Origin of the sequence: Rhizobium sp. CCGE 510 (assembly GCF_000292525.1) — a bacterium.
In the GTDB taxonomy this organism is placed as follows: Bacteria; Pseudomonadota; Alphaproteobacteria; order Rhizobiales; family Rhizobiaceae; genus Rhizobium.
In genome coordinates this window covers 680,337-737,849 of the sequence record NZ_AEYF01000045.1, presented here as the reverse complement: position 1 = coordinate 737,849, position 57,513 = coordinate 680,337, and the positions used below count along the sequence as shown (strand labels likewise).

General features: G+C 60.6%; 49 protein-coding genes and 1 pseudogene (2 of these 50 running past the window's edge). 27 read left to right on the top strand and 23 right to left on the bottom strand.

The window, feature by feature from the left end:
* The 8 genes in view from RCCGE510_RS27460 to RCCGE510_RS27425 are tightly spaced (at most 60 nt apart) and all read right to left on the bottom strand, a layout consistent with a single transcriptional unit that may run on beyond the window.
* Positions 1-1,365: the 5' portion of an aldehyde dehydrogenase gene (locus RCCGE510_RS27460; protein ID WP_007635645.1), read on the bottom strand. Its footprint begins 81 nt before the window's first position; the window shows 1,365 of its 1,446 coding nt (coding positions 1-1,365); the start codon lies at positions 1,363-1,365; its stop codon lies off the left edge, out of view.
* 23 nt (positions 1,366-1,388) lie between these two features.
* Entirely contained in the window at positions 1,389-2,174 is a 786-nt protein-coding gene (locus RCCGE510_RS27455) for a coniferyl-alcohol dehydrogenase (protein ID WP_037080011.1), read from the bottom strand.
* A 36-nt stretch (positions 2,175-2,210) separates the two neighbouring features.
* Positions 2,211-3,236, bottom strand: a complete 1,026-nt coding sequence (locus tag RCCGE510_RS27450) for a branched-chain amino acid ABC transporter permease (RefSeq protein ID WP_007635641.1) — start codon at positions 3,234-3,236, stop codon at positions 2,211-2,213.
* A complete protein-coding gene (locus RCCGE510_RS27445) occupies positions 3,233-4,147 on the bottom strand; it encodes a branched-chain amino acid ABC transporter permease (RefSeq protein WP_007635639.1) in 915 nt (304 codons plus the stop codon). Before RCCGE510_RS27445 ends, RCCGE510_RS27450 begins: the two co-directional genes overlap by 4 nt.
* The gene (locus RCCGE510_RS27440; protein ID WP_007635637.1) at positions 4,144-4,872 is read right to left on the bottom strand and encodes an ABC transporter ATP-binding protein; all 729 of its coding nucleotides are present in this window, start codon (positions 4,870-4,872) and stop codon (positions 4,144-4,146) included. Before RCCGE510_RS27440 ends, RCCGE510_RS27445 begins: the two co-directional genes overlap by 4 nt.
* The gene (locus tag RCCGE510_RS27435) at positions 4,869-5,621 is read right to left on the bottom strand and encodes an ABC transporter ATP-binding protein (RefSeq protein ID WP_007635635.1); all 753 of its coding nucleotides are present in this window, start codon (positions 5,619-5,621) and stop codon (positions 4,869-4,871) included. Before RCCGE510_RS27435 ends, RCCGE510_RS27440 begins: the two co-directional genes overlap by 4 nt.
* A 6-nt stretch (positions 5,622-5,627) precedes the next feature.
* On the bottom strand, positions 5,628-6,947 hold the full coding sequence (locus RCCGE510_RS27430; protein ID WP_007635633.1) for an ABC transporter substrate-binding protein: 1,320 nt from the start codon (positions 6,945-6,947) through the stop codon (positions 5,628-5,630).
* 60 nt (positions 6,948-7,007) lie between these two features.
* Positions 7,008-8,474 carry an aldehyde dehydrogenase gene (locus RCCGE510_RS27425; protein WP_037079821.1) on the bottom strand — a complete coding sequence of 489 codons (1,467 nt, stop codon included), beginning with the start codon at positions 8,472-8,474 and terminating at the stop codon, positions 7,008-7,010.
* Between the two features lie 200 nt (positions 8,475-8,674).
* Between RCCGE510_RS27425 and RCCGE510_RS27420 the strand changes: the two genes are divergently transcribed.
* Both RCCGE510_RS27420 and RCCGE510_RS27410 read left to right on the top strand, forming a co-directional pair.
* Positions 8,675-9,571, top strand: a complete 897-nt coding sequence (locus RCCGE510_RS27420) for an AraC family transcriptional regulator (protein WP_007635629.1) — start codon at positions 8,675-8,677, stop codon at positions 9,569-9,571.
* Between the two features lie 576 nt (positions 9,572-10,147).
* A complete protein-coding gene (locus RCCGE510_RS27410) occupies positions 10,148-11,584 on the top strand; it encodes a reverse transcriptase domain-containing protein (protein WP_157179941.1) in 1,437 nt (478 codons plus the stop codon).
* A 118-nt stretch (positions 11,585-11,702) separates the two neighbouring features.
* Here the strand turns inward: RCCGE510_RS27410 and RCCGE510_RS33805 are convergent, their stop codons facing one another.
* The 4 genes from RCCGE510_RS33805 to RCCGE510_RS27390 form a co-directional block, all read right to left on the bottom strand.
* Complete coding sequence (locus RCCGE510_RS33805; RefSeq protein WP_007635621.1) at positions 11,703-12,848, bottom strand: beta family protein; 1,146 nt, start codon at positions 12,846-12,848, stop codon at positions 11,703-11,705.
* A 14-nt stretch (positions 12,849-12,862) separates the two neighbouring features.
* Positions 12,863-14,278, bottom strand: a complete 1,416-nt coding sequence (locus RCCGE510_RS27400) for an XRE family transcriptional regulator (RefSeq protein ID WP_007635619.1) — start codon at positions 14,276-14,278, stop codon at positions 12,863-12,865.
* A gap of 298 nt (positions 14,279-14,576) precedes the next feature.
* On the bottom strand, positions 14,577-15,983 hold the full coding sequence (locus RCCGE510_RS27395; protein WP_007635618.1) for an adenylate/guanylate cyclase domain-containing protein: 1,407 nt from the start codon (positions 15,981-15,983) through the stop codon (positions 14,577-14,579).
* 123 nt (positions 15,984-16,106) lie between these two features.
* Entirely contained in the window at positions 16,107-16,592 is a 486-nt protein-coding gene (locus RCCGE510_RS27390; RefSeq protein ID WP_037080002.1) for a MarR family transcriptional regulator, read from the bottom strand.
* Positions 16,593-16,792: 200 nt separating this feature from the next.
* On the opposite strand from RCCGE510_RS27390, the gene RCCGE510_RS27385 reads away from it, so the two are divergent.
* The 4 genes from RCCGE510_RS27385 to RCCGE510_RS27370 are packed head-to-tail and all read left to right on the top strand — an operon-like array spanning position 16,793 to position 21,870.
* Positions 16,793-18,379, top strand: coding sequence for an AMP-binding protein (locus RCCGE510_RS27385; RefSeq protein ID WP_007635616.1), 1,587 nt, complete (start codon positions 16,793-16,795; stop codon positions 18,377-18,379).
* 41 nt (positions 18,380-18,420) lie between these two features.
* Positions 18,421-19,245, top strand: coding sequence for a p-hydroxycinnamoyl CoA hydratase/lyase (locus RCCGE510_RS27380; RefSeq protein ID WP_007635615.1), 825 nt, complete (start codon positions 18,421-18,423; stop codon positions 19,243-19,245).
* Positions 19,246-19,302: 57 nt separating this feature from the next.
* Complete coding sequence (locus RCCGE510_RS27375) at positions 19,303-20,409, top strand: NAD(P)-dependent alcohol dehydrogenase (protein WP_007635614.1); 1,107 nt, start codon at positions 19,303-19,305, stop codon at positions 20,407-20,409.
* A 21-nt stretch (positions 20,410-20,430) separates the two neighbouring features.
* Positions 20,431-21,870 (top strand): coniferyl aldehyde dehydrogenase, encoded by a 1,440-nt coding sequence (locus RCCGE510_RS27370; protein WP_007635613.1) that lies wholly within the window; start codon positions 20,431-20,433, stop codon positions 21,868-21,870.
* Positions 21,871-21,970: 100 nt separating this feature from the next.
* On the opposite strand, the gene ugpC is transcribed toward RCCGE510_RS27370, so the two are convergent.
* The gene (ugpC, locus tag RCCGE510_RS27365; protein WP_007635612.1) at positions 21,971-23,038 is read right to left on the bottom strand and encodes a sn-glycerol-3-phosphate ABC transporter ATP-binding protein UgpC; all 1,068 of its coding nucleotides are present in this window, start codon (positions 23,036-23,038) and stop codon (positions 21,971-21,973) included.
* Positions 23,039-23,374: 336 nt separating this feature from the next.
* Between ugpC and RCCGE510_RS27360 the strand changes: the two genes are divergently transcribed.
* The 7 genes from RCCGE510_RS27360 to RCCGE510_RS27330 all read left to right on the top strand — a co-directional run bounded on the left by RCCGE510_RS27360 (position 23,375) and on the right by RCCGE510_RS27330 (position 31,697).
* Complete coding sequence (locus tag RCCGE510_RS27360) at positions 23,375-25,015, top strand: extracellular solute-binding protein (RefSeq protein ID WP_007635610.1); 1,641 nt, start codon at positions 23,375-23,377, stop codon at positions 25,013-25,015.
* A 171-nt stretch (positions 25,016-25,186) separates the two neighbouring features.
* The gene (locus RCCGE510_RS27355; RefSeq protein WP_007635608.1) at positions 25,187-26,305 is read left to right on the top strand and encodes a sugar ABC transporter permease; all 1,119 of its coding nucleotides are present in this window, start codon (positions 25,187-25,189) and stop codon (positions 26,303-26,305) included.
* Positions 26,305-27,216 carry a carbohydrate ABC transporter permease gene (locus tag RCCGE510_RS27350; protein ID WP_007635606.1) on the top strand — a complete coding sequence of 304 codons (912 nt, stop codon included), beginning with the start codon at positions 26,305-26,307 and terminating at the stop codon, positions 27,214-27,216. Before RCCGE510_RS27355 ends, RCCGE510_RS27350 begins: the two co-directional genes overlap by 1 nt.
* Before the next feature lie 16 nt (positions 27,217-27,232).
* The gene (locus RCCGE510_RS27345; protein ID WP_007635605.1) at positions 27,233-28,255 is read left to right on the top strand and encodes a LacI family DNA-binding transcriptional regulator; all 1,023 of its coding nucleotides are present in this window, start codon (positions 27,233-27,235) and stop codon (positions 28,253-28,255) included.
* A 44-nt stretch (positions 28,256-28,299) separates the two neighbouring features.
* A complete protein-coding gene (locus tag RCCGE510_RS27340) occupies positions 28,300-28,761 on the top strand; it encodes an RbsD/FucU family protein (protein WP_007635604.1) in 462 nt (153 codons plus the stop codon).
* Positions 28,758-29,681: a ribokinase gene (locus tag RCCGE510_RS27335; protein WP_007635603.1), complete on the top strand. Its 924-nt coding sequence runs from the start codon at positions 28,758-28,760 to the stop codon at positions 29,679-29,681. Before RCCGE510_RS27340 ends, RCCGE510_RS27335 begins: the two co-directional genes overlap by 4 nt.
* Positions 29,682-29,765: 84 nt before the next feature.
* A complete protein-coding gene (locus tag RCCGE510_RS27330) occupies positions 29,766-31,697 on the top strand; it encodes a diguanylate cyclase (protein ID WP_052029500.1) in 1,932 nt (643 codons plus the stop codon).
* A 109-nt stretch (positions 31,698-31,806) separates the two neighbouring features.
* Here the strand turns inward: RCCGE510_RS27330 and RCCGE510_RS27325 are convergent, their stop codons facing one another.
* The 6 genes from RCCGE510_RS27325 to RCCGE510_RS27300 all read right to left on the bottom strand — a co-directional run bounded on the left by RCCGE510_RS27325 (position 31,807) and on the right by RCCGE510_RS27300 (position 38,492).
* Positions 31,807-32,805, bottom strand: coding sequence for a helix-turn-helix domain-containing protein (locus RCCGE510_RS27325; RefSeq protein WP_007635601.1), 999 nt, complete (start codon positions 32,803-32,805; stop codon positions 31,807-31,809).
* Positions 32,806-33,933: 1,128 nt separating this feature from the next.
* Complete coding sequence (locus RCCGE510_RS27320; protein WP_007635600.1) at positions 33,934-35,013, bottom strand: glycine betaine/L-proline ABC transporter ATP-binding protein; 1,080 nt, start codon at positions 35,011-35,013, stop codon at positions 33,934-33,936.
* Positions 35,006-35,893: a proline/glycine betaine ABC transporter permease gene (locus tag RCCGE510_RS27315; protein WP_007635599.1), complete on the bottom strand. Its 888-nt coding sequence runs from the start codon at positions 35,891-35,893 to the stop codon at positions 35,006-35,008. Before RCCGE510_RS27315 ends, RCCGE510_RS27320 begins: the two co-directional genes overlap by 8 nt.
* A 92-nt stretch (positions 35,894-35,985) precedes the next feature.
* On the bottom strand, positions 35,986-36,987 hold the full coding sequence (locus tag RCCGE510_RS27310; RefSeq protein ID WP_007635598.1) for an ABC transporter substrate-binding protein: 1,002 nt from the start codon (positions 36,985-36,987) through the stop codon (positions 35,986-35,988).
* 67 nt (positions 36,988-37,054) lie between these two features.
* Positions 37,055-37,849, bottom strand: a complete 795-nt coding sequence (locus RCCGE510_RS27305; protein ID WP_007635597.1) for a pyrroline-5-carboxylate reductase dimerization domain-containing protein — start codon at positions 37,847-37,849, stop codon at positions 37,055-37,057.
* A gap of 13 nt (positions 37,850-37,862) precedes the next feature.
* Positions 37,863-38,492, bottom strand: a complete 630-nt coding sequence (locus RCCGE510_RS27300) for a TetR/AcrR family transcriptional regulator (protein ID WP_007635596.1) — start codon at positions 38,490-38,492, stop codon at positions 37,863-37,865.
* A gap of 146 nt (positions 38,493-38,638) precedes the next feature.
* On the opposite strand from RCCGE510_RS27300, the gene RCCGE510_RS27295 reads away from it, so the two are divergent.
* The 13 genes from RCCGE510_RS27295 (at position 38,639) to RCCGE510_RS27235 (ending at position 52,583) form a co-directional block, all read left to right on the top strand.
* Positions 38,639-40,675, top strand: coding sequence for an NADH:flavin oxidoreductase (locus tag RCCGE510_RS27295; RefSeq protein ID WP_007635595.1), 2,037 nt, complete (start codon positions 38,639-38,641; stop codon positions 40,673-40,675).
* A 45-nt stretch (positions 40,676-40,720) separates the two neighbouring features.
* On the top strand, positions 40,721-41,323 hold the full coding sequence (locus tag RCCGE510_RS27290; RefSeq protein ID WP_007635594.1) for a dimethylsulfoniopropionate lyase: 603 nt from the start codon (positions 40,721-40,723) through the stop codon (positions 41,321-41,323).
* A 34-nt stretch (positions 41,324-41,357) separates the two neighbouring features.
* Positions 41,358-42,107 (top strand): electron transfer flavoprotein subunit beta/FixA family protein, encoded by a 750-nt coding sequence (locus RCCGE510_RS27285; RefSeq protein WP_007635593.1) that lies wholly within the window; start codon positions 41,358-41,360, stop codon positions 42,105-42,107.
* A 23-nt stretch (positions 42,108-42,130) separates the two neighbouring features.
* On the top strand, positions 42,131-43,060 hold the full coding sequence (locus RCCGE510_RS27280; RefSeq protein WP_007635591.1) for an electron transfer flavoprotein subunit alpha/FixB family protein: 930 nt from the start codon (positions 42,131-42,133) through the stop codon (positions 43,058-43,060).
* A gap of 15 nt (positions 43,061-43,075) precedes the next feature.
* Positions 43,076-43,777, top strand: coding sequence for a dimethylsulfonioproprionate lyase family protein (locus RCCGE510_RS27275; RefSeq protein WP_007635589.1), 702 nt, complete (start codon positions 43,076-43,078; stop codon positions 43,775-43,777).
* A gap of 97 nt (positions 43,778-43,874) precedes the next feature.
* A complete protein-coding gene (locus RCCGE510_RS27270) occupies positions 43,875-45,002 on the top strand; it encodes an S-(hydroxymethyl)glutathione dehydrogenase/class III alcohol dehydrogenase (protein ID WP_007635586.1) in 1,128 nt (375 codons plus the stop codon).
* Positions 45,003-45,005: 3 nt separating this feature from the next.
* On the top strand, positions 45,006-45,842 hold the full coding sequence (fghA, locus tag RCCGE510_RS27265; RefSeq protein WP_007635584.1) for an S-formylglutathione hydrolase: 837 nt from the start codon (positions 45,006-45,008) through the stop codon (positions 45,840-45,842).
* A 55-nt stretch (positions 45,843-45,897) separates the two neighbouring features.
* Positions 45,898-46,467: an S-(hydroxymethyl)glutathione synthase gene (gene gfa / locus RCCGE510_RS27260; RefSeq protein ID WP_007635582.1), complete on the top strand. Its 570-nt coding sequence runs from the start codon at positions 45,898-45,900 to the stop codon at positions 46,465-46,467.
* Positions 46,468-46,864: 397 nt separating this feature from the next.
* Positions 46,865-47,581, top strand: a complete 717-nt coding sequence (locus RCCGE510_RS27255; protein WP_007635579.1) for a GntR family transcriptional regulator — start codon at positions 46,865-46,867, stop codon at positions 47,579-47,581.
* Positions 47,578-48,489: a dihydrodipicolinate synthase family protein gene (locus tag RCCGE510_RS27250; RefSeq protein WP_007635575.1), complete on the top strand. Its 912-nt coding sequence runs from the start codon at positions 47,578-47,580 to the stop codon at positions 48,487-48,489. The genes RCCGE510_RS27255 and RCCGE510_RS27250 overlap by 4 nt, the downstream gene beginning before the upstream one ends.
* Complete coding sequence (locus RCCGE510_RS27245) at positions 48,482-49,999, top strand: aldehyde dehydrogenase (RefSeq protein ID WP_007635558.1); 1,518 nt, start codon at positions 48,482-48,484, stop codon at positions 49,997-49,999. The genes RCCGE510_RS27250 and RCCGE510_RS27245 overlap by 8 nt, the downstream gene beginning before the upstream one ends.
* Complete coding sequence (locus RCCGE510_RS27240) at positions 49,996-51,342, top strand: FAD-binding oxidoreductase (protein WP_007635549.1); 1,347 nt, start codon at positions 49,996-49,998, stop codon at positions 51,340-51,342. The genes RCCGE510_RS27245 and RCCGE510_RS27240 overlap by 4 nt, the downstream gene beginning before the upstream one ends.
* A gap of 227 nt (positions 51,343-51,569) precedes the next feature.
* Positions 51,570-52,583, top strand: coding sequence for a GlxA family transcriptional regulator (locus RCCGE510_RS27235; RefSeq protein WP_007635547.1), 1,014 nt, complete (start codon positions 51,570-51,572; stop codon positions 52,581-52,583).
* A gap of 139 nt (positions 52,584-52,722) precedes the next feature.
* Here RCCGE510_RS27235 and RCCGE510_RS27230 read toward each other — a convergent pair whose 3' ends face one another.
* The 3 genes and pseudogenes from RCCGE510_RS27230 to RCCGE510_RS27220 all read right to left on the bottom strand — a co-directional run bounded on the left by RCCGE510_RS27230 (position 52,723) and on the right by RCCGE510_RS27220 (position 55,737).
* Positions 52,723-54,375 carry an acyltransferase gene (locus RCCGE510_RS27230; RefSeq protein ID WP_007635524.1) on the bottom strand — a complete coding sequence of 551 codons (1,653 nt, stop codon included), beginning with the start codon at positions 54,373-54,375 and terminating at the stop codon, positions 52,723-52,725.
* A 138-nt stretch (positions 54,376-54,513) separates the two neighbouring features.
* A pseudogene (locus tag RCCGE510_RS27225) lies at positions 54,514-54,978 on the bottom strand (cyclophilin-like fold protein).
* 12 nt (positions 54,979-54,990) lie between these two features.
* Positions 54,991-55,737 carry an SDR family oxidoreductase gene (locus tag RCCGE510_RS27220; RefSeq protein ID WP_007635520.1) on the bottom strand — a complete coding sequence of 249 codons (747 nt, stop codon included), beginning with the start codon at positions 55,735-55,737 and terminating at the stop codon, positions 54,991-54,993.
* 121 nt (positions 55,738-55,858) lie between these two features.
* Here RCCGE510_RS27220 and RCCGE510_RS27215 point away from each other — a divergent pair, with 121 nt between their 5' ends.
* A complete protein-coding gene (locus RCCGE510_RS27215) occupies positions 55,859-56,755 on the top strand; it encodes a LysR family transcriptional regulator (protein WP_007635503.1) in 897 nt (298 codons plus the stop codon).
* A 70-nt stretch (positions 56,756-56,825) separates the two neighbouring features.
* Here the strand turns inward: RCCGE510_RS27215 and RCCGE510_RS27210 are convergent, their stop codons facing one another.
* Positions 56,826-57,513 carry the 3' portion of an SDR family oxidoreductase gene (locus RCCGE510_RS27210; RefSeq protein ID WP_007635494.1) on the bottom strand. It continues 59 nt past the right edge of the window, so 688 of the gene's 747 nt are visible here — the last part of the coding sequence; the start codon falls outside the window, past its right edge; the stop codon is at positions 56,826-56,828.

Sequence of the window (57,513 nt, the reverse complement as noted above, 5' to 3'; positions counted from 1 at the left end):
GAAGCGGCCGTAGCCGCTGCCCTTGACGCCGCCGAAGGGCATCTGCGCCTCGTCGTGCAGCGTCGGGCCGTTGATGTGGCAGATGCCGGATTCGATCCGTGCCGCAACCGCCATCGCCCGTTGCACGTTACGGCTGAAGACGGCGGACGACAGGCCATATTCGGTATCGTTGGCGATGCGGATCGCTTCTTCCTCGCCGGAGACACGGATGATCGGCTTGACCGGGCCGAAGGATTCTTCCGCATAGACGCGCATGTCGGATGTGACGTGATCGAGCAGTGTCGCCTCGACCACGGTGCCGGAGCGCTTGCCGCCGGCCACGAGTTTTGCCCCCTTGGCGGTCGCATCGGCGATCAGCTCCTCCATCTTTTTGGCGGCATCGAGGCTGATCAGCGAGCCGAGCACGACATGGCCGCGTGGGTCGCCGGCCGGCAGCTGGCTGGCGCGGGCGGCGAGCTTGGCGACGAACTGATCGGCGATGGTCGCATCGACGATGATCCGCTCGGTCGACATGCAGATCTGGCCCTGATGCATGAAGGCGCCGAAAATGGCGGCATTGACGGCGCCGTCAATATCGGCGTCGTCGAGGATCACCAGCGGCGCCTTGCCGCCGAGTTCGAGAAGGGCGGGTTTGAGATGCCTGCCGCAGGTCTCGGCGATAATCCTGCCGACCTTGGTCGAGCCGGTGAAGTTTACGCGCCTGACGGCGGGATGAGCAATCAGCGCGGCGACGATCTCAGGCGCATCCTCCGGCGCGTTGGTGATGACGTTGATGACGCCGGCGGGCAGGCCGGCTTCGGTCAGCGCTGTGGCGATCAGCCGGTGCGTGCCCGGGCACTGTTCGGATGCCTTGAGGATGACGGTGTTGCCGCAGGCAATCGGCATGGCGATGGCGCGGGTGGCGAGGATAACGGGCGCGTTCCAGGGAGCGATCGCCAGGCAGACGCCGGCGGCCTGGCGGACGCCCATGGCAAGCGTGCCGGGTTTGTCGGAGGGGATGATTTCGCCTGATATCTGCGTCGTCATGGCGCCGGCCTCGCGCAGGATGTTGGCGGCAAGCATGACGTTGAAACCGGCCCAGGGCGCGGTGGCGCCGGTTTCCTCGATCATCAGCCGGGTAAATTCGCCCACTTTGGAATCCATGATGTCTGCCGCTTTCATCAGAATCGCGCGGCGCTGGCCGGGGCCGGTCTTCGACCAGGCATTAAAGGCGACGGCGGCGGCGTCGACGGCGGCGGCAACGTCTTCCAGGTTGGCGGCGGCGGCGCGGCTTGCGAGCTTCTCGGTGAAGGGATCGAGACGGTCGTAGGTCCGGCCGCCGGAGGCTGCGCGGTCAGCGCCGTTGATCAGGAGGGAAATATTCATCGGGTGTCTCCTTGGGAAAAGAACTAGAAGCCGAGGACTTCGGCGTTGATGGATGCTTCGAGGCCGCCGTCGGTCGCTAGATTGGCGCCGTTGATCCAGCGCCCGCCGTCCGAGCACAGGAAGAGCACGGCGGGTGCGATATCGGCGGCGGTGCCGGCGCGGCCGACGCGGGTGATGTCGCTGTCGACCCTGGCGTCGCCGAGCACGGCGCGGAACTGTTTCAGGATCGGCGTTTCCACCGGCCCGGGGCTGACCGCGTTGACCCGGATGCCGCGGTTCTTGAACAGCGGCTGGTGAGCGGCGCGCATGGTCCAGAGCAGCAGCAGCTCCTTGGAAAGCGGATAGCCCTCCTCGTTCTTGAGTCCGTGGTCGGCCACGACAGCGGCGACATCAGGAAAGCCTTCGATACCGGTCAAGGTCTTTGCCCGCTCGAGATTGGCGCGCCAGCCATAGCCGGCGATCGAGGCGACGCTGACGATGGCGCTGCCTTCGCGCAGGCGTGGCGCCACGGCTTCAGACAGGGCGCGAAGGCCGTAAAAATTGACCGCGAGCGTCGCGACGATGCCGGTATTGCCTGAGAGGCCGGCGACATTGGCGAGCGCGTCGAGGCGGGCCGGAAGTCGGGCGACGATTTCGGCAATGCCGGATGGTGTGGACAGATCACCCTTGATGAAGGCGCCACTTCCAACCACCGGCTCGCGCACATCGATGCCGATCACCTCGGCGCCCATCTGACCGGCCAGTTCCGCCGTCCGGGCGCCGATGCCGGAAGCCACGCCGGTCACCAGGATTGTTTTACCAAAAAGCATGAACATCACCTTTCACAACAGAATTCGGAAGCCGGCTCATTCTTCCCATTTGATCTTGTTCGGACCGGGCAATTTCAGCCGGTAGCCGACGGGAAGAAGTTGCAGGTCGAAGCGGCGCTCGATTTCGCCCCAAAGGCCGCGCGGCAGATAGAGCGAGAAAATCAGGGCGGTGGCGCCGAGGCCGATCAGGTACCAGACGCCGGCTGCGCCGAAGAATGTCTCGATCATGAAGAACAGCACGGCGCCGAGGATCGCGCCTTCAAACTTGCCGATCCCGCCGACCAGCACCATGAAGATCATGTAGGCCGTCCATTGAACGCTGAAATAGGTCTTCGGCTGGAAGGTGGTGGCGGTCGCCAGCCAAAGGCCTCCGGCAATGGCGATGCCGAAGGCGGCGAGCACGAACAGCAGCCTCTTGGTGGCAATCACGCGCACGCCGACCGAGGTCGCCGCCTCTTCATTGTCGCGGATCGCCTGCATGGCAGCGCCGGCGCGGCTGCGCATCAGCATGAAGAGCGCGCCGAGCAGGGCCGCCATGGAAGCGAGCGCAAGCCAGTAGATCGCTGTCCGGCGCGTGCCGCTGTCATAGACGTTGAGCGAGATCAGCGAGGTTCCGGTTTCCCCCTGGATCAGCCGGTCGAGGTTGACGAGCAGGTGGGCGAGTTCGGCGATGACCCACATGCCGATTGCGAACTCGCCGCCCTTCAGCCGCAGCATGAACAGCGAAAGCGGGATCGACAGCGCGCCGGTCACGATCGCGGCCGCAAAGAGCGCGATGAACGGATCGAGCCCGGCATCGGCGAGCCGAATGGTGAAATAGGCGCCGAGCCCGAAGAATACCTGCTGGCCGACCGAAACGAGCCCGCCGAAACCGGCGAGCGCATTCCACATGGCAGCAAGGATTACATAGATGAACAGGGCCGTCATCCGGTCGATCGCGCCGGCGCCGAGCACGGCCGGGGCGAGCGCCAGCAGGACAAGCACCGCGGCCATGGCGCCAAGCGCCACCCGCGACGATTTCGTCCAGCGTTCTATCGATATGCCGTTGGAGACAAGGGTCATGTCGGGCTCCGGAGACGTGCGCGAAGGTTGAAAAACGCACCGAGCTTGTCGAGTTGAGGCATGCCGAAGCGGGACAGCCTGATGAAAAGCACCAGCAGGAAGACGGCGTGGCCGCCAATTAGGAATCCTTGCGGATGCAATTGCGCGCCGAGCGATTGGGCAAGACCGAGGATGATGCCGCCGGCAAGTGTGCCCCACAGCGATCCTGCTCCGCCGATGACAGCGGCCTCGAAAGCGAAGAGAAGCTGCGGGCCGCCGGCATAGGGGCTGAACGTTGCCCGCATGCCGAGAAAGGCACCGGCAATGCCGATGGTGACCATGGTGATCGCCGTGGCGACGGCATTGACCCTGCGTGCATCGATGCCGACCAATCCGGCCGTATCGGGATCTTCCGCCGTGGCGCGGATGGCGCGGCCAAGCGCAAAGCGGCCAAGGAAAAACTGCAGCCCCCCGAGAATGAGGACTGCCGTCACCATCATCATGACGGCAAGTTTGCCGACGAAGATGTGGCCCGGCAGCTGCCAGGATGCATAGGAAAGGTTGCCGATGAAGGGCGCGAGCGACCGCGTGTCGGCGCCGAACTGCTCGAACAGCAGGTTGTCGATGACGATCGACAGGCCGAAGGTCGTGAGGATCGGCAGCAGCGTGCCGCCGCGGGCGCTGCGTTCGAGGATGAAGCGCTGCAGCAGCCAGCCGAGGACCGCCATGACGGGCAGCACGATCAGCAGGCCGGCGAAAGGCGGAATCCCGGCTTTGGCGGCAAGCAGCCACAGCCCGTAGGCGGCCGCGACCGCCAGGCTGCCATGGGCGAGATTGATGATCCGCATGACGGAGAACATGAAGGACAGGCCGCAGGCGATGACGGCGTAATAGCCGCCGAGCAAGATGCCCTGGATCAGGGTGTTGATCATGATGCACTCCTTTCGCCGGCGGCCCGGTGCAATCCGAAATAGGCCTGGGTGACGTGCTCGCGGGTGACGGCAGCGGCCGGCCTGTCGAGGACGATGCGTCCTTCCAGCATGCAGATGACACGGCTTGCGACGCTCATGGCGCGTGCAAGGTCCTGCTCGACGAGCACGATGGTCGTTCCCGACGTCAGCAATGCCTGCAACTGGGCGTAGACGCGATCGACGACCAGAGGCGAAAGTCCCAGCGAGACTTCGTCCAGCAGAAGAATATCGGGATTGCTCATCAGCGCCCGGCCGATGGCAGTCGCCTGCTGTTCCCCGCCCGAGAGATGTCCGGTCTTGGCATGGCGGCGGGGTTTGAGGTTCGGGAAAGCGTCGAGGACGCGGTCGACGCTCCATTCACCCTTGCGGCCGCAACTCTTTCCGAGAAGCAGGTTCTCTTCCACGGTCATCTGCGAAAACAGCCGCCGGCCTTCCGGCACCAGGGCAATGCCCTTGGCGATCCGTTTGTGGGAGGGGACGGCCGCCAGATCTTCATCGTTGAAAAGGACTTGGCCGGAGGATGGAAGATGGGCGCCGGCGATCGATCTGAGCAGCGTCGTCTTGCCCGCGCCGTTGGCGCCGACCAGTGCCAGCACCTCACCCTTGGCGATATCGAAACTGACGCCGCGCACCGCCTGAAGCAGGCCGTGGCGGACGTCGAGGTCGCGGATGGAGAGAAGGCTCATGCGGGTGTCCCCCCGAGATAGGCCTTGACCACCTCCGCATTGCTCATGACCGCTTTCGGCTCGCCATCGGCGATGATCCTGCCGGCGTCCATGCAGATCAGCCGTTCCGCCACCTGCAGGAGGATATGGACGATATGTTCGATCCAGACGATGCCGATGCCGCGGCGGCGCAATTCGAGGATGGTTTCGACGAGTTCGCTCGCCTCGCCATCGGTCAGCCCGCCGCCGATCTCGTCGAGCAGCAGCAGCCTCGGCTGCGTGGCCAGCGCACGGGCAAGCTCCAGGCGTTTGCGATCGAGAAGGCCGAGCGTGTCGGCCGGGCGGTTGGCGACGCCGAGCATGCCGCAGAGCGACAGCGAATCCACCACACGCTGATAGGCCTCGTCGCGGCTTGCGGCATTGCCGTGCGATGCGGCAACGAAGACGTTTTCGAAGGTCGTCATGCCGCTGAAGGGTTTGGGAACCTGATGGGTCCGAACGAGCCCGGAGCGGCAGCGCTCCGCCGCTGTCCGGCTGGTGACGTCGGCGCCATCGAAGGTGATGCTTCCCGCACTTGGCGGGAAGGCGCCGGCGAGCACACTGAGCAGCGTGGTCTTGCCCGCGCCATTCGGCCCGACGATGCCGACCGCGTCGCCATCGCCCATGGAAAAATCGAGATTCTCCAGGACGACGAGCGCGCCGAACTGCTTGTGGATCCCCTTGGCCGAGAGGAAGGCTCCCCCCGGCCGATTTTGAGCTAGCTGCTGCACCGCGCGTTATCCGTTATAAGCGATGAGCTTGGCGCCGACCGGAACATTGGGGTCAGTGGCGTTTTCGGTGACGACATAGTCGAGCGCGAATTTCGAACCCTCGGCCGCCTTCACCCATTGCGTGCCGATGATCGGCCCAGGAGAGACGTTGGCGACGGGGCCGCTGGTGAAGTCGACCTTGCCGGCGATCGTCGTCGTCTTCAGCGTGGCTATCGCTTTGGCCACGGCCTCTTTGCTCTTGACGTCGGTGCTGGCCTTCAACGCATCGAAGCCGGCATCGAGAAGTGCAAGGCTGGCGCCGAGCTGCTGTGTCCACTGTTTGCCGCTTGCGGTTTCATAGCCGTCTGCGAGTTCGGTTCCGGACACGCCCGTCAACGTCGATTTGTACGGGAAGGCCTTATGCCAGTAGGCGGCGCTGCCAATGTTTATGCCGAGATCGCCGAGCGCCTCGATGTCGGACGGAAACAGGCCTGTTTTGGCGACCTGGCAGATCTTGATCTGCTGGGTGAGGCCCTGTTGCGCCGCCTGACGCCAGAAGGCGGCGAAATCTGGCGGTATCGGGAACGAATTGAAGATCTCCACACCCTCCTGCCGGAAGAGAGCGATCTGCGCCGTAAAATCGGTGGTTCCGGTTTCATAGGCGCCGGGATCGACGATGGTGAAGCCTTCCTTCGCAAGCGCCGGCGCCAGATGGGCGCGGATCGCGTTACCATCAGCGTCGTTGGGATACATGACGCCGACCTTCTTGTTGGTCTCGATCAGGTTCCACTGCGAGACGTAGGCCTTGTGGAACTCTTCGACGCCGAAGCCGAAATGATAGGTCCACTTGAACGGCGAGGGTGCGCCCGGCTTGGCGCCGCGGCCGAAATACCAGGCCTCCCAGGGCATGACCGTCGAGAGGCAGGGAATACCGGCCGCTTCGCAGGCGTCGGCCACCGGGTTGATGGTTTCGGGGGTCGACACGGCGAGCATCAGGTCGATCGCCTGGTTGTTGATAAGATCTTTCGCCAGCTGGCCGGCGCGTGAGGGATCGGACTGTGTGTCCTGGTCGAGGATCTCGACTTTCCAGGTCTTGCCGCCGGCCTGCAGGCCGTTCGCCAGCGCCTTGCGTGCGAGGTCGAGCACGTAACCGTCCGTCTCGCCGAAGCCGCCGAGCGGGCCGGTGCGCGGGCTGATGAAGCCGACCTTCAGCGTATCGCTGCTTTGAGCGAAGGCTGTGCGACCGGAAAGCGCCAGTGCTGTTCCGCCCGCTGCGGCCGATGCGATGAAAGAGCGGCGGGTGAGCGATGCCGCGTTGAATTTTGCGCTGCGGAAAATGCCGTTCATGAAATCATTCCTCCCTCTTGGGCCTCCCAGCCCGTTCACATTGTTTATTCCGATCTGAATTCAGATCGGGTATTGTCGTTTTCCCGATGCCATGGTGATCCATCTGAGCTCGGTAAATTCATCGATCGCGGCCTTGCCGCCGAAGCGGCCGTAGCCGCTTGATTTGACGCCGCCGAACGGCATTTGCGGCTCGTCGGAAACGGTGGCTTCGTTGATGTGGCAGATGCCGGATTCGAGCCGCATGGCGACGGCAAGCGCGGCATTGACGTCGGCGCTGAAAATGGCGGCCGAAAGCCCGTATTCGTTGTCGTTGGCCACCGTCACGGCCTCGTCGACACTGCCGACCCGAATGATCGCAGCGACCGGGCCAAAACTCTCCTCGCGGTAGATGCGCATGGCCGGCGTGACGTGATCGATCACGGTCGCATCCATCAGCGTCCCGTTGGCCTGACCGCCGCAGACAAGGACGGCACCCTTCTGCAGCGCGTCGTCGATCAGCGATCTGACGCGGCGCACGGCCTCTGCGTTGATCAGCGTCCCGAGCGGCGTGTTGCCGTCCCCTGGGTGGCCTGCGACGAGGGTCGCGGCTTTCGTTCCGAATTTGCCGACGAATTGGTCGGCGATCTCGTCCATGAGGATGATCCGCTCGGTCGACATGCAGATCTGCCCCTGGTTCATGAAGGCCCCGAAGGCGGCGGCGCTGACGGCCTCGTCGATATCGGCGTCGGCAAGCACGATGAACGGCGCCTTGCCGCCGAGTTCAAGCAGGCAGCGTTTCAGATGGCGTGCGGAGGCTTCAGCGATGATCCTGCCGACACGGGTGGAGCCGGTGAAGTTGATGCGGCGCACGGCCGGATGGGCGATGAGGGCCTCGACGACGACGGCGGCATCGCTCGGCGCGTTAGAGACGACATTGACGACGCCGCGCGGGAAACCGGCATCTCGCATGATGTCGCCGATCAGGCCATGGGTCTTCGGGCAGAGTTCGGAGGCCTTCAGGACGACCGTGTTGCCGCAGGCAAGCGCCATGGCGACGGCGCGGGTGCCGAGAATAATCGGAGCATTCCAGGGGGCGATGCCGACGCAGACGCCGGCCGGCTGGCGCACGGCCATGGCGAGGTTGCCGGGAATGCCCGACGGAATGAGTTCGCCTGATATTTGCGTGGTCATCGCCGCCGCCTCGCGAAGAATTTCGGCGCCGAGCCCGCAATTGATCGCCGCCCATTGCGCGGTGGCGCCGGTTTCGCCGGTCATGGCGGCAATAAGCTCCGGCGCGCGGGCCTCCAGCAGATCGGCCGCGGCATTCAGCAGCCTGCGCCGTTCGCCGGGGCCGGTCTGTGACCAATCGGGAAAGGCGGCAGCGGCTGCATTGGCTGCCCGCGTCATGTCGACGACGGATCCAGCCGAAGCGATCGTTGCGACATCGCCGGTCAACGGATCGATGCGTTCGAAGGTGGTCCCTTCGGCAGCCTCCAGCGCCTCATTGTTGATCATCAGCTTTGCCGAAAACACCGTTTCACTCCGCATTGTTGCCATGGGGAGAAGACGAGCGGACGCCGCAGCCCGAAAGCTGTTTAAGCGTTGCTGCGTCTGTCGGAATGCCTCCTCCCAAAGGCTGACGACGACAAGGTTACGCCGATCATCTGCGGATGGAATGCGATTTATTGGGTTAATATTGTAATTATTCGGCGATTGCTGCAATGTTTGATGGAAGCGGAGGAGAGGCGTTGGCGACGGACGGCGGCATTCATCATTATGCCAGGGGCGAGTGGCATGCTCCGTCGCTGTCGCATCGGCGCATCCGTCTTCAGAAGGGGCTTTATGCCGATTTCCACCATTTCCTGTTGCTCGGGGAGGGGCGGGCCGAGCTTCACTTCGACAGTGGCGAGGATCGGCCGTTGCAGGGTCCGCTGCTTGCCTTCCTGCCGCCTCAGGCTCGCTGCGACCTGTCGATTTCTGCCGGAACCGCGGCCCATCTCGTCGGAACCTCGCCGCAAATCATGGTCGATGCGATTGGCGACAAGGTGGAATCCTACTCGCTGCGAATCTTCACCGAGCAGCGCAGGCTGGTCGAGGCATTGGATCCTCTGCTGATTGTCGAAATCAGTCCGCTGATTTTGGGCTTCGTGCGGGAGCTCAGTGATCCCTCGCGCGCCTCCTGGATGGTCGCGTCTGCCTATATCAGGTTGATTCTGATGGCGCTGTGGCGCGGGGACGGCGAGAGAAGCGAGCCGCGCGGGCGGGGCGAAACCGGATCGATCCTGCAAAGATATCGGCAGCTGGTCGAGGCCGGCTTCCGCCAGCACCGGCCGATCAGCGACTACGCCGCGGAATTGGGCGTCACGGCCGACCGGCTTCATGCGATCTGCCAAAGGGCGCTCGGCCGCTCGCCGATCCAGCTTCTGCATGAGCGCGTGGTGCAGGAGGCAAAACTGAGATTGGAGCGCTCGGCCCGCAACATCCAGGAAATTTCCGACAGTCTCGGCTTTCGCGACCCGACCTATTTCAGTCATTTCTTCAAACGCAAGACCGGCCTTTCCCCCGCCGGCTACCGTGAGATCGCCCGCGCCTCCGCCGGCTCGGAAAACAGCATGCTGTCCTCAGGCTATGCCGATTGGCCTTAGGCTCGGGGCTTGTTGTTTAAAGCCGGAATTTGCCAGTCCTGGATCGCAAATCATGCTGACGTGGAATCCCACGCCGGCGAGGACTGCAATGCGCCATTAGCGGTCATTGCGCGTCGCAATCGGCAATGGCCGACATAGGGGCGGAAGCAGACAGATAGCTATGGAAAGGGACGCAGGCAAAGCAGCCCTCCAATATTCAACCATCTCTTTGTGGTTTTAAATCTCACTCGGCGGTTGATTTTCTTGTTCGTAACGTCTCATCCGTCTTGAACTTTCATCCATTCGCTTCGATATTTACGGTATCCGATCACGATGGGCGACTTGGGGGAGCGGAGAATTACTTGAAGCTGTCAAGCCCGAAGGCCACCAGCAGTAATGCCATGATGTCCATCCGGACCTCCGCATGAAACTGGACGCTTAAGGTACATGACGAGCAATCGTACATGCAGCTAATATAGTCCACTATCTCGACTACTTGTGCCGTAGGGTATTCCATACCCGTTCTAAACAGTTGGGGGCGAAGGATAACCGGATGCACAACGGTCCTTTTGCCCCCTCTCGCCTTTGGGGACTATCGTGAAGGCATGGACTGCTTCCGTCAGGCGCTACCCTCACTTTGATCCCGTCATATCCGTAGCTGAAGCCGAGGCCTTGGCGACGGATCCGGCTCGTGTTGCGACCCATACGTTCTATCCTTTTTTAAAGTACGACGAGGGCTGGACCGTTTATGCCAAGAAAGGCAGACACGGTAAGCGGAAGGATCGGCCTATCCGTTTTGCAGCCAGACTCGATAGCTGCATTTTTTCTTACTACAGACACATCTTGTCTGTGCCATATGAGGCTCGGCTTCAGACCGAAGGGCTGTCCGACTCCGTTGTTGCTTATCGCCGTATCTCAAAACCCGGCGGCAGCGGCGGACAAAGCAACATTGATTTCGCTCTTTCTGCTGTCGAGGCCATTCAGTCTCAAGGAAACTGCTGCGCCATCGCGCTCGACATCAGCAGTTTCTTCGAGACACTCGATCATGGCCGTCTTCGCGATGTCTGGGCTGAACTGCTTGGGGTCTCTCGGCTACCTGCTGACCACTTCAAGGTCTACCAGACGATAACGCGGTATCCTTTTGTGGATATCATCAAGGCCTATACTCGGCTCGGGTTTTATGGCGACAAAACGGACCGTAACGGCAAAGTCCGTCCTGGCTTCTTGAAAGCCAGGAGTGAAATTCCTGTTCAACTCTGCGATGGACGGACTTTTCAGGCGAAGATCGCGCGATCCGCCACACAGTCATCAATCATTGAAGTCAATAAGCTTTGTATAGGTGTCCCGCAGGGCGCACCATTGTCCGACCTTTTGGCAAACGCCTACCTCCTGGAATTCGACAAATACCTTCGTGATATCTGCATCAACTTCGGCGGCCGGTTCTTCAGATATTCAGACGACATTTTGGTCATCGCGCCCATTTTGGAAGCAGATGCAATCGTCCTTGAAAAGGAAATCCGAAGCGCGATTACAACCTACGGCAAGGGGCTTCTGATAAAGGAGGAGAAGTCCGCTATTCATCGCTTCGAGGTTGAAGGCGAGAGGCAAGAGGTTCGCACGATCAAGGCCAGCGATAAAGATGGTAGACCCATGCCGAACAAGCCGTTCGAGTATCTCGGCTTTCGGTACGACGGGAGACATGTGTTCATTCGTGACAAGACGATGAGCAATCTTCACCGAAAGATCGCGTCCGTATGTAGGGCGACTGCCATTCGTCAGGTCAAGCGATATCAGGGAAAGCTAACCCACGACATCCTTGCTCTGACCGACATCGAGAAGCTCATTCAGGCGTTCGGTTCGGTGGAAGATTTCCATATGAAGGCCGCTGACTATCGCTCATGGACATTCACCACCTACGCCAAACGAGCATCAAAAACGATGGGAGCGTTAGGAAAGCCAATCGCGCGTCAGATAAAGAACCTTCGTAGCGCAATCCATCGAAGGCTTGAATATGAGCTTACACGCGCGCAGTAAGTCCCGCTCACTCGTCAGTATGGTCGTATCGCTCTCCGAGCAGAACTAAGCCCGCTTCTCAAGAGCGCTTAACGTAACGTAGCGACTGACTTGGGCGCGCGAAGCGGACATTTCCGCTCTATCCGCCGACGGCGACTTCGGGGCCAGTACCAGACGGCTCGTCTTCGGTCTCTGGCCACAAGGAGGATTGCTCAGCGTCCTTACTGAAGCGGCCAAATTCGAAGGTCTTACCCTCCTGTGCACCAAGTTGCCGGACGATATAGGTCATATGGTGCGCCATGTTCCATTCCCGCCACATGCTGGGTGTACCCGCAGACCAACGCCCGTTGCCGATTTGATAAATTGCCTCGTCAGCATATGAGAAGTCGCGGCCCAGGAACTTTCCAGACGTCAAAATTGTCTGGCAGACGTCCTTCATTGCACTGGCCTGGGCGCCGGTATCGCTACCTCTCACCACAAGATTCGAGCCATCAATGGTGTAGCGAATATGCCGGTAAGGTACGGCACCACCTTTCTTTTTTGAAAACTTAATCTCGCTGCTATCTGGACCGTAGTCCCCGTAGCCGATCAAGTTGGGTGAAACCGAGCACTCTTTGATGGCCGCCTGGAAGACATCCCATTCGTGGCGAGTGACTGTGAACGTTCCCTTTGCCTTTGCCGGATTGGTTTTCGGGAAAGACGAGCCCTGGAAAACAATACGGTGCCATTGCGCGGCGGCGGCTATTTCGTCGAAGATTGCAGCAACGGCGATTTCTATGCCTTCAAGTTCAAAAGGCGCTTTGTTGAAGTCAACAAAGATGACGCAATCCTCGGGTGCGCAGCCGAGGGACTTCATGCCATCCAGTATCCGCTTAGTGTCCACCTTTTCATAGGGAACGAAAATCGCAACTCGCGGAGCCGATGCGCGGAGGAACGCAGCGAAAGTTGGGTTGAACAGATCATCTACAGTCGCCACGGCCACCAATTTGCCGTTCTGGTATTGCGCAGTGCGAAATAGCGTCCTTAGTCCAGAATCACCGAGAAAGGACGCGACATACTGAGCATCGAGAAAAGCTACCTCGAAAGGCCAATTCTTCCCAATACGACGGCCTGTTTCGTAGGCGATCTCATCGGGCGTGAGTGGCCTACCTTTCGCAGGATCACTTTCCTTCGGCGGAGGGATAATGAACCGTGGTTGAATTTGGCGCTGAATGTCTCGCGCTATCTTGGCAATGGCTGTGCATTCACCCTGCTTGACACGGAGCGCGGGATGATAAGGCTGCATGGAATTTCCTTTCTCTAGGACTGCTCCATTAGTTGCGCACGCACTGAATTTGTCCCGATCTTGTTCGCGAAGATAGTATAGTTTCGTCTTTCTTTGCGAATGCGGCCGAATACGATTGCCGAGTGTATCCCCAGATCGCTGGCAAATTTTTCGATTACTTCCGGCGAGTTTGCGATCCTTGCGGTTGACCTAGCCCATCTTTCCCCAGGAATTAGCAGATTTCCCGCGAACTTATCAGCTTCGGCCTCTTGCTCATCGCTGGCTGTCGCCTCGTCCTGGTCGTAGAAGCCAGTTGAAAGCCCAGTTCTATAGTGGAGAATAACATGGGCCAGTTCATGTAAAAGGGTAAACCAGAAATTGTCTATCGTGTCTTTCCTGATGGTGAGACCAATTACCGGAATACCCTGTTCTAGAAATGCTGCTCCATCGATGGCAAGGCCAGGAATTTGTGCTTCTGCTATGACTATGATCCCGTGCTCGGCCAGCACCTTGATCGCGCGATTCGGCCCATCGTCGAGGACGGTAAGCCCGACGAGTTCCGGCAACCAACCTATCTCTAGTGGATCGAAGCTTGTCAGTTCCTTTGAAATCTCGTCCCGAGCACGAGCGGCGACGCGTGCTCGCCATGCGTGAAGGAGGACGTCTTCGCTATGATCGGTGACGTTAAGGCCTGTCCGCAGCAGCGACGGACTGCCAAACTCAATACGGTTCTCAGCGATATATTGACGAAGCTGGGCCTCGCTCATTTCTTCTGAGAACCATCCCTTTGTCCGGCCATGGCGCAGTATCTTCTTAATGTCCTCCTTCGATACGTCAGCGATGATCGCGTCGAGTCCTCGGAATTCCGGATTTTCCTGGATGGTTGCTCTGATCTGCACACCTAAAAGAGCTGCGACACGCGCGTAGTTTTTTAGGCTGATCGAGCTGTACCGATCCGCCTCATATCGTTGGACTTGCTGCTCCTTGACGCCCAGCCGCCAAGCCAGGTCGCGCTGTGAATAGCCCTTGGCGATCCGTGCAACAATGAGGGTGACGCCCGGATCGCTCGACGCACGTTGTTGCAGGAGCGTTGCGTTGCCAGTCTCCTTGGCGAACTCGTAAGCTTCGATGGACCCAAGCAAATTCTTACGCTCGGCTTTCATCATCTCCGTAACCTGGACAACAACCTCCGATGGAAGGCCGCCGGTCATCTTCTTCACCGAACTCTCCGAGGAGAGTGCATCGATTAGGCGCGATACCCGCATTTTGGTGTCGCGCAGCTCTTTCTCATTGAGGATGATTCCTGAACTCATAGCGTACAAATACACAACGATTTTGTTGTCTACAAGGGTGTGCAACAAAATTGTTGTGGCCAACTCAAGCATGGGGAATTTGAAATGCAAGGTGGACTGGGGGCCCCGGTGGTTGGCGTAAAGCAGTTCGGGCGCCATCAAAAAGCTGCTGCGCCAATGAGGGTAATTTTGACACTACAACGAGTAGGAGTGGCATCATACTGAGCCAGCAAACGAGACCGCAATGACACATGGAGCGACTTCAGGATAATGTCTCAAAATGCGACCTGACGCCGCCAATGTGACTGCATCCGCTTTCCGGCAGACGCGATGGCCGTCTGAAGGACTAAAATGGAGGCGCAAAGCAGCCTTATCCTTCGACAACGAAAAAAGTTCGTTTGGCCGGCCGTCAGCGGAAACTACTCTAACTGGCGTGACGCCGAAGAGCAGACCAACCTCACGACAGCGCAAAAATCCTCACCTCTCTCCCGATGCCCTGAAGCTCAGCCATCCGCGAGGCGGAGCTGATGCCGCTGTCACGCAGGATCTCTGAAACCTGGGCATCTTCGACGATCGCCTCCGTCGTCATGATCACATTGGGATCGGCAAGGCCCTGGACGCGGGAGGCGATGTTGACGGTCTGGCCGAAATAGTCCTGCCGGTCGTTCAGGTTGACCGCGAGGCATGGTCCCTCATGGATGCCGATCTTCAGGAGAAGGTCGTCGCTGCCGTGTTCGGCATTCAACCGAAGCATCGCCTCGCGCATCCTGAGGGCTGCCGCCACCGCGCGGTCCGGGCTCGGGAAGGTCGCCATCACGGCATCGCCGATCGTCTTGACCACTGCTCCGGCCTCGGTTGCGACAATCTCGTGAAGAACCCTGAAATGCGCCCGCACCAGATCGAAAGCGGCAAGATCTCCAACGCGCTCGTAAAGCGCGGTCGAGCCCCTCAGGTCGGTGAAGAGGAAAGTCAGGCTGGTGATTTTGAGGCGCTGGTCGACATCGAGCGTGTCGGTCCGATAGATGTCGCGGAAACTCTGGTTGGTCAGCAGGCGTTTGGCTGTCAGAAAAGCGCGCCGGCTACCCAGCAGATCGTGAAGGTCGTCTCCAGCGATGCAAACGTTCGGGACGACTCTGCGATCGGTGTGGTTTTCGAGGGTCAGCCGCAGCAAGCCGGGACGCAGCGTGACCGTTTCGTTCAGTGCATGCCCTCGACTGATGACCATTGCGAGGTTTTGACGTTCGTCGGTGGGCTCACCCTTCACGTCGATGAACTGCGCCGAATGCGTGACCGCATCGAAGATGATGACGAACTGCGCCGGCAGTTGCAGGGAGACGAAAGCCTTCTCGCCCGGAGCCAGCTCGATCATCTCCAGCATGATGCGTTCGAACCTCGCTTCCAGATCCTCCGGCAAGTCGACGCCGGAGCTGAAGAAGATTTGGCGGTAGTATTCAAGCGGAGGCAGCCGATCGGGGTCGTGGGCAGCGATCCTGCGAACACGCGGACTGACTGTGAACGTTACCTCGACCATCTCGTCGAGGGTCGGTTCGTATCCGGCGGCGCAGAGCGCACAATGGTAGGTGTCCTGGACGACCCCTTTGAGAGTAGCGCCGCTGTCGAGCACACCGCCGCATCCCGGGCAAAGGACATTCCAGGTCATCTCGAACGCGCCTATGCGGGCTGCATGCAAAAGTGCTGCGATCGTTTTCTCTTCATCGAGATGATGCGTCTTGGCGAAGGCGAGCGCATTGATGCGATTGAGATCGCGATCCGAGCCATGCTTGACGACGTTTTCGATGCACTCGACCGTCTGCGGGTCAGCCGCCTGTCGCAGGGTGGCAAAAAGCACGTCCATTTCACTCATGAGACAAGTCTCCCCGTGCAGAACCCACGGCGGACGACGCCAGGACCGGGATCATAACACGGGACTTTGCCAAGAGAAATCTATCAGTTGGATGCCGCTCGCTTCCCCAAGCTCGAGCGGGTTTCAACTCCCCTTATAGATCCGCTTCAGCGCCATCAGCAGCCCATCCATTTCGTCGGGCGAAAACAGGCCGATGAAACGCCGTTCATGTGCGTCGATCAGATCACGCGCCCGCGCGAGCATTGCCCGCCCCGCCTTCGTCAGATGAAGTTCCTGGCGGCGGCGGTCGGCCGCGGAAGGACGTCGCTCGATCAGGTCGCGGGCCGCCAGCCGGTTGACGAGGGCCATCATCGTCGCCCGGTCGGTGCCGAGCGTATTGGCAAGGTCGATCTGCGATGCGCCGGGATTGCCGGCGGTGAGTTCCATCACCGCGAGCTGCTTCTGCGTCAGCCCCAGTCCCTCCATGGTTTCGGCGAAGTCGCGATAGATCGCGACATGCGCCATGCGCAGATGAAAGCCCAAGAGATCGCCAAGCCGGCCGACGTCGAGCGCCGGTGTCAAGGGAGCATCTTCGCGCTCAAAATCGTCCTGCGGTGGTTTTGCAGCCATCATTCGTTCTCACCTCGTCCAGGTGTCATAACCATCAAAATCAGCGGGTTAGTCAATATCCGCAATGCGGATTCCCCGCGTCTATCTGGGTTGATCGGTTTTGCTAGAAACAGCCTCTTGCATCTCACTCAAAAAATATTAGTATGTGTTGCATACAAATTTATGCCTGCAGCGGGGAGCGGCGGGCATGGGAGGAGAAAATGACGCAATCCTTTTCCGGGATGGCTTCGTCGGCGGACTGCGGTCTGCTGAAGGATGATCCGATCCTTTACCGCGCCAGCATCGTGCCGGATCGTCCGGCTCTGTTCGAGATCGCCACCGGTCGGGAGCTGACCTATGCCGAGCTCGATGCACGCATTGCCTGCTGTGCCGGTTTCCTCGGCGATATGCTGGGAGCGCGTCGCGACGGGGCGCGTGTCGCCATGCTGGCGCGCAATTCGATGGATTCGATCGTGCTTGCCTTTGCCTGCCAGCGCGCCGGCGCCATCTATGTGCCGCTCAACTGGCGCCTCAACGCCGCCGAGCTTCGGCCGATCCTTGCCGATTGCGCACCGGCTCTCCTGGTCCACGACGAAGAGTTTTCGGCAGCCGTGGCGAGCCTTGTGGACGTCGATCCGGAGATGACGGTGATATCGACCGCCGGCGGTCCGGCCGGGCTGGCCGCCCTGATCGAGGCGAGCCTTCCGGCCGCGCCCGTGATTGCCGATGCCGACGGCCCCTGCGTCCTGCTCTACACGTCGGGCACGACGGGACAGCCGAAGGGCGTCGTCATCACTCGCCGCAACGCTTTTTTCGCCGCCGTCAATTTTTCCTTCGTCGGCGAGATCGGGCCGGGATCCGTCGCGCTTTGCGACCTGCCGTTCTTCCACACGATCGGGCTGATCGCCGTGGCACGCACCACATTGATGCAGGGCGGCACGCTTGTCGTCTCCGACCGGTTCACGCCGGCGCGCACACTTGCAGCCCTTGCTGATCGGCAGCGTGCCATCAGCCATTATTTCGCCGTGCCGCAGATCGCGCTCGCGCTGCGCAACGACCCCGCTTATAGCGCCACGGCTCTTTCCGGCCTGCACGCGCTCTTCGTCGGCGGTGCACCACTGACGCAGGCGCTGATCGAAAGCTATCTCGATGACGGTGTGGCGCTGGTCAACGGTTACGGCATGAGCGAGGCGGGCACGGTGCTGCATGTGCCGATCGACCGGCGTGCCGTCCAGGACAATCCCGGCAGTGTCGGTCTTCCGGCGCCCTTGCTCGACATCCGTATCGTCGGCGACGACGGCTGCGATGTCGGGGAAGATGAGATCGGCGAATTATGGCTGCGCGGGCCGGCGGTGACGCCCGGCTATTGGAACAAGCCTGAGGAGACCGCTGCCGCCTTCACCGACGGCTGGTACCGCACCGGCGATCTCGGCCGCCGCGAAACCAACGGTTTCTATCGGATCGTCGATCGCCTGAAGGACATGTATATCAGCGGCGGCGAGAATGTTTATCCCGCCGAGGTCGAAGCAGCGCTCGCAAGCCATCCCGATATTCTCGATGTCGCGGTCGTCGGTATGCCCGATACCAGGTGGGGAGAATGCGGCGTCGCCTATGTCGTGCTGCGGCCGGGTGCTGCGGCAACGGGCGATGAGATCGCCGGCCATTGCGCGGCAAGGCTCGCCGCCTTCAAGCGCCCGGCGCGCATCCTCTTCGTCGAGACCATTCCCCGCACAGCCTCCGGCAAAGTGCAGAAACATATTCTGCGCCAGTCCCATTCCGACGAAACCCTTCAACGACAGGCCTTGTGAAGCCGCCTCCGGCATTCACGCCGAAACCAATGGAGCAACCCATGACAGAAAATCAATCGCCGGTTCTGGTCGAATTCGACAACGGCATCGCGTTCGTGACCCTCAACCGCCCGGAAAAGCGCAATGCGATGAATCCGGCTTTGAACGCCCGGATGATGGAAGTGCTCGATGAACTCGAGGGTGACGAGCGCTGCGGTGTTCTGGTGTTGCGCGGCGCCGGCGAGTCCTGGTCCGCCGGGATGGATCTCAAGGAATATTTCCGCGACAATGACGACAAGCCGCGCGATGTCACGCTGAAGGCGCGGCGCCAATCCGGCGGCTGGTGGGGCCGGCTGATGTATTTCGAAAAGCCGACGATCGCCATGGTCAATGGCTGGTGTTTCGGCGGTGCCTTCACACCGCTCGTTTCCTGCGATCTCGCCATCGCCGCCGAAGAAGCGAATTTCGGCCTTTCCGAGATCAATTGGGGCATTCTGCCGGGCGGCAACGTCACCCGCGCGGTTGCCGAAGTGATGCGCCATCGCGACGCGCTCTACTACATCATGACCGGCGAATTGTTCGGCGGGCGCAAGGCCGCTGAAATGGGCCTCGTCAACGAGGCCGTGCCGCTGGCCGAGCTTGAAACCCGGGTCCGCAAGATCTGCGCCAGCCTGCTCGAAAAGAACCCGGTGACGCTGAAGGCCGCCAAGGATACCTATAAGCGCGTGCGTAACCTGCCCTGGGATCTGGCCGACGATTACATCTACGCCAAGCTGGAGCAGATGCTGTTTCTCGATAAGACCAAGGGGCGCGACGAGGGGCTGAAGCAGTTCCTCGACGACAAGACCTATCAGCCGGGGCTCGGCGCCTACAAGCGCGACCGCTGACCTCAAGGCCCGGCATGCCGGGCCGTTTCGTGGGCAAATCATCGGGAGGAGGAAACCATGAAGATAAATGCCGCGGTGGCGCGTGCGCCACATATGCCGTTTTCGCTGGAAAGCCTCGATCTGGAGGAGCCGCGCGAGGGAGAGATCCTGGTTCGCGTCGTCGCGACCGGGGTCTGTCACACCGATATCGTCATGCGCGACCAGCATCTGCCGGTGCCGCAGCCGGTGGTGCTCGGCCATGAAGGTGCCGGCATCGTCGAGCGTGTCGGGCCTGGCGTCGCCAAGGTGAAGCCGGGCGACCACGTGGTCATGACCTTCAATTCCTGCGGTCATTGCCCGAGCTGCAACGATCACGAGGAGACCTATTGCCACGAATTCTTCCCGCGCAATTTCTTCGGTGCGCGCGCCGATGGTTCGAGCGGGCTCTCCTACAGAGGGGAGCGGGTGAACGGCAATATTTTCGGGCAATCCTCCTTTGCCAGCCACGCGCTCTGCCATGAGCGCAATATCGTCAAAGTGCCTGAAGATGCCGATCTGGCGCTACTTGGGCCGCTTGCCTGCGGCATCCAGACCGGCGCCGGCGCGGTGATGAACGCGCTCAAGGTCGAACCGGGAAAAGTGCTTGCAGTATTCGGCATGGGTTCCGTCGGCCTCGCCGCCGTGATGGCGGCGCGGATCGTCGGCGCTTCGCGCATCATCGCCGTCGACGTCAACGAGGCGCGGCTGGCGCTTGCCGCCGAACTCGGCGCGACCGACATCGTCGACGGCAAAGCGAGCGACGCCGTCGCCACGATCATGGCGCTGACCGGCGTCGGCGTCGACTATGCGATCGATGCCTCCGGCGTGCCCGCCGTCATCGACCAGTGCGTGCGGGTCCTGGCGCCGCGTGGCACTTGCGGCATCGTCGGGGCCTCGCCCCACGGCGCGACGCTGACGCTCGACCTCACCCATATTCTCTCCGGCGGGCGCCGGGTGCGCGGCATCGTCGAGGGTGACTCCAATCCCGACGTGCTGATCCCGCTGCTGATCGACCTTCACAGACAGGGCCGCTTCCCCTTCGACAGGCTCGTCACCTTCTACGATTTCGCCGACATTAACCGGGCGGTGGAGGATGCCGAAAAGGGCATCGTGCTAAAACCGGTGGTGCGCCAGCCGGCCGCCTGACACCGTTCAAGGGAGGAAAAAATGAACACCGTCGCCCCAATCGCCACCGATACCAGTCCTGATGCCATGAAGACGCTGCTCGACCGGCAAAGGGCGTCCTTCCTGAGGGACGGGCCGCCAAGCATCCAGACCCGTACGGATCGCATCGATCGCGTCATCGCTCTTCTCGTCGACCACAAGGATGCGATCGCCGCGGCGCTGTCGCAGGATTTCGGCAGCCGCAGCGTCGAGGCGAGCCTGCTTCTCGATGTCTTCACCTGCGTCGGTTCGCTCAAATACGCCAAGGGCCATCTCGCCGAATGGCTGAAGCCTGAGCAGCACGAGGCATTATTCCCGGACGCGGTGGCCGAAGTGAGCTATCAGCCGAAGGGGGTGGTCGGGATCCTCAGCCCCTGGAATTTCCCCTATCAGCTGGCCCTGGCGCCGCTTGCCGGCATTCTCGCCGCCGGCAACCGCGCCATGATCAAGCCGTCGGAGGTGACGCCGGCTTCGTCAGCACTGATGGCGGAACTGATCGCCCACGCTTTCGACGAAACGGAAATCGCCGTCGTGCAGGGCGGGCCGGCCACGGGCACGGCCTTTACGTCACTGGCCTTCGACCATCTGATCTTCACCGGCGGCACCGTGATCGCCCATCACGTCATGCGCGCGGCGGCGGAAAACCTGACGCCGCTGACGCTCGAGCTTGGCGGCAAGTCTCCCGTCGTCATCGGCCGCTCGGCCGACATCGCGGACGCCGCGCGCCGCGTCATGACCGTCAAGACGCTGAATGCCGGCCAGATCTGCCTGGCGCCGGACTATGTCTATGTGCCCGAGGAAAGTGTGACGGACTTCGCCGAACACGCGGTCGCGGCGGTCGTTGCAATGTATCCGGGGCTGAAGGAAAATCCTGATTACACCTCGATCGTCAATGCCCGCCATCATGCCCGCGTCCAGGGCCTGATCGACGACGCCAGGGCCAAGGGCGCCCGCGTCATCGAGATCAACCCGGCGGCGGAGAATTTCTCCCAGCAATCGGCCCATCGCATGCCGCCGACCCTGATCCTCGATCCCACCGAAGATATGCGCGTGCTGCAGGAGGAAATCTTCGGACCGGTGCTGCCGGTGATTGCCTATCGCGATATCGCCGACGTCATCGATCGGATCAACGCCAAGCCGCGCCCGCTCGCGCTCTATTACTTCAGCCAGGATGGCGAAGAGGAACGCCGCGTGCTCGACAATACGACCTCCGGCGGGGTGACGGTCAACGACTGCATGAGCCACGTCACGGCGGAAGGCCTGCCCTTCGGCGGAGTCGGCCATTCCGGCATGGGCGCCTATCACGGCAAGTTCGGCTTCCTCGCCTTCTCGCATCCGCGCGCCGTCTATCACCAGAGCAAGATGGTGGAGGCCGAATATATGATACGCCCGCCTTTCGGCGAAGCGATGCGCGGCTTCCTGGCCGCGGCGATCTGCAAGTAACGACACATCAGAGAAGCGATGGCGTCGCATCGTTGCGAGGTCATCGCTCCCTGTTGGTGCGATGCACCGTCAAGCGTCCCTTGTCCGCAGGCGTGGCGGCTCAATCGAGCCGTAGCGTCTTGCCTGACCCAGCATCAAATAGATGGAGCTTTTCCGTTCGGGGAGCCACTGTGACGACTTGCCCCGGCTCGAACTCATGGCGTTCCGAAAACACGGCGACAAGTTCGCCCGGCCCGTAGCGCAGGAACACCATCGTTTCATGGCCGGTGGGTTCGGTGACGCTGACCGTTGCCTTCAGGCCATGTTCGGCGAGCGACAGATGTTCGGGGCGAACGCCGAGGAGCACGGACTGCCCGTCTGTTGCTTCGGGCGTGAAACCAAGTCCGATCTCGTCGCCGGTCTCCGTGACGAAGATAGCGCCATCGGCCTTGTACCGGCCTTTCAGGAGGTTCATCGACGGCGAGCCGATGAAGGTTGCCACGAACGTGTTGTTGGGACGGTCGTAAAGTTTCAGCGGCGTGCCGATCTGTTCGACCTTGCCTCCCTGCATCACCACGATCTTGTCGGCCATGGTCATCGCTTCGACCTGGTCATGCGTGACGTAGATGGTCGTGGTTTTCAGCCGCTGGTGCAGTTCCTTGATCTCCTTGCGCATCTGAACGCGCAGCTTGGCATCGAGGTTCGACAAAGGTTCGTCAAACAGAAAGACCTGCGGCGATCGGACGATGGCCCGCCCCATCGCGACACGCTGCCGCTGGCCACCCGAAAGCTGGCGCGGATAACGGTCGAGGTAAGGCACGAGATCGAGTGTTTCGGCCGCCGCCTGCAGGCGCTGTTTGATAACGTCGGCTGGCTGTTTCTGCAGGCGAAGCGCAAAAACCATGTTTTCGGCAACGGTTTTGTGCGGATAGAGCGCATAGCTCTGGAAGACCATTGCGATATCGCGGTCCTTCGGCGGGAGATTGTTGACGACGTTTCTGCCGATCGAAATCGTGCCGTCGGTGATGCTTTCGAGCCCTGCGACCATGCGCAACAGAGTCGACTTGCCGCAACCGGAAGGACCGACGAGCACCACAAACTCGCCGTCGCGGATTTCTATATCGACGCCATGCAGGACATTTAACGTGCCGTAGGCCTTGCGTGCCCCCGAAATATTGACCTCAGCCATGTGCCTCCCACTCGCTTTCTGCCGGCCCCGGGCGCTCCCCAAGGGCTGTGCATTTCACGACAGATGCTTCCTGCAAGAGGGCCGACGAGCCGCCTTTTGCCGATTTGAAACTACCTGTCAGACCTCCTCCATGAAACGTTTCATTTCCTGTTGACTTTTTCCGCCTGCCGTCTAATTCTCGAAATCGAGACCGGGAGGAGCGGTTTCAGGCAAGATATGAAACGTTTCATTTTCTTGCTACCAGATAGTTCCGCAGGAGGCCAGTGTAAAATCGCACTGGAGCCAGCCCGGCACGGCCAGGTGGCGGCAGCACAACGAAACGTGGAGGAGGAAAATATGAGAGTTGAAATATATGATGCATTGATGCGCCGTCAGGCAAGTCGCCGCGACGTCTTGCGTGGAACGGCAAGTGCCGCAGCACTGCTCGGGCTGTCTGGCGCGATGGGCGGCATTGCCGGCACGGCGTTTGCCGCCGATGATCTGCGCGCCCAGATCCTGAAAATTCCAGGTGTCGGCAAGGGCTCGCCAACGGACGCAGACTGGCAGAAGGTCGGCGAGCTTTGCCTCGGTCCGACCAAGGCCAATGTCAAGCAAGGTGAGTTCGCCGGTGTCGAGCTGACCTTCATGGGGCTCAACAACCAGAACCTCCACAACTTCCTGTTCCGCGGTTTCCTGAAGCCGTGGGAAGCCTATACCGGCGCCAAGATCAACTGGATCGACCTTGCTCAGGCTGATTACAACGCTCGACTTCAGCAATCGATCGCAACCGGCACGGTTGACTTCGACCTCCTGGAGATGGGTGCACCCTTCGAGGGCGACACCGCCGGACGCGGGCTTCTGGACGAGATGCCTGACTGGGTTGCAAAGCAGATCGAGGCGGACGACATGGTGAGCTACCTGAAGCCACCGGTCGGCACCTGGGGCGGCAAGACCTATCGCGTGACGATCGACGGCGACTGCCACACCTTCGCCTACCGCAAGGATTACTTCGGCGAAGGCTCGATCAGCGGCATGGCGGAGCCGCCGAAGACATGGCAGGAAGTGAACGCGGCTTCCAAGGCGCTGATCGGCAAGACCGATCCGCTGACCAGCCAGCCAGCCTACGGCTATCTCGATCCACTCAAGGGATGGGGCGGCTTCGGCTTCTATTTCATCGAGAACCGCGCAACGGCCTATGCTAAATATCCGGGCGACCCGGCCTGGCTGTTCGATCCTGAAAACATGAAGCCGCTGGTCAATAACCCGGCATGGGTTCAGGCGATCCAGGACGTCTTGGATCTGATTGCGGCAAAGGCCTATCCCGCCGACCAGATCAATGCCGACCCCGGCACCACGGCTTTCTCGCAGTTCCTGGCCGGCACCGGCGCAATGCTGATGTGGTGGGGCGATGTCGGTTCCAGCGCACGCACTTCCGACACCTCGGTCGTCGGCGATGTGGTCGGTTTCGGCATCAACCGCGGCTCCAACCGTGTCTACAACCGCAAGACCGGGCAGTGGGAAGACAAGTACAACGAAGCGCCTAATATGGCCTATCTGGGCTGGGGCATTTACGTTACCAAGCAGGTCTCCAGCGACGAGAAGAAGCGCAAGGCCGCCTGGTCTGCTGCTGCCCATCTCGGCGGCAAGGATCTGTCTCTGTGGACGTCGGCCTATCCCTCCGGCTTCCAACCCTACCGTCAGTCCAACTTCAACTATGACGAATGGGAAAAGGCAGGTTACGACCGCGCCTATATCGAGGACTATCTGGGTTCGAACGTCGATAGCTACAACCACCCGAACGCCGCCATCGAACCGCGTATCCCCGGCATCTTCCAGTATTACTCCGTCGCCGAAGACGAGTTGGCGAAGGGTTTTGCCGGACAGTACAAGTCGGCACAGGAGACCGCGGATGCGATTGCGGCCGCCTGGGAAAAGATCACCGACCAGATCGGCCGCGATAGCCAGCTGAAACTTTATCGGACGAGCCTCGGGCTCTGATCGATGACTGCTGCATAATTTCTTAGATCGGGATCGATTTGGGGATAAATTATGCAGCAATTCAAAGCGTGCAGCGTCCTTTGCGGGTCTTTCAGACGCGCGGCGCCGTAAGCGCGCTGGCGGATCGGCAACGATTTCGCCAGCGCCCATTCTGTTCGGGCGAGGAATAATATGTCGACAGTCGAAGGCGACCTGCTGCACACGGTCGAAGCCGGCTCCATTTCTGCGAGCCGTCGTTTCTGGGGCCAAGCGGTTCTGTGGCTGAGCGCCATATGGTTCGTAACGTCATTTGCATTGCAGGGTGCCCATGCGTTGGGCTGGACCGATTGGGGTTTTTCGAACTGGCGCCCGGTTCTTTATGCCTATTTTCTCTGGGCCGCAGTTCTCTGCATCACCCGCGTTGTCATCTACGGCGAGTCGGGCAAGAAGGCGCTTTTTATTCTGCCGGCTGCGCTTTTCGTCGTGTCGATGGTGGTCTTTCCGCTGATCTTTGCGCTCTGGATCGGCTTTTCTGATTGGAACCTCGCCTCTTCGTCGGGGCGGCGCTTCAACGGGCTCGACAATGTGCGCCGGATGATCACCGATCCGTTCTATGGCAATGCCCTGCTCAACATGATCCTTTATTGCCTGGCGATCGTCGTCGAATACGCAATCGCGTTCGGCCTGGCGTTGCTCCTCAATCAGGAAATCCTGGCTCGCAAGTTCTGGCGCGTCACCTTTCTGGTGCCTTTGATGCTGTCGCCGGTCGCGGTGAGCTGGATGGTCGGCAAGTCGATGATGGAAACCCGCTTCGGCCCGGTCGCGCGGTTTGCCCGCTGGCTCGGCTGGGAAAATCCCTCGTTCTTCGGCGATCCGCTCGTGGCGCGGCTTTCGATCATGATCATGGATGCCTGGACCTTCATTCCGTTCATGATGATCATGCTGCTCGCCGGACTGCAGGGCCTGTCGCGGGAGGTGCTGGAGGCGGCCGAAGTCGATGGTGCCACCAAGTGGCAACGCTTCTGGAAGGTTATTTTCCCGCTGATGCTGCCGGTTTCGGTAACGGCGGTGATGATCCGCATCATCTTCAAGCTCAAGCTCGCCGACATCATCATCACGGTGACGTCGGGAGGTCCAGGCGGGGCGACCGATTCCGTCACCAGTTTCATCTATCGCGAATATCGCGACCGTTCGAATGTTGGATACGGCACCCTTCTCGCGCTCGTCTATCTGGTGATCATCGTTTTCGGCATGACCGGGCTGATGAAGATTTCCGACCGTATCGTGAAGCGCATGACAGGAAGGCTCTGATGGTTCGGATCGATTTCGAAAAATACGCGCGCGGCCAGCGCATTCGTTGGTGGGCCATGCGTTTCGCCATCTACGGCCTGTTGGTTACCTGGGCATTTGTCTGCATTTTCCCGCTGTTCTGGACGGTCTCGACCTCGTTCAAGACAGCGGCTGACGTCATGCGCGGCAATCTGATCCCCTGGTTGAACTTTGCCCCCAACTGGCTGGGCTGGCGCTCGCTCGGGCTTTCCCCGGATACGATTTTCGAGATATCGACGGTGCGCGACGAGTTCATGCGCAGGCTCTGGAACAGCATCATCATTTCGGTCGTGGCATCTGCACTTGCGGTCGTGCTCGGATCGCTCGCGGCCTACGGCCTCAGCCGCTTTTCATACCGGTTCGGCCACATGCGCAACTCCGACATTTCGTTCTTCTTCTTGTCGCAGCTCATAATGCCGCCCGTCGTTCTCGCCCTACCATTCCTCGTTCTCTATAAGGAACTGGCGCTGCTGGACACCTATGTGGGAATGATCGCCGTCTATACGCTGATGGTTCTGCCGATTGTCGTCTGGATCATGCGCGACCAGTTCGCCACGGTGCCCGTGGAGCTCGAGGAGGCAGCGCTTGTCGACGGACTGTCGATCTGGGGCGCGTTTGCCCGCATCATCGTGCCGCTCGTTCTGCCGGGCATGGTGGCCGCCTTTCTGCTGGCGCTGATCCTGTGCTGGAACGAATATTTCTTCGCCGCGCTGCTGACCTCGACCAATACCAATACATTGCCGGTGATGATTGCCAGCCAGACGGGCAGCCAGGGCATCAATTGGTGGTCGATGGCGGCGCTTTCCACCGCCGGCATCCTTCCATTGGTTGTTGTCGGCGTTATGCTGGAAAAGCACATCATCGCCGGGATGACCGCGGGAGCGGTAAAGTAGCTGCGGGACGTTCGAGATGTCAAAGATGCCTACAATCAAGGATGTCGCCGAGTATGCGGGCGTATCCGTGGGCACCGTTTCGCGCGTGCTGTCGGGTGAAGCGGCGGTCAAACCTGTGCTGCGCGAAAAGGTCAGCGCCGCCATCTCTGCGCTCGGATACCGGCCGAATGTGACCGCGAGAGCGTTGCGCACCAGCAAAACCGACGTTATTGGCCTCGTCGTTCCCGACATCACCAACCCATTCTTCGCGCAACTTGCTGCAAGCGTCGAGCGCGCCGCGCTGGAATGCGGGCATAGCCTCATGCTGGCTAGCTCGCATGACGATCGCGAGGCGGAGCAGAGCCATGTTTTCGCGTTCCTCGACCGGTCGGTGCGCGGCATCATCGTGGTGGCTTCGAGCGACGGTTCGGGCCTCCCCTTGGAGGGAGCGGTTCCGATCATATCGCTGGACCGGCGCTTCGGCAGCTTCCCCTTGGTGTCGACAAACCATGCGCAAGCTGCCGCGCTTATTGCCGACCATCTCTATGGGTTAGGCCACCGCCACATCGCCTACATCGCTGGGCCACCCGACACGGAGGCGGGGCGCATGCGCAAAGAGGGCTTCGTCAGCCGCATTGACCTGTTTGGAAAGACCGGCGAGGCAGTTGAACTCGAAATCGCGTATGGCAAATTCGACTATGAGTCCGGTGAGAAAGTTGCCCGTGACCTGCTTTCGCGCCCACCACAGGGCCGGCCCACAGCAATCGCGGCTGCCAGTGACCAGCAGGCCATCGGCGCCCTGCGCGCTGCACGCGACCTCAAGATCGACGTGCCGCGCAAGCTGTCCGTGACGGGGTTCGACGACATTTCGCTCGCTAACCTCGTCGTGCCACGGCTGACAACCATACGCCAGCCGGCCGACACGCTGGCACGGCGCGCGGTCAGCCTTCTCCTTGAGGAGCCGCCCGGCACAGGAGACGAGATGATCGACGGATCGCTGATCGTGCGGGGTTCGAGTGGCCCGTGCGCGCAGCCCAGGGTCGCCGGGCATAAAAATTGAAGCAAGGCCGGCATTTCGGCCATTATAAGGAATGGAAAGATCGAATGCTCAAGGGAATCAGGGCCGAACTCAACGGCGATATTCTTCAAGCACTTTGCAACATGGGACACGGCGACTATCTCGTCATCTCCGACACGAACTTTCCGTCGGATTCGATCGCCCGCCAGACGCGTCTGGGCAGGCTTCTGACGATGGAAAACATTTCCGCGCCGCAGGCGATAGATGCGGTCCTCTCCGTCTTCCCGCTGGACACCCCGATTCAGCCTTCGGCGGGTCGCATGGAAGTGATCGGCAAGCCTGACGAAATCCCGCAGATTCAACAGGAAGTCCAGGCCATCGTCGATCGCGCCGAAGGCAAGTCATCGCCCATGTATCCGGTCGAGCGGATGGCGTTCTACGACATCGCCAAAAAGGCCTATTGTGTGATCGCAACGGGGGAACTGCGATTTTACGGATGCTTCCTTCTGACCAAGGGCGTCATCCCGGCGGAGGAGGCGGTCAGATGAGCGGGAAAAGCGGAATCGTCATTCTGGGTATTTTTGCCGCCGACACCGCCTATAAGGCCAAGCGCCTGCCCCATATTGCCGAGACGCTGATGGGATCGGGCTTCACGCTCGGTCCGGGAGGCAAGGGCTCCAATCAGGCGATAGCCGCGGCAAAGGCCGGTGGCACGGTAACCTTCATCTCTCGGGTCGGCAACGACCCGTTCGGTGAGATGGCCCTTGCGGCCTACGCAGCGGCCGGCGTCAAAGCCAATGTGATGAAGATGGACGGCGTCTCCAGCGGTGCTGCCTTCATCTTCGTCGACGAAGCGAGCGGCGATAATGCCATCATCGTCGCGCCGGGTGCTGCCGGTCTAATCGGCTTAGACGATGTCGATGCGAACCGGGTGGAGATCGAAAGCGCCGCGATTTTTATGACCCAGCTCGAACAACCGCTCGAGGCGGCCATCCATGGCCTGTCGATGGCGAAAAGGGCAGGGGTCACCACGATTTTCAATCCGGCGCCTGCCCGCGCCCTACCGGACAGCATCTATGGCTTGTGCGATTTCATCGTCCCGAACGAGGTGGAGGCGGCCGAATTGGCGGGACATGCGATCGACACGGACGACCAGGCACGAGCCGCGGCCCAGACCTTGCTGGATCGCGGAGCGAGAGCGGTCATCATCACGCTCGGCGCACGCGGCGCTTTCTATCACACGGCCGGTCAGAGCGAATTTGTCCCCGCTTTTTCTGCGGGCAACGTCGTCGACACCACGGGCGCCGGCGATGCCTTCCTGGGCGGCTTCGCGACAGCGGTCTCCGAAGGATATGCGCCGATCGAGGCCGTTCGCTTCGGTTGCGCGACGGCGGCAATCGCCGTGACCCGGCCGGGCACGGCCCCCGCCATGCCTTCGCGCGCCGAGATCGATGCCTTGCTGCGCTAGATAGGCGTGCCGAGCGCAGGCGCATCAGCAAACGAATGAGGCTGACAGGCCTCAGTTTAACGAAGCTCAAACTAGTGTTGTCGTATGACAGCCTCGTTACATGGCTTGGAAGGTGGATCCAGCGCGGTGAATGGCAATTGGACGCAATTCGGTGGCAACCTTTCATTCGTGTGCCTGGCAATTTCGCTGTGGGCGCTTTTTTCCATCCAGTTTCAGCGCGGTGCCTTCGGGCAGGAAAAAATCGCCTTTGGAATCATAGCCGGCGGCGCCTCCATCGGATCCATATTGCTGGCCATTGAATTCCATCCTGGCATCTATATCGATTTGCGCTTTTCGCCACTTGCATTGGCCGGTATGTTCGGCGGGCCGATCGCGGCGGCTTTTGCCGCAGCGCTGGCGATGGCCTTTCGTTTTGCCGTCGGCGGTACGGCGATGGTCGACGGGATCATCACAATCGCCGTCGCCACCGGCATCGGTTTGGCCGGTCATGCCTGGACCCGTAAGAGATCTCCGGGGCTCAAGGATGTTGCGCTGCTGAGCCTGGCACTCGGCTTTGCATTGGTGCTGTCGATGGCGATGCTTCCCACCTTGGTGAATGCCGATGTGCTGGCCGGCGTCGGTTTTCCCCTGACTGCATTGAATTGCCTTGCGACCGTTCTGGGCGGTTTCGTTCTCCTGAAGACGCAGCAATGGGAGTTGGAACGAAGCATCTTGGTGACTGCATTTTCGCAGTCGCCCGACTATCTCTATGTGAAGGACCGAAACAGCCGGTTCATCACTGTCAACGAAAACATGACCCGCCTCTTCCGTTTCAGGACGACGGCGGAGATGATCGGATTGTCGGATTTCAATCTGATGTCGCGACCACTCGCCGAGGAACTATATCATCTCGAGCAGCAGGTCATCGATACCGGGGTGCCGCTGATCGATTCCACCGAGTATATCGAAGGCAGATTTCTGCTCGCCTCCAAGGTTCCGCTGCGGGACAAGCAGGGTCGTGTGATCGGCCTCGCAGGCGTAACGCGAGATGTTACGGAGCGAACCGCCCTGGAGCGGGAATTGCGCGAAAGCAAGAACCTGCTCTCGCATGCAATGGCCGGCATGTCCGATGGCATCGCCATGTACGACAGCAGAGGGTTTATCCTCTTTTGCAACGATCAGTATCGCAATGCGTTCCCGCTCTCCGGCGAGACCCGCGTGGTCGGCGCCCATATCAGCGACATCCTGCGTCGCGTCGCCGAAACCGGTGAGCGACCCGGTGTTCCGGAAGGGGATGTCGAGGACTGGATCAAGGCCGCTACTGCTTCACTGCACAGCAACAAGGACGAAGAAGTTCAGCTTCATAACGGCGACTGGCGCAGCATCCGGACAAGGCTCGCGGAAGATGGCACGGCGATGGCGGTTGTTTCCGACATCACGGCGACGAAGCAAGCGGAAATCGCGCTCAGGCTATCGGCGGAGCAACTTAAGAGCCTTGCCGAGACCGATGGGCTCACCGGCATGGTCAACCGTCGCGCCTTCGACGAAGCTTTCGCACGTGAGACCGTAGGCAGCGCCCGGAAGAACACGCCGTTCAGCCTTCTGATGGTCGATATCGACCGGTTCAAGGCCTATAACGATACCTATGGTCATCCCGCCGGCGATCAATGCCTGCGTGTCGTCAGCATGTGTCTGCGCCAGTCGGTCAGCCGACCAGCGGACATCGTCGCACGCTACGGTGGAGAGGAATTCGTGGTGTTCCTCCCCGACACCAGCGCCAAAGGGGCAATGATCGTTGCCGAGCAGTTCGCCCGTCGCCTGGCTCAAGAGAGTATCGTTCATTCCGGCAGCGAATTCGGACGGGTGACGGCCAGCATCGGCGTATCCTGTGCGACCGGCGCGGTCCTGCGGACCAACCCCAACCGTCTCCTGACCGAGGCCGACGCCGCCCTCTATGAGGCCAAAACGCAAGGCCGCAATCGCATTATGGCCCATTCGCCCAGCGGCGAACGGCACGCGATGAAGGAAGCTGGCTAGGCCGCTACGTCAACGGACGCGGCCAAATCCGCTCATTCTGATTGGTTTTTTCCATCGAACCATCGCGTCGGTGGCCCGGATGTTTTTTCACTTCGGCAATGCACGGCCATTATCGCCGCATCGCGCGCTTCCTGGTCTCGGACGGATATTCCCCGTATGTCGTCTTATAAATTGCGGAAAACCGGCCGAAATGAAAGAAGCCCCATTTGAGGCAGACGGCCTTCATTGTGTCCTTGCTCTCTGCATCGAGCAGATCCTGGCGCGCGGCACGCAGACGCAGCGTCTGCAGGTAGACGGCGGGAGAGGTGCCCCTGAAGGCACGAAAACCGGTTTCCAGCGCCCGGCTGGATACGCCGGCCGCTTCGGCCACCTTCGGCATGGTGATTGGGCGATCGATATTGGCGTGCATGAATTCGATCGCCTTGCGGACATGCCGGGGTGCGATCAGGCCAGGCCTGTTCTCCAGGAAATGCGACAGCCGGTGAGGCACCAGGCGCACGACCAGATCGGCCAGCGCCTGCGTCAGATGCGCCATGGCAATCGGCGACTGCAGCAAGGGGCCGTCGTCGCGCATCCCCAGGATGATGGTTTCCGTGAGGTTGCCGATCATCCGGCCGGCCGGTTTGGATAGATCCAGTTCGGGCAGCAGGTCGAGAGAGCCGCTGAACGGCATCTCGAAGGTCTGGCCGATCGTCTGCAGGATGACGGGCCAGTTGATCAGCAACTCGTCGATGACGTTCGATTGCCCATGCATGATGACGCTGTTGGGTTCGAAATTATTGTAAAGAAGCAGTTTTCCTTGCCCGGCCTCGGCGACGCGGGGTCCATAGGTGACACCCATGCCGCCGCTGCGTGGCACAACGATCGACAGATACTCCGCCGTATCGACGGTCGGCTCGATATTGAACTGAAACTCGGCCTCATGATAACCGGTGAGCAGCACCGCATTGTCAGTCGCGGCAAAATCCAATCCCCAGTGGAACTCCTGAGCACGGCCGACAGGCTCGGCATCGAATGCGCCAAAAGCGCCTCCGAGGGTTTCGACCATGTTGTCGAAGGACGAGCCGCGAAATCGAAATGAGAATTGCGGCGTGCTATTTTCCGACATGCTGCCCCCATTGTTCAATGTGGCGGCGCTGACTTGTCCTTCTCAACCGCTCGCAGATTCCGACGCAATGCGCGATCCGTGCCGACGGATTGATGTGCGTACCTCTTTCAGTCCCGCCGGTCGCCATCGATCGGTGTCCTCCGCTTTGTCAGCGCCTGCGGGCGGGAGTGATGGGCGATGCTTGGCTATATCTTAGCCGATCGGGACCTAGAACGCAGCAGGCCTCGGCGGAGCAGGTGGATCTCCGCGTGGTATCGGCAGCCGGATCAGCGCCATGTGCAAGCCGATACAGCTCAAGCTGGGGTGTGGCGGGCGTCAAAAAAACCAACCAGTGAAATGCATTGTCGACAGTTCCAATTCAGTCAGTTCTCCGCAACCTGAAGCCCGGAACTGGCAGACCTCGGAACAATAGGCAAGCCTTCGCGCCACCTGCTATGACGAAAAGCGGGTGATGAAACGATTACGCAGAGGGGCAAATTTATGGGGTGTATCCGCGAGGCCACGAAAGGCTGCAAACGTAGCGGCCTGGACTTGATGCGCATCACCATCTGAAGCTAAGGAAAACGCTCCAATCCGGGATCTGCGCAGTCGCCTGCCGAAGATTCTATAGTGGACCGCTTATAGCCTTCGGCAGGCAGACATGCATGCAGGCATACGCACGGGATGGGGTGCGTATGTATGATCCCTTCCATCCTTTTTGGGGGGTGATGGATGAACGGGCTTGGCTTTGGGACCGCGAACCATCATGGTTTGGTCGAAAGTCATCTTATTGCTCCGTGGCCATGGAGCAATTGTCAGACCCCGATAAAGTCGGCTAAGCGGCTTTTCGCGACGCAGTCTGGACTGGCCTTGCGCAAAATGTATACGAAAGCGCTGGCGGGAGGTTGTTCGCGCCGCGGGTGCGCACGCAGGACGGGTTCGCTTAAGATGGCTCAGGATGACGATATCTGCGCCGATGGCTTCGATATCCGGTGCCTCGTCATAGGATTTATAATCGCCCGACCGCCGGCCTCAGCACATCTGGTTGCATATGAGGCCGTCAGGCGGCCGACTTTCCAGTTCCCGAAATGACGGCGTGCCCGATATCGGTGTCGCCAAGCAAACAGAAAGACGGCCGCATCTGGAGTGTCAGAGGGCAACCGACAGGGCACTGTCGTGTCGGGGGGCTACCTCCTGCGAGTTCACCATCGCGCCCGCGAGCTGGCGGAAAGTGACGAGCCCCAATGTTTCCCCGGAGGGCGAAACCACCCTGGCATCGCCCTCTGGCGCCGATGACAGCATCCTGACGGCCTCTTCGACGGTCGTGCCTGCCGCAATCGCCAGTCCAACCGGCCCCGCACCGGGATGCAGCGCCGTCATGACGGCTTCGACATGGATGACCCGGCCTCGATTGACCTCCTTGACGAAGTTGGCGATGTATTGGTCGGCCGGCCGCAGAACGATGTCTTGGCTGGTGCCCTGCTGGATGACTTCGCCGTCGCGCAGGATGGCAATCTGGTCGCCCAGGCGAAGGGCTTCGTCGAGATCGTGGGTGATGAAGACGATGGTTTTCTTGATCTCCTTCTGAATGGTGAGAAGGACCGTCTGCATATCCGTGCGGATCAAAGGGTCGAGCGCCGAATAGGCTTCGTCCATCAGCAGGACCGGCGCATCGTTGGAGAGAGCCCGCGCCAGGCCGACGCGCTGCTGCATGCCGCCGGACAGCTGGTTGGGATATTTCTGCTCGAAGCCCTTCAGGCCAACCCGCTCCAGCCAGCGCATGGCGACATCGGTCGCTTTCGAGCGCTCGATGCCCTGTACTTCGAGGCCGAAGATGGTGTTGTCGAGAACATTCCGGTGCGGCAGAAGTGCGAACTTCTGAAACACCATTGCCGTCTGGTGCCGGCGAAATGCCCGCAATTCCGTCTCGTTCATTTTCACGACATCGACGCCGTCGACCAGCACTTCGCCGGCAGTCGGATCGATCAGGCGATTGATGTGGCGGATGAGCGTCGACTTGCCCGAACCCGAAAGCCCCATGATGACCTGGATGCGGCCGGAGGGAATCTCGACATTGATATCTCTCAGGCCCAGCACGTGACCGTGCTTTTCGTTGAGTTCCGTCTTTGACAATCCCTTTTGGACGGCATCGACATGCGTGGAGGGGTTGGGGCCGAAGATTTTGTAAAGATGGCGGATCTTGATGCCGCCGAAACGTTGATCAGCCATGGACGATCTCCCGATGCTTCTGGAGCCTCTTGCCATACGCCTGGCTGACCCGGTCGAAGATGATGGCAATGCCGACGATGGCAAGGCCGTTGAAAATACCCAGGGTGAAATATTGGTTGGCAATCGCCTTCAGCACCGGCTGGCCGAGGCCCTGTACGCCGATCATAGATGCGATGACCACCATGGCAAGCGCCATCATGATCGTCTGGTTGATGCCGGCCATGATGGTGGGAAGCGCCAGCGGCAGCTGCACCTTGAACAGCTTTTGCGACTTTGATGTTCCGAAGGCGTCCGCCGCTTCCAGCACATCCTTGTCGACCAGCCGGATGCCGAGATCGGTCAGGCGGATCATCGGCGGAATGGCGTAGATGACGACGGCGATCAGGCCGGGTACCTTGCCGATGCCGAGCAGCATGACGACCGGGATGAGGTAGACGAAACTCGGCATGGTCTGCATGACGTCGAGAATCGGATTGACGACGCGCTGCAACCGGTCGGAGCGTGCCATCAGGATACCCATCGGTATGCCGATGGCGATGGAAAGAATCGTGCAGACGAAGATCATCGAGACCGTCCGCATCGTATCGTCCCACATGTCGAAATAGCCGATCAGCATCAGCGTCACCAGACAGCCGACGACGATCTTCAGGCTGCGGCTCCCAAGCCAGGCGATGGCGAGGATAATCGCGGTGATGATCGGCCACGGCGTCTGCGTCATGAAGCGTTCGGCGGCGATGAGGAAATGCTGCAGCGGAACGAAGAGGGTTTCGATGCCGTCGCCGTAGGCGCGGGTAAATCCACGAAAACCGTCATCGATCGCCTTCTTCAGATTTCGAAGCGCGTCGTCATCCATATGCGGGAATTTATAAAACCATTCCATTCGGATCCCCTTTTTTTAAAGAGCCGCGGCAGTCTTTTTGATTTTATCGGCTGTGAGAGGCGGTGCGCTTTCGCGCACCGCGATAGTCGGTGTTAAAGAGCAGCTTCGATCTTCGTGGCGGCCTCAGGCGAGACCCACTTGATCCAGATGTCCTTATTTTCTTTCAGGAAGTGCTTGGCACCGTCTTCGCCGGTCGCCTGGTTGTCGGTCATCCACGACATCAGCTTGTTGACCGTGTCGTTGCTCCAGGAGCGCTTTGCCAGGTAGCCCATGACCTCAGGCCCGACTTTTTCCGAGAAGGGCTTGGCAACCAGGGTGACGACGTGGTCGACCGGCCACGAAGCAGGCTTGGGATCGGGGCAGTCGGCAACGGTGATGCAGCGCTTCCATTCGGCTGAATTCTCCGACACGCCGGCTTCGAGCTTGACCATCTGATATTTGCCGAGCAGCGCGGTCGGCGCCCAGTAATAGCCGGCCCAGCCTTCCTTGCGCTCATAAGCCTTGGCGATCGAACCATCCAGGCCGGCGGCCGAGCCGGTATCGACGAGGGTGAAGCCCGCCTTCTCGGCCTCAAAGGCCTTGTAGAGCTGCGAGGTGACGACAGTACCGCCCCAGCCCTGCGGGCCGTTGATGATGGCGCCCTTCTTCGGATCCTCGGGATCGGGGAAGAGTTCCGGATGCTTCAGCACGTCGCCGATCGTCTTGATATCGGGATGGGCATCGGCGAGATATTTCGGAATCCACCAGCCCTGCACGCCACCATCCGGCAGCGGAGAGCCGACCTGAACGATGCGGCCTTCCTCCGTGCCCTTCTTGACGACGTCGGGAAGAAGGTCGATCCAGGCTTCGGGCGCGATATCCGGCTGGCCTTTTTCGGCCATGGAGGTGATCGTCGGGACGGTGTCGCCAACAGTGATGTCAGCGCTGCAGCCATAGCCTTCGTTCAGGATGAACTTGTCCAGGTTGGAGAGAACTTCGGCGCTCTGCCAGTTCATGCTGGCGATGGTCACGCTGCCGCATTCGGCGGCGCTGGCGAAAGACGCTCCGCCCATCAGGCCGAATGTCAGACATGTCGTTGCGAGTAGTTTTTTCATTGTCGTTCCCTCTGTTTAGCGGCTTGTCTTGCCGAGCGGGGTGCCGCAGTGCCCGCCCCAACGGTCGTCAGGAAACCTTTCCCATACTCACCGATTTCTCAAATGCCGCCGACAAACCCCTGGCGACCGACGCGTCAAATCCCGCAGCGCGCATGTCCTCGATGGCCGCCGCCGTCGTGCCGCGATAATCGAGAAAGGTCTGAACGACGTCCCTGGGACTTTGGTCGCGGCGCTCCAAAAGGCGACCGGCTCCTGTCATCACCGTATTGACGGCGCGGCGCGCAATCTCCGCCGGCAGGCCGTGGGCGACGGCGTCATCCATCATGGCAGCCGCAAGCAGCGCCGGGAACGCCGGTCCGGAGCCTGAAAGGCCGGTGAGGTAATCGATGTCGCTTTCCCTTGCGACCTCGTCCTGCGCTCCGCAGGCCTCGAAAATGGCGCGAACGACGGCCCTGTCATTTTCCGTGACCTCGTTTGTCCCGATCCAGGGCGTATAGGACTTAGCCACCTCGGCAGCCGCATTCGGCAGGGCACGGACGACGCGGCCGGTCTTGTGGTGTTGCGAAAGGGCGGCGAGATCAATACCCGCCATAACCGAAATGACGAGCTTGCCGCCGGCGTCGACATCAAGGGGACGCCAGTCATCAGGACGGACAGAGAGGAAGATCACGTCCGAGCGGTCGGCTAGCGCCTGATTGTCGGTCGTCCAGAAAGCATTCGGGAAATGATCCGGCTGTTTACCACGATAAGAGAGAGAGAGTTTTCGAGGCTCTAGCAAACCCGCGTCGAGGATCGAGGCGGCGATGGCTCCGCCAAGCCAGCCGCTGCCGCCAATAATACCGATCTTCAAGGAAACGCTCATCTCGGGCTTTCCTCTAATCGGGCTTGTGGCCATGCCGGGAGAAGAAGCGATCGAGCTCCCTCTGCTGCGGCACTTCGCCGGTGTAGATCGCGATATATTCGGGAATCCGTTTCATGCGGACGGCGACTTCCTCCCTCGATTGCATGGAGATGTACCCGATCTGGACGAGGTAAGTTGTACGCGCTCTGACATCCGATGTCGTTTCTGGTAGCCCGAACCGCATGAACATGCGCTTGAGCGCTTCCAGCCGGATCTGATCGGCCTGCTGGACCTCCGCGAGAAGCTCGTTGGATTGCAGCGCCCAGCTGCGCACGGCAAATTCGAACTTCGCGTCGAACAGATCGTTATCGAGCCAGCAATCGAAGACGTTGAGCATCGCTTCGGCGAGCGATTCCGCATAAGCCTCAGCTCGCCTGACGATGTTGCCGGTGTTTTTGTCGCGCCATAGCGCCACGAGTGCACTCAACAGCTCCTCCCGATCCTTGAAGAACCAGTAGAAGCTCGTGCGCGAGAGATTTAGCTTTTTCGCCAGTGGCAGAATTTTCACCGAATCCACCCCGGACTCCAGCAGTGAGTGGTAAGCTGCTTCCAGCCATCCCTCCTGTGATCCGCGCCAACCGGTGTCGTTCAAAGCCTGATCCATAGGTTAACTCCTATCAAATTCCGAGGCCGCGCACAAGAAAAATGTACATAAGTGTCCAAAATAGAGACCAAAATGTTTTCAATATTGACACATATGTACATTACGCCTAGCGTCCCCTCTGGTATTTTTAATCGGAACCACGGCCCATGTCGAACGATCCTCTCCTTCAGCCCTATCAGCTCAAGCACTTGAAGTTGCGTAACCGTATCATCGTCACCTCCCACGAGCCGGCCTATCCCGAGGACGGCATGCCGAAGGAGAAGTATCGTGCCTACACGGTGGAGCGGGCAAAGGGCGGTGTGGCATTGACGATGACGGCGGGCTCTGCCGCGGTGTCCCGGGATAGCCCGCCGGTTTTCAACAATCTGCTGGCTTACAAGGATGAAATCGTTCCGTGGATCAGGGAAATGACCGACGCCGTGCACGAAGAGGGGGCGGCGATCATGATCCAGCTCACTCATCTCGGCCGGCGCACACGCTGGGACAAGGGTGACTGGCTGCCAGTTTTGGCTCCATCGCATCATCGCGAGGCGTCCCATCGTGCCTTTCCGAAAAAGTTGGAAGACTGGGACATCGAGCGCATCATCAAGGATTTCGCCGACGCAGCCGAACGCATGAAGGCGGGTGGTATGGACGGCGTCGAACTCGAGGCCTACGGCCACTTGATCGATCAGTTCACGTCGCCGCTCACCAATGAGCTCGAGGGCCCCTATGGCGGCTCGCTCGATAACCGGCTGCGCTTCTGCCTCGATGTGTTCAAGGCGATCCGGCAAAGGGTCGGGGACGACTTCATTCTGGGCGTGCGCTATACCGCCGACGAATGTCTTCCAGGCGGCACCGGCAAGGCCGAAGGCCTCGAGATATCGAAGCGCCTCAGGGATAGCGGCCTCATCGATTACCTCAACGTCATCCGCGGTCACATCGACACCGACGCCGGTCTGACCGACGTGATCCCGATCCAGGGCATGGCGAACTCGCCGCATCTCGATTTCGCCGGGGAGATCCGCGCCGCGACCGACTTCCCGACCTTCCACGCCGCGAAGATCCCCGACGTCGCCACGGCGCGGCACGCGATCGCCTCCGGCAAGGTCGATATGATCGGCATGACCCGCGCCCACATGACCGACCCGCACATCGTTCGCAAGATCATCGAAAAGCGGGAGGAGGATATTCGTCCCTGCGTGGGCGCCAATTACTGTCTCGACCGCATTTATCAGGGCGGGGCCGCCTACTGCATCCACAATGCCGCCACCGGCCGCGAACAGACCATGCCGCATATCGTGGCGAAAGCCGATGTCAGGAAAAAAGTCGTCATCGTCGGCGCCGGCCCGGCCGGTCTCGAAGCGGCGCGCGTGGCCGGAGAACGTGGTCACCAGGTGGTCGTCTTCGAAGCGGCGAACAATGCCGGCGGCCAGATCCGGCTCACCGCTCAAAGCGAGCGCCGCAGGGAAATGATCAGCATCATCGACTGGCGCATCAGCCAGTGCGAGAAATACGACGTCACCTTCCACTTCAACACTTGGGCGGAAGCTCACTCGATTGAAGTCGAGAACCCCGATGTCGTCATCATCGCGACCGGCGGCTTGCCGCATACCGAGGTTCTCTCGCGCGGCAACGAGCTGGTGGTCTCGTCATGGGACATCATTTCCGGCGACGTGAAGCCTGGAACCAACGTGCTGATCTTTGACGATGCCGGCGACCATGCCGGCCTTCAGGCGGCGGAGTTTCTGGCCAAATCCGGCGCCAAGGTCGAGATCATGACGCCGGACCGGTCCTTCGCGCCCGAGGTCATGGCCATGAACCTGGTGCCCTATATGCGTTCTCTGCAGAAGCACGACGTGACCTTCACCGTCACCTATCGCCTGGAGGCCGTCGAGAAGAGCGGCAATCAACTCGTCGCCCATGTCGGCAGCGATTACGGCGGGATTGCGAAACAGAGCAGCTTCGACCAGATCGTCGTCAATCACGGGACCATCCCGCTCGACGAGCTCTATTTTGAGCTGAAACCCAGCTCGAGCAATCTCGGCGAGATGTCGCACGGCCAGCTTCTTTCCGGGAAACCTCAATCCGTCATGCGCAATCCCGAGGGCAAGTTCCAGCTGTTCCGGATCGGCGATGCTGTCGCTGCGCGCAACACGCATGCCGCCATCTATGACGGCCTGCGCATCGCCAAGGATATATGATCGCAAGAGCGGCCGCTCGCCGGCCGTTCATTTCGGGGGGATGATATGAGTTTACGCGGAGAAAGCCTCCAGCTTTTCGTGGATGCAGCGTCTGCGGCTTTCGACCAATTCGCGAAGCTCCCGGAAGCGCGCGGCTCGATCGGTCAGCTTTTTGCGGCGTTGGAGCGGCCGGGAGCCGCACGTGCGGGAGAGGGGAGCCGGTTGCCCGTGTGTCATCACCTCGATCTGGCGCTCGCGATCGATACGTCCTATCCTTCGCTGACGGGATTAATCGAGGGGTTTAAAGGCATTGAGCCGATGCTTGAATGGCGTCGGCGCACCAAGTATGACCACACGGCCAGCGACAATTTTGTCGATGGGCATACCAATGCCATGATCATCGGCCCGGGAGGATTGGAGGAGCGGAACGATCTGTGGCTCGGTGTGACGTTGATGGCGCCTCACGTGCGCTATCCGGACCATGATCATGCGCCCGAGGAAGTCTATCTGGTGCTTTCCGAGGGAGAATTTCAGCAAGGGGAGGGGGACTGGTTCTCGCCGGGTATCGGCGGATCGTTCTACAACATCCCTGGAGTCAAACATGCCATGAGGTCGGTGGACACACCGCTCTTCGCCTTCTGGGCGCTGCTTGCCGAACGGCCGCACTGACGGCCAGCAGTCTAGAAAATAAGGGGTTTTGCAAATGAAGATTCTCGTGCCCGTGAAGCGGGTTGTCGACTACAACGTGAAGATCCGGGTGAAGCCGGATGGCACGGGTGTCGAGCTTGCCAATGTGAAGATGTCGATGAACCCGTTCGACGAGATTTCGGTGGAAGAGGCCTTGCGGCTGAAGGAAGCCGGCAAGGCCGAGGAAGTGATCGTCGTCTCGATCGGTCCTGCCAAGGCCGAGGAGACGCTGAGGACGGCGCTGGCGATGGGCGCCGATCGGGCGATCCTGGTCGAGACCGACGATGCGGTCGAGCCGCTCACCGTTGCCAAGATCCTCAAGGGCATCGTCGATGCCGAGCAGCCGGGTCTTGTCATCGTCGGCAAGCAGGCGATCGACGACGATTCGAACCAGACCGGCCAGATGCTGGCGGCGCTTCTCGGCTCGGCCCAGGCGACCTTCGCCTCGAAGATCGAGATCGGAGACGGCAAGGCTGAGGTCACCCGCGAAGTCGATGGCGGCCTGCAGACGATCGAGATCAAGCTGCCGGCGGTCATCACCTCGGATCTGCGGCTGAACGAACCGCGTTATGCCTCGCTGCCGAATATCATGAAGGCGAAGAAGAAGCCGCTCGACAAGAAGGCTCCGGCCGATTTCGGCGTTGATACCACGCCGAGGCTGAAAGTGCTGAAGACCGAGGAGCCGTCGGGCCGCAAGGCCGGCGTCAAGGTCAAGTCGGTCACTGAACTGGTCGACAGACTGAAGAACGAAGCCGGCGTGCTTTAAGCCAGGAAAGAGAGAACACCATCATGACCATTCTTCTTCTGGCCGACCACGACAATCAAAGCCTTTCCGACCAGACCGCCAAGGCGCTGACGGCGGCAAGCCAGATCGGCTCCGACATTCATGTTTTGGTTGCCGGCAAGGGCGCCAAGGCTGCAGCCGATGCCGCGGCCAAACTCGCCGGTGTGGCGAAAGTGCTGCTGGCCGAAAGCGACGAACTCGCCAACAATCTGGCCGAGCCGCTTTCCGACCTGATCGTTTCGCTGGCCGGTTCCTACGACACGATCATCTCGGCTGCCACCTCGACCGGCAAAAACGTGCTGCCGCGCGTCGCGGCCCTGCTCGATGTCGCCCAGGTTTCCGAAATCATCGAAGTGATCTCATCCGACACCTTCAAGCGGCCGATCTATGCCGGCAATGCCATTCAGACGGTACAGGCAAGTGATGCCAAAAAGGTCATCACCGTGCGCACCGCCTCCTTCGCTTCAGCAGCGCAAGGCGGCTCGGCTGCCGTCGAGGCAATCCCGGCGATTTCGGACCCGGGGCTTTCGCGTTTCGTCAAGGATGCGCTGTCGGCCTCCGACCGTCCGGAGCTGACGTCTGCGAAGATCATCATCTCCGGCGGCCGGGCCCTCGGCTCGGCCGAGAAGTTCCGGGAGGTCATCCTTCCCGTTGCCGACAAGCTCGGCGCTGCCGTCGGCGCCAGCCGTGCTGCCGTCGATGCCGGTTATGCGCCGAACGACTGGCAGGTCGGCCAGACCGGCAAGGTGGTGGCGCCTGATCTTTATATCGCCGCCGGCATCTCCGGTGCCATCCAGCATCTGGCCGGCATGAAGGATAGTAAGGTGATCGTCGCCATCAACAAGGACGAGGAGGCGCCGATCTTCCAGGTCGCCGACTACGGATTGGTCGCCGATCTGTTCGAGGCCCTGCCGGAATTGGAAAAGGCGCTCTAAGCGAGGGGACTGAACGTGGCGCGCGCGGTGGGACGTCCAATCAAACGTGGGGCCGATCTTCTTCTGAACGATGAGGAAAAGCCGGCCTATATACGGCTGCACGACATCGGGAGGGAAAGGCGTCCTCGGCCGCTGCAGGAATTCCTTAACGACGTCGGCGGCTTGATGCTGTCGGCGGAGGCTCCTGCCGTCGCCAGTTTCGTTGCCGGCAAGGTTCTCCAGAAGCTGCTCAAGACCGGCAAGGTGCGCCCGCCGGAGGGCGGGCCTGCGCTACCCGGCGCGCCCGAAGGGCTTGATGACGCCATTGGCAATCTTGCTGAATCAGGACGGAAATACGAGGCGATCGCCGGCCAATTCAGAAGTCTTGCCGACAGCCTGCTCTGGAGACGCGGCCGCTCCGGTCCGTTTGCAAGCCTGAATTTCGGCAATACGCATTCTCATGCGGTGGTGATCGGCCCCGGTGGCATGGAGGAACGCGCCGATCTCAGGGTCGGCGTGATCTATATGGACCGCTATACCCGGTTTCCCGATCATGTTCAGACGCAGCCACGCGCCTTCATTCTTCTGTCGCCCGGAGAAATCTGCCTTGGCAATTCGCAGTGGTTCTCTGGTGAGACTGGCACGGTCTTCGCGAACGATGCAGGGCAATCCTTCGCGATAAGATGCACGGCAAGGCCGCTTCTCGCAGTCTGGTGCCAGGTTGAGCGGGAGACGTGATGAGGCTTTGGCAGCGATCGGCCAAATAGGCCGCTGAGAAGCCAGCCTATCGAAATATATAGCAGCCAGTATTTAATTTAAGAGGAAGGATATCAAGATGGACGTTCGCGCCGCCGTTGCCGTTCAGGCCGGAAAACCGCTCGAAGTAATGACCGTGCAGCTGGACGGCCCGCGGGCCGGCGAAGTGCTGGTCGAGGTCAAGGCGACCGGCATCTGCCACACCGACGACTTCACCCTGTCGGGCGCCGATCCGGAAGGCCTGTTCCCGGCCATCCTCGGCCATGAAGGCGCCGGCATCGTCGTCGATGTCGGCCCCGGCGTCACCTCGGTCAAGAAGGGCGACCACGTCATCCCGCTCTACACGCCGGAATGCCGCGAGTGTTATTCCTGCCTCAGCCGCAAGACCAATCTCTGCACCGCCATCCGCTCGACCCAGGGCCAGGGTGTGATGCCGGACGGCACCTCGCGCTTTTCGATCGGCAAGGACAAGATCCATCACTATATGGGCTGCTCGACCTTCGCCAATTTCACCGTGCTGCCGGAGATTGCCCTGGCCAAGGTCAATCCCGACGCTCCCTTCGACAAGATCTGCTACATCGGCTGCGGCGTCACCACCGGCATCGGTGCGGTGATCAACACCGCCAAGGTCGAGATCGGTTCGACCGCCATCGTCTTCGGTCTCGGCGGCATCGGCCTCAACGTGCTGCAGGGCCTGAGGCTCGCCGGCGCCGACATGATCATCGGCGTCGACATCAACAATGACCGCAAGGAATGGGGCGAAAAATTCGGCATGACGCATTTCGTCAATCCGAAGGAGGTCGGCGATGACATCGTGCCCTATCTCGTCAACCTGACGAAGCGCAATGGCGACCTGATCGGCGGCGCCGACTATACGTTCGACTGCACCGGCAACACCAAGGTGATGCGCCAGGCGCTCGAGGCCAGCCATCGCGGCTGGGGCAAGTCGATCATCATCGGCGTTGCCGGCGCCGGCCAGGAGATTTCCACCCGCCCGTTCCAACTGGTGACCGGCCGCAACTGGATGGGCACCGCCTTCGGCGGCGCGCGTGGGCGCACCGACGTGCCGAAGATCGTCGACTGGTACATGCAGGGCAAGATCCAGATTGACCCGATGATCACCCACACCATGCCGCTCGACGACATCAACAAGGGCTTCGAACTGATGCATTCGGGCAAGAGCATCCGCGGCGTGGTGGTGTATTAAGCCATGAAAACCATCTCGACAGAGAAGTCACACGGCGGCACTCAGGGCGTCTACGTCAATCGCTCGGAGGTCTGTAATTGCGACATGACCTTTGCGGTCTTCGTGCCGCCGCAGGCGGCTAAGGGCAACTGCCCGGTTCTATGGTACCTGTCCGGCCTGACCTGCACGCATGCCAATGTCATGGACAAGGGCGAGTATCGGCGGCTTGCGGCTGAGCTCGGAGTGATCATCGTCTGCCCGGATACCAGCCCCCGCGGTGATCACGTTCCGGACGAAGCCGACAATTGGCAGTTCGGCAAGGGCGCGGGCTTTTATGTCGACGCCACCCAGCCGCCGTTTTCGGCGAATTATCGGATGTACAGCTACATCACGGACGAACTGCCGGGCCTCCTTGCCGCGGAATTCCCGGTCGACATGGGACGCCAGGGAATCTTCGGTCATTCGATGGGGGGACATGGCGCGATCACCATCGCGCTCAAGAACCCCGACCGCTTCCAGAGTTGCTCGGCCTTCGCGCCGATCAGCCATCCCTCTGTCTCCGGCTGGTCGAAACCGGCATTGCGGAAATATCTGGGCGCTGATGAAAAGACCTGGCGGGCCTATGATGCCTGCTCTCTGATCGAAGACGGACACCGGTTCCCAGAACTGTTCGTCGATCAGGGAACGGCGGATAGCTTCCTGGAGGACGGCTTGCGTCCCGACGAGCTCCGGCAAGCCTGCGAAGCGGCGGGCATTCCCTTGCGGCTGCGCATGCAGCAAGGCTACGGCCACTCCTACTTTTTCATTTCGACCTTCATGGAGGACCATCTGCGCTGGCATGCGCAGAGGTTGGGGAATTGATTGCAGAGCTCGGCCGGGCATAACGCAAACGGCCAGGGAGGGAAGGAGAGAAACAATGAGGATAGCTATTCATCCGGCAGTGGATTCGGGCTTTCAGGCGACTGACGCTGCCTTTGCCGGCGGGACACTGGTGTGCAAGTGCACGAGCAATCCCGTGAAGGTCAGGATCACGGGCGATATCGCCCACAATCACGCCTGCGGCTGCACCAAGTGCTGGAAGCCCGAGGGCGCCGTCTTTTCGGTCGTGGCAGTCGCGCCGACCGAGAACGTCGAAGTGCTGGAGAACGGCGACAAACTTGCCGTCGTCGATGCCGCGGCCCTAATCCAGCGGCATGCCTGCAAGCAATGCGGCGTGCATCTGTACGGCCCGGTCGAGCGTGAACATGCGTTCCAGGGGTTGTCGTTCATCCATCCGGAGCGCTTCCAGGAAAGCGGCTGGGCAAAGCCGGGCTTTGCGGCCTTCGTGTCGTCGATCATCGAAAGCGGCTTCGATCCCGCCAAGATGGATGCCGTCAGAGCGCAGTTGAAGGCATCGGGCCTCGAGCCGTACGATTGCCTCAATCCCGGCCTGATGGATGCTATCGCAACCTGGACGGCCAAGAAGAGCGGCGTCCTCGCCTCGTGATGTGATGGGGACGCCGAGCTCGGCGGTCCCAACAAAACCGCCGCCATCAGCGTGATATCCGCAGCTGGCGGCGCGCCGCCTTGCCGCGGCCAGCTTTCGACGCCCGATGATTGGCGTTGACGCGCCGAAGGCGCTGACAACCCGTCACGAAGAACTCTCTCCGACGACCGACGCGGGCTTCCAGAAGAAATTGCCCGCAGTTTCGGCCAAATCCGCTTTCGGTCGCAAGCCAACCTTGGAATTGAAATGACGCCGGACCGGCAATGATTCCGCGCGGCCTTGCAATATTGTGTATCTGAGGAATAATTATTGTGTACGCAGAGTACACAATAATTTGACTCCCTCTGAGAGCCGTGCCATCCTCATGGCGTAGAGCAACAATGGCTGGAGATCGACGTTGGCGAGGACACCGAAGAGCAATCTCTACGAAGATTTGAAACGCCGGATTCTGACGATGGAACTGGACCCGGACGCCGATCTGGACGAGGTCAGCCTGAGCGAAAAATATGGGCTCTCCCGGACGCCGGTCCGCGACATATTCCGCCGCCTCGCCGGTGAGGGTTATATCGATATTCGCGAGAACAGGGGTGCGCGGGTCATCCCGATGAACCACTCCACGCTGCGCAATTTCTTTCTCGTCGCACCGATGATCTATGCGGCGATCGGCCGTCTCGCCGTGCAGAACTTCAAACCCTCTCAGCTTGTCGACCTGAAGCAGACCCAGGAGCGGTTCCTCGCTGCCAGCGAGGACATGGACGCCTTGGCGATGGTTGTCGAGAATAATCGCTTTCACGAGATATTCGGCGAGATGTCGGGCAACGTTTATCTGCAGCCGAGCCTCGGTCGGCTGCTCATCGATCACGCGCGCATCGGCCACACGTTCTTCCGGCCGAGGAACGAGGACACGAAGCGGCGGCTGCAGGTGGCGGTCGACCATCATGACAGCTTTATCGCAGCGCTCGGCGCTCATGATGAGAATGCCGTCGTCGATCTCGTTTTCGAACACTGGGAATTGTCCCGCGAGAACATGGAGATGTTCATCGCCCCGCAAGGCCTGAAAGCGGACGCCTTCCTCGGCGGTCCGGCCACGCAATTATTGGAGAAGGCACCGTGAAGTTTGAGGGGATCTATACGCCGGCGGTGACGCCGCTCGACAAGAATGGTCAGATCGACCGGGCCGGATTTGCCGCCGTGCTCGAGTCGCTGATCGAGGCGGGCGTCCACGGCATCATCGTCGGCGGCTCGACGGGCGAATATTACGCCCAGAGCAGCCAGGAACGTTACGAGCTCGCAGCCTATGCAAAGGACGTCATCGGCACGCGGCTGCCACTGATCGTCGGCACCGGCGCCACACGCACAGAGGATTCGGTCGAATACGCCAAGGCGGCGAAGGAAATCGGCGCGGACGCCATCCTGGTGTCGTCGCCGCCATATGCGCTGCCGACCGAACGGGAGAATGCGGTCCATGCATTGACGGTCGATCGCGCCGCCAATCTGCCGATCATGCTCTACAACTATCCGGCCCGCATGGGCGTGGTGATGGGTGAGGAGTATTTCTCCCGCGTCGGCAAGTCGAAGAATGTGATCGCCATCAAGGAAAGTTCCGGCGACATGGGCAATCTTCATCGGCTCGCCCGGAAGTTTCCGCATATTGCGCTGTCCTGCGGCTGGGACGACCAAGCGCTCGAATTCTTCGCCTGGGGCGCGAAGAGCTGGGTCTGCGCCGGCTCCAACTTCCTCCCGCGCGAGCATGTCGCCCTCTATGAGGCCTGCGTCCTCGAAAAGAACTTCGACAAGGGCCGGGCGATCATGAGCGCGATGCTGCCGCTGATGGATTTCCTCGAATGCGGCAAATTCGTCCAGTCGATCAAACACGGATGCGAACTGATCGGGCTGAATGTCGGCTCGGTCCGCGCGCCGCTGCGCCCGCTCAACTCCGAAGAAAAAAGAACCTTTCAGACCGTGGTCGCCACCTTGAAGCGCACGGTCGCCCAGATCACGTCGGGAGCCAATCATGCATGAACCCTTGACCGCCGCCGAATATAAGGCGATCGCCGCCGAGCTTCAGTTTCCGACAAATGCCTTCATCGACGGCGCATTTCGTCCGGCAAATTCCGGCAAGACTTTCACCTCGACGAACCCCGCGACCGGCGAGGTCCTTGCCGAAATCGCCGCCTGCGATTCCAGCGATGTCGACTTCGCCGTTGAGAAAGCGAGGCAAGCGTTCGACGACGGACGTTGGCGGCTTCGCTCGCCGGGCGAGCGCAAGGAGGTGCTTCTGAAACTTGCCAAGCTCTTGGAGCGCAACAGGCATGAGCTCGCCGTCCTGGAAAGCCTCGACAGCGGCAAGCCGGTACGCGAATGCCAGACGGTCGACGTTCCCGATACCATTCATACGCTGCGCTGGCATGCCGAGCTGATCGACAAGCTCTATGACAACACCGCCCCGGTCGGCGCCAATGCGCTGACGATGATCGTGCGCGAGCCGATCGGCGTCGTCGGATGCGTGCTGCCGTGGAATTTCCCGCTGCTGATGCTGGCCTGGAAGATCGGCCCGGCGCTTGCCGCCGGCTGCTCGGTCATCGTCAAGCCGGCGCAGGAAACGACGCTCACCACACTGCGCGTCGCAGAGCTTGCGCTTGAAGCCGGTATTCCGGCTGGTGTCTTCAACGTCGTCACCGGCTCGGGCCGTGAGGTCGGCGAGCCGATCGGCCTGCACAATGATGTCGATATGGTGGCCTTCACCGGCTCGACGCCGACCGGTCGCCGCTTCCTGCGTTATGCGGCGGACTCAAACCTGAAGAAGGTCGTGCTCGAATGCGGCGGCAAGAACCCGGCGGTCGTTCTCGAAGATGCCGAAGACCTGGATCTCGTTGCCGAGCAGGTGGTCAACGGCGCCTTCTGGAACATGGGCGAGAATTGCTCGGCCACGTCGCGTCTCATCGTTCATTCCAAGATCAAGGACGAATTGCTGAAGCGCATCGGCGCCTATATGCGCGAATGGAAGACGGGCGACCCGCTCGATCCTGAAAACCGCATCGGCGCGCTGGTCAGCAAGGCGCATTTCGAAAAGGTGAAGTCCTTCCTCGACGATGCCAAGACGGAGAAGCTATCCGTCACCCAAGGCGGTGAAACCTATAACGGGATCTTCATCGAGCCGACGCTGGTCGAGGGCGTGACGCCGGCCAGCCGCCTGTTCCAGGAGGAGATCTTCGGGCCGATCCTGTCGGTTACGACGTTCAACACGCTCGCCGAGGCGACCGCTTTGGCCAACGACACCAATTACGGCCTGACAGCATCCGTCTATACGGGCAGCCTGCGCAATGCGATCCGGCTGAGCCGCGACATCCGGGCCGGCTTGATCACCGTCAACTGCTTCGGCGAAGGCGACGCCACCACGCCGTTCGGCGGCTACAAGGAGTCCGGCTTCGGCGGCCGCGATAAGTCGGTCTTCGCCCACGATAATTACTGCGAACTCAAGACCATCTGGATCGATATCTCGGAGCGGTCGGTCGACGAGACCATCCGATGAGCCGCCATGTGATCAAGCACCTGCCGACCGACACCGGCGTTTCGGGATGGGAGGCGACCAGCAAACGCGCCTTTCCCGTAACGGCGCTTGAACACCACATTACCGCCGACTGGCTAATCATCGGCGGCGGATTTGCCGGTCTGTCGGCGGCGCGCCGCCTCTCGCAGTTGCGGCCTGAGGACAAGATCGTCGTGCTGGAGGCGCGCGAGCTCGCCAAGGGCCCGGCCGGGCGCAATTCCGGCTTCATGATCGATGTGCCGCACAACCTGTCGTCGGGTGAGTATTCGGTGGCCGATGAAGAGGCGACCAAAGAGGAGATCCGGCAGAACCGCTTGGCGATTTCCTTCGCAGCCGATGTGGCGGCCGAATACGGCCTGTCCCGGGAAACCTTCGATCCCTCGGGCAAGGTGAATGCCGCAGCCTCGGACCGGGGCATGAGGCTCAACGATAACTATAAGAAATCGCTTGAGAAGATCGGCGAGGATCATCGCGTTCTCGATGCAAATCAATTGCGGGAGATGACCGGTTCTCGCTACTATCATGGCGGCCTCTACACCCCGGGCGCCGTGATGATTCAGCCGGCCGACTATATTCTTGGCCTCGCAGGCGGGCTCCATTCGAAGGTTGCCATCCACGAGCACTCGCCGGTGCTGGAGCTTTCCCGCGAAGGCCAGAACTGGAAGGCGAAAACCGCCCGCGGCTCCGTTTCGGCACCCAAGGTCATTCTCGGTGTGAACGGCCATATTCAAAGCTTCGGCCATTTCCGCGGACGGCTGATGCACATCTTCACCTATGCGTCGATGACGTCGGCCTTTTCACAGAACGAATTTGCAGGCGATGTCACCGGTGTGGATCGCTGGGCGCTGCTGCCGGCCGACCCGATGGGCGCGACGGTGCGCAAGATCACCAAGGACGGGCTTTCGAGAATCGTCGTCAGGACGAGGTTCACCTACGACCCGAGCCTGAAAGTGTCGGAGAAGCGCGTCGCGGGAATCGCCGCCGAACAGCGCCGGTCGTTCGATGCCCGTTTCCCGGGGATGGAGCGCCTGCCGATGGAATATAGCTGGGCGGGCGCGCTCTGTCTCAGCCGAAATCATGTGCCGGCATTCGGCGAGGTCGAGGAAGGGCTTTTTTCGGCCTGCTGCGAGAATGGTCTCGGCACCGTCAAGAGCACCTTTGCCGGCATGATGGCCGTCGATCTCGCGACAGGCGCCGCCAGCCCCGAACTTGAGAAATACAAGAACCAGCCGGAACCGACCAGGTTGCCTCCGGAGCCAATCGCGTGGCTCGGCGTCAACTCGGTCATCCGCTTTCAGGAATTGCGTGCCGGCCGTGAGGGATGATCCCTCGGCCTGCGCAATATTAAGACTGCCCTCCGCAGACTTCGATGAGAATGGGAACGAAAACCAGGAGTAAGAACAATGAAGCCCTTGATCGGTTCCAGCATCCTTCCAAGCATAGGCGGCTGGGCGTGTCGGAAACAAGACCGTTTTCGTTGATCCGCTAGCGTACGGTTTTTATATAAGATGAGCGTGTTTTCCAAGGTCTGAGGGGCGGCAAGGAGATGAATATGCGACCGGAGCAGCATCGGCAGGCAGACGGCGCCGCGAAGTCCGACGCCCGGCTCAAGGTAGGGTTCGTTTTGGCGCGTTCCTTCACGCTGTCGGCCTTTGCGCTCTTCGTGGACACGCTGCGGCTTGCCAGCGACGAGCAGGACCGCTCCGGCAGGGTGCTTGCCGACTGGCAGGTGATCGGCAGCACGCGGCATCTGATCACGTCGAGCTGCGGCGTCCAGGTCGCTCCGACGTCGGATTTCGTCGATCCGTCGAAATTCGACTACATCGTGGTCGTCGGCGGCCTTCTGACGGTGACGAACCCTGTCGATCAGCAGACCATCGCCTTTCTCAGGCAGGCGGACGCCAAGAAGGTACCGCTGATCGGCGTCTGCACCGGTTCGTTCATTCTCGCCGAGGCAGAGCTGATGAAGCGGCACGATTCCTGTGTGAGCTGGCTGCATTACAAGGAGTTCCGCGAGCGTTTTCCCGATCTCAGCGTTCGTTCCGACCGGCTCTTCAATCTCGATCGCCAGCGAGGGTCCTGCGCCGGCGGCAGCAGCGCCGCCGACATGGCGGCATTGCTGGTCAGAAAATATATAGGCCGCGATGCCGAACGGAATGCCTTGGAGGTGCTTCAGATCGAGAAGGCCCGTGCACCGGCTGATATCCAACCCCGCCGCCCGCTCTACGACGATTATGACGACGCCCGCGTCAAGGCGGCGATGATTACGATGGAACAGTTCGTCGACGGCAGCATCTCGATCCAAAAACTTGCCGCCATGGTCGGCCTGTCCAGGCGGCAGTTGGAGAGGATCTTCCTCGACAAGACCGGGATGTCTCCGGCCAAGGCCTATAATCGCGTTCGCATGGAGCGGGCGAAATCGATCCTGGTCCAGTCGAAGGCGCCGCTGATCGAGATCGCGCTCGATGTCGGCTTCGAAAACGCTTCGCAGTTCACGCGAACCTTCAAGCGCACCTTCGGGCAGACCCCGTCGCAGCATCGTGCAGCGGCGTCGAGACCGCACTGAACGCACTTCAACTATCTTCCCGCGGGAAAGTGTCAGCCGCTTCCTTGGCTATGATCAGAGCCTGCGTCTTTTCAAACGCAGCAATACCCGCGACCTTGCCGCCACCTGGCTGGCGGCATCATTGCACGGTTGCCCCCAATCACAAACCCAGTCCAACGGTCGCCGTTCGGTGCACACCCTTGGGGACGAAGGCGAAGCGATCGGAAAGACTGAGGAAATCGGCCGCCAGGTGAATGACCGAAAGCCACATTTCCGTTCCCTGCAGGCTCGGTTCACTGCCGTCGGCGAATGGGAAGCCTTCGCCATCCCACCATCTATCCGGAGCCCTCGAGATGAGATTGCGGGCGATCGCCTCCCCATCGGCTCGCCGGTAGTCGGTCTGGCGGGCAATCAGCAGCAGCGGATGGATCGTATCGAGCAGGTTGCATGCATTGTATTTCTGAGCCACGAAGCCCTTGTGATTGCGATAATTGAGGTGAACCGTTTCGAGCGCGGCATGCGGGTGCGGAAGCGGCATGCCGAACTGCGCATAGGTGCCGCGCGTCAGACGGTAAAAGCCGTTCACCGGCTGCAGCCATCCTTCGAGCACCGTCGGCTCGCCCCACAGGCCCGAGACGCTGTTGGCATTGCGGCTCAGCCACTCGAAGAGCTGTTGGCGTGAATCCCTGATGCCGAAATACTTGGCATTGAAGTACATGGCGGTTCCGATGGCGTCGACCACACTGCCGGCGTGCCATGCCCGGCTCGACCAGGGCAGGGCGCTTAGCCATTGCTCCAGCTCTTCAGCGCCGAGCTGCATCGCTCGGATGGGGTGCTGTGGACTGGTGCCAAGCAGTTCAAGCGCATAGCCAACCGAAAGGACGTTGTAGAGCGCCTTCGGATCATCCCGTAATTCCTTGTCGTGGACTCGCGAATGTTCTTCCGGGAAAAGGCCGCTCTCTTGGTCTTGGAGGCTTTGGAGAAGCTCGATGGTCTGCGCCGGATCGAGCCCGGGCGGCAGGTGGCCGAAGCCGGCCGCGATCTCGGTTGCGTCGCACAGATGCCGGATTGCCGGTCTCCTGACGCCGTCCGCCTCCAACGATTCATAGGTCTCAGGCGTTTTCCAGCGTGCAAGAATATCAGGCCATTGCTCCTGCGCTTTCTGACCGAGCCCGACCAATTGATCTTCGACGTCTGCAATGCCGGATTTCCTGGCCGGCGCGCCTCGGCGCCGCAGCACCTTTGCCGGTACGCCCCCGGCAATCGACAGGGCGGGAATGTCCTGGGTGACCACAGCCCCGGCGGCGATCACCGCGCCACTTCCAATCGTGACGCCATCGAGGACCACGCAATTGGCGCCGATCCAGACATCGTCGCCGATGACTATGCCGAGGCTGACGACGCCTTGGCGGTGGATGGGCCGATCCGGGTCGTCGAAGCCATGATTGAAACCGACGATCGACGCATGCGAGGCGATCCGTACGCCATTGCCGCAGGTGACCTTGCCGGAGACGCAGGCATAAGGATTGACGGTGCAATCGTCGCCGAGGATCACATCGCCACGAACGAGGGCATGCCCGGCAATCCAGGACCGCTCGCCCATCGACAGGCTTTCGGTGAAGATCGCGGCCTCTTCGGCGATATAGGACGTCTCGGCCAATTCGGCGCCGCATGAGCGCCTGAGCTCTGCCTTGCGGACGAGATGGGTGGGGTGGCTGAGATCCGATGCGACACGTTCCCAGGGAAGATATCGAAGTCTGCGCGCTTCCCGTTGTTCGTTCACCGATGCTTGCGGGCTGTTGGCGTGATCCATCTGATCCTCACTGTCGATGTCGACCGCCCGAACGTCCGTCTGGCTTCAGCGATCCTGCCTTGCAGTGCATCAGATGGTGTGATGCGTGCGAAAGCAAGACCGGATCAAGCCGTCAGGCTGTGTTTCCGGCGGGGATGGTCAGATCCGTTCGATACGCACCGGAAATTCTCCCCGCACGAGCAGCAGCTCGAAACCAGTGTCGAAGCGGCCGAGCCGGATCAGTCCGTCCCAGTGGTAATCGCCGTAGAAGAGGGCGAGGTTTCCCCCAGGGCTTGAAGTAGCAAAGATCGCCCGGCTGTTCGTTGCCGAAGAGGCCGCTGCCCTCTTCCGTGAGCTTGCGCGGCAGATGGACGATCTTCTCGGTGTTGCCGTAGTCCTCGATCTTGAGGTCCAAAGGCAGCATGGATGCAAGATCCCGCGCAGAGGGATTGTCATAAAGTGTTGCTGTCAGGGCCAGATCGTTGATCCTGATCCTGAAGGCGGTGGGTTCCTGGTTCGCCGGACCGCCGCCTTGCGGCGCGGTCGCCAGGCGAGGCATGGCGCCGCCGTCAGGGCTAGCCCCAACATCGCCCGCCGGCTCACGAACTGGGATGTCGTCGACATCGCTGCCTCGCGTCAGACCGGTTGAGCCGTGGGCCGGAACAGGATTTCATTGATATCGACATCGTCCGGCTCGTTCACAGCGAACGCCACCGTTCTGGCGAAGGTGTCGGCGCCGATGGCGATCTTGCTGACGAACTCTTGCGTGCCGGCTTGGATGTCCTTCTCGCTGATATGCTCGAGTAGCTCGGTTCTCACCGCACCGGGTGAGATGATCGTGGTGCGGATGTTGTATGGCTTCATTTCCTTCCGCAGCCCCTCCGAAAGCGCGCGAACGGCGAATTTCGTGGCGCAGTAAACGGCGGCGCCCGGATCGACCACATGGCCGTAGACGGAGGATACGTTGATGATGTGCCCTGATTTCTGCGCCTTCATGCGGGGCAGTGCGGCTGCAATACCGTAAAGCACGCCCTTGATGTTCACGTCGATCATGCGATCCCACTCATCCAGCTTAAGCCGTTCGAGCGGCGCAAGCGGCATCAGTCCCGCATTGTTCAGCATCACGTCGATCCGACCGAATTCTTCGACGGCCATGTCGACGAGCGTCGTGACTTGATGTGGATCCGTGACGTCGGTTTGGACTGCTTTCGCCTTCAGGCCTTTGGACCTCAGTTCTTTAGCCAAGCTTTCGATCCGGCTCGTTCGGCGCGCGCCCAGGACGACCGAAGCGCCGCGCTCGGCGAGGTGGCGCGCCGTGGCTTCGCCAAGTCCGCTGCTTGCACCGGTGATGACGACGACTTTGTTCTCGATTCCTTGTCGCATGGTGATCTCCTGGTTGGCCAATGCCGCAACCTCTTCAACTGTCTGCTAGGGATAGATAAACCGGGTGGTTTTGCGTGAGTAGACGCTATAATCTGGATGTCGTGGTGAGGAGCATTCAACAATGCGTCGGGACGAATTCACTGAGATACGTGCGTTTCTTGAGGTGGCTCAGGAGCGAAGCTTTACGCGCGCCGCCTCAAAGCTGGGCGTCACCCGCTCGGCTCTGAGCCACACGGTTAGCGCGCTTGAAGAGCGGCTCGGCGTCCGTCTTCTTTCGCGGACGACACGGGATGTTGCGCCAACAGCAGCGGGCGCTCGTCTGGTCGAAAGCATCCAGCCACATTTCGAGAGCATCGCCGCCGGTATCAGCGCTCTCGGTGCATTGCGTGACAAGCCTTCAGGTCTGGTTCGGCTGGTGTGTCCCGACGACGCCGCCGAACTGGTTTTTCGTTCGAGACTGCCGGCATTTCTGCGTGACTATCCTGACATCACAGTGGAACTCATCGTCGACAACGGCCTCACAAACATTGTCGAACGCCAATTCGATGCTGGTGTGCGGCTCGGTGAATCAATCGCGCGCGACATGGTGGCCGTTCGTCTCGGTCCCGACGTCTCCTATGCCGTGGTCGGATCGCCTGAATATTTTGCTGGGCGGGCGATGCCTGCAACGCCACAAGACCTGACAGACCACAATTGCGTCAACCTGCGGCTTCCCACGTCAGGCGCGCTTTACGCCTGGGAATTCGAGAAGGACGGCCGCGAATTCAGCGTGCGGGTCGAGGGCCAACTCGTGTTGAGCACCATGGAACCGGCGATTAATGCTGCTCGCGATGGCGTGGGATTGTCCTATGTGCCGAAGGATCTGGTCCGGCAATATCTGGACAGCGGCGAATTGCACGAAGTGCTCGCAGACTGGACGCCGACGTTTCAAGGCTATCATCTCTACTATCCCAGCCGGCGCCACCCATCTTCCGCTTTTTCTGCCTTCGTGGAAGCCTTTCGCTACCGTCTCAGGTAGCCCTAAAACACGCCGGGCCGCTCCAATGGAAAAAGGGGCGCAAGCCGTTGCCCCCCTAGCTCACCGGCAATTACCGAGCGCTGTCGATGATGGCGCCACCGTCGGGAGTAAGACTGTAGCCGGTGATGAACTGCGAATCCTTACTGGCAAGGAACAGGACGACCGGTGCAATGTCATCTTCCGGTGAGCCGAAACGCTCAAGCGCGTTCGCCGGCGGAGGAGCGTCATTTTCCGCGGCGCCCCAGGTGTCCGCGATCGGCAGAACGTTGTTCACGGTGATATTGTCGGCACCCCACTCGCGTGCCGCCGTGCGGGTCAGCGCGCGCACTGCCTCCTTGGCCATGTTGTAAGGACCATAACCAGCCAAGCCGATGGTGCCGGCCATGGAGCCGAAGTTGATGATCCGGCCTGCTCCTGCTTCCTTAAGGTGAGGATAGCAAGCCTGCATGAAGCGTAGATATGCAATCGGGCCTGTATCTAAGTTTCGTTGCAGTTGCTCGACGGAAAGGTCGATGACCGAAGACAAGACAGCAGAACCGTCGAAAGCATTGTTTACCAGAATGTCGATGCGGCCGTATGCAGAGATAACCAAATCCACCGCGGCCGTGATCTGATGGGCTTCACCGACGTCGCCGACGACGCCGAGCGCGGTGCCGCCAGCGTCAATAATGTCGGCAACCACGCGCTCTACGCCTTCGGACGTTCGCGAAAGAACTGCGACCTTGGCGCCTTCAACCGCAAAAAGCTTTGCGGTGGCG

Excerpts from the sequence above, each read along its gene's own strand:
- RCCGE510_RS27455 (WP_037080011.1), bottom strand. The coding sequence starts at position 2,174 with ATGCTTTTTGGTAAAACAATCCTGGTGACCGGCGTGGCTTCCGGCATC.
- RCCGE510_RS27450 (WP_007635641.1), bottom strand. The coding sequence starts at position 3,236 with ATGACCCTTGTCTCCAACGGCATATCGATAGAACGCTGGACGAAATCG.
- RCCGE510_RS27445 (WP_007635639.1), bottom strand. The coding sequence starts at position 4,147 with ATGATCAACACCCTGATCCAGGGCATCTTGCTCGGCGGCTATTACGCC.
- RCCGE510_RS27440 (WP_007635637.1), bottom strand. The coding sequence starts at position 4,872 with ATGAGCCTTCTCTCCATCCGCGACCTCGACGTCCGCCACGGCCTGCTT.
- RCCGE510_RS27430 (WP_007635633.1), bottom strand. The coding sequence starts at position 6,947 with ATGAACGGCATTTTCCGCAGCGCAAAATTCAACGCGGCATCGCTCACC.
- RCCGE510_RS27425 (WP_037079821.1), bottom strand. The coding sequence starts at position 8,474 with ATGCGGAGTGAAACGGTGTTTTCGGCAAAGCTGATGATCAACAATGAG.
- RCCGE510_RS33805 (WP_007635621.1), bottom strand. The coding sequence starts at position 12,848 with ATGCAGCCTTATCATCCCGCGCTCCGTGTCAAGCAGGGTGAATGCACA.
- RCCGE510_RS27400 (WP_007635619.1), bottom strand. The coding sequence starts at position 14,278 with ATGGCGCCCGAACTGCTTTACGCCAACCACCGGGGCCCCCAGTCCACC.
- RCCGE510_RS27395 (WP_007635618.1), bottom strand. The coding sequence starts at position 15,983 with ATGAGTGAAATGGACGTGCTTTTTGCCACCCTGCGACAGGCGGCTGAC.
- RCCGE510_RS27390 (WP_037080002.1), bottom strand. The coding sequence starts at position 16,592 with ATGGCTGCAAAACCACCGCAGGACGATTTTGAGCGCGAAGATGCTCCC.
- RCCGE510_RS27385 (WP_007635616.1), top strand. The coding sequence starts at position 16,793 with ATGACGCAATCCTTTTCCGGGATGGCTTCGTCGGCGGACTGCGGTCTG.
- RCCGE510_RS27380 (WP_007635615.1), top strand. The coding sequence starts at position 18,421 with ATGACAGAAAATCAATCGCCGGTTCTGGTCGAATTCGACAACGGCATC.
- RCCGE510_RS27375 (WP_007635614.1), top strand. The coding sequence starts at position 19,303 with ATGAAGATAAATGCCGCGGTGGCGCGTGCGCCACATATGCCGTTTTCG.
- RCCGE510_RS27370 (WP_007635613.1), top strand. The coding sequence starts at position 20,431 with ATGAACACCGTCGCCCCAATCGCCACCGATACCAGTCCTGATGCCATG.
- ugpC (WP_007635612.1), bottom strand. The coding sequence starts at position 23,038 with ATGGCTGAGGTCAATATTTCGGGGGCACGCAAGGCCTACGGCACGTTA.
- RCCGE510_RS27360 (WP_007635610.1), top strand. The coding sequence starts at position 23,375 with ATGAGAGTTGAAATATATGATGCATTGATGCGCCGTCAGGCAAGTCGC.
- RCCGE510_RS27355 (WP_007635608.1), top strand. The coding sequence starts at position 25,187 with ATGTCGACAGTCGAAGGCGACCTGCTGCACACGGTCGAAGCCGGCTCC.
- RCCGE510_RS27350 (WP_007635606.1), top strand. The coding sequence starts at position 26,305 with ATGGTTCGGATCGATTTCGAAAAATACGCGCGCGGCCAGCGCATTCGT.
- RCCGE510_RS27345 (WP_007635605.1), top strand. The coding sequence starts at position 27,233 with ATGTCAAAGATGCCTACAATCAAGGATGTCGCCGAGTATGCGGGCGTA.
- RCCGE510_RS27340 (WP_007635604.1), top strand. The coding sequence starts at position 28,300 with ATGCTCAAGGGAATCAGGGCCGAACTCAACGGCGATATTCTTCAAGCA.
- RCCGE510_RS27335 (WP_007635603.1), top strand. The coding sequence starts at position 28,758 with ATGAGCGGGAAAAGCGGAATCGTCATTCTGGGTATTTTTGCCGCCGAC.
- RCCGE510_RS27330 (WP_052029500.1), top strand. The coding sequence starts at position 29,766 with ATGACAGCCTCGTTACATGGCTTGGAAGGTGGATCCAGCGCGGTGAAT.
- RCCGE510_RS27325 (WP_007635601.1), bottom strand. The coding sequence starts at position 32,805 with ATGTCGGAAAATAGCACGCCGCAATTCTCATTTCGATTTCGCGGCTCG.
- RCCGE510_RS27320 (WP_007635600.1), bottom strand. The coding sequence starts at position 35,013 with ATGGCTGATCAACGTTTCGGCGGCATCAAGATCCGCCATCTTTACAAA.
- RCCGE510_RS27315 (WP_007635599.1), bottom strand. The coding sequence starts at position 35,893 with ATGGAATGGTTTTATAAATTCCCGCATATGGATGACGACGCGCTTCGA.
- RCCGE510_RS27310 (WP_007635598.1), bottom strand. The coding sequence starts at position 36,987 with ATGAAAAAACTACTCGCAACGACATGTCTGACATTCGGCCTGATGGGC.
- RCCGE510_RS27305 (WP_007635597.1), bottom strand. The coding sequence starts at position 37,849 with ATGAGCGTTTCCTTGAAGATCGGTATTATTGGCGGCAGCGGCTGGCTT.
- RCCGE510_RS27300 (WP_007635596.1), bottom strand. The coding sequence starts at position 38,492 with ATGGATCAGGCTTTGAACGACACCGGTTGGCGCGGATCACAGGAGGGA.
- RCCGE510_RS27295 (WP_007635595.1), top strand. The coding sequence starts at position 38,639 with ATGTCGAACGATCCTCTCCTTCAGCCCTATCAGCTCAAGCACTTGAAG.
- RCCGE510_RS27290 (WP_007635594.1), top strand. The coding sequence starts at position 40,721 with ATGAGTTTACGCGGAGAAAGCCTCCAGCTTTTCGTGGATGCAGCGTCT.
- RCCGE510_RS27285 (WP_007635593.1), top strand. The coding sequence starts at position 41,358 with ATGAAGATTCTCGTGCCCGTGAAGCGGGTTGTCGACTACAACGTGAAG.
- RCCGE510_RS27280 (WP_007635591.1), top strand. The coding sequence starts at position 42,131 with ATGACCATTCTTCTTCTGGCCGACCACGACAATCAAAGCCTTTCCGAC.
- RCCGE510_RS27270 (WP_007635586.1), top strand. The coding sequence starts at position 43,875 with ATGGACGTTCGCGCCGCCGTTGCCGTTCAGGCCGGAAAACCGCTCGAA.
- fghA (WP_007635584.1), top strand. The coding sequence starts at position 45,006 with ATGAAAACCATCTCGACAGAGAAGTCACACGGCGGCACTCAGGGCGTC.
- gfa (WP_007635582.1), top strand. The coding sequence starts at position 45,898 with ATGAGGATAGCTATTCATCCGGCAGTGGATTCGGGCTTTCAGGCGACT.
- RCCGE510_RS27245 (WP_007635558.1), top strand. The coding sequence starts at position 48,482 with ATGCATGAACCCTTGACCGCCGCCGAATATAAGGCGATCGCCGCCGAG.
- RCCGE510_RS27240 (WP_007635549.1), top strand. The coding sequence starts at position 49,996 with ATGAGCCGCCATGTGATCAAGCACCTGCCGACCGACACCGGCGTTTCG.
- RCCGE510_RS27235 (WP_007635547.1), top strand. The coding sequence starts at position 51,570 with ATGCGACCGGAGCAGCATCGGCAGGCAGACGGCGCCGCGAAGTCCGAC.
- RCCGE510_RS27230 (WP_007635524.1), bottom strand. The coding sequence starts at position 54,375 with ATGGATCACGCCAACAGCCCGCAAGCATCGGTGAACGAACAACGGGAA.
- RCCGE510_RS27220 (WP_007635520.1), bottom strand. The coding sequence starts at position 55,737 with ATGCGACAAGGAATCGAGAACAAAGTCGTCGTCATCACCGGTGCAAGC.
- RCCGE510_RS27215 (WP_007635503.1), top strand. The coding sequence starts at position 55,859 with ATGCGTCGGGACGAATTCACTGAGATACGTGCGTTTCTTGAGGTGGCT.